The sequence below is a fragment of the Acinetobacter wanghuae genome, assembly GCF_009557235.1.
GTDB lineage: Bacteria > Pseudomonadota > Gammaproteobacteria > Pseudomonadales > Moraxellaceae > Acinetobacter > Acinetobacter wanghuae.
This window is the reverse complement of record NZ_CP045650.1, coordinates 1,038,085-1,095,755: the sequence shown is the minus strand read 5'-3', so window position 1 is coordinate 1,095,755 and position 57,671 is coordinate 1,038,085. Positions and strand designations below refer to the sequence as shown.

The window sequence follows — 57,671 nt, the reverse complement described above, 5'->3', positions numbered from 1 at the left end:
GATGTCATCTTTCAATACCGTCTGTGTTTCAAATATTTCAGCTAATTCAAAGTGTGCATCTGCATTTTCTAACTGAGCAATTGGAGCATATAAGTTTTTCGTTACTGCATTATCCGCCTGATCTTTAGCAATAATTTCAAGCTTCTCACCATTGTTATATACCTTGTCCAAGGTCACGCTGTATGTGCCATCAGTACCTGCAACTGCAGTGCCAATCACTTTACCGTTATAACTTACTGTCACTGTCGCATTTGCTTCAGTCGTACCTGTTACGGTTTTATTGTCTGCTGACAATACTTGCGTCAAGGTCGCTGGGGCTGTGCTATCTGGTGCTGTGACAGTGTTTGGCTTGGTGCTGTTATTGGCTTTGTCTGTTGCAATCACTGCAAGCTGTTCACCGTTGGTGAATGCTGGATTCAGTGTCAATGTGTATTGACCATCTGTACCTGCAACCGCTGTACCAACCACTTGACCATTGAATGTTGCTGTGACTGTTGCGCCAGCTTCAGTTGTACCTGTGATCGTTTGACCATCAGCACTGATCGCTTGCGTTAAGCTTGCTGGCGCTGTTTATCAGGCGCTATGATGCTATTTGGTGTTGTACTGTTATTGGCTGTGTCAGTTGCAATAACCTCTAGCTTCTCACCATTGTTATATACCTTGTCCAAGGTCACGCTGTATGTGCCATCAGTACCTGCAACTGCAGTGCCAATCACTTTACCGTTATAACTTACCGTCACTGTCGCATTTGCTTCAGTCGTACCTGTTACGGTTTTATTGTCTGCTGACAATACTTGCGTCAAGGTCACTGGGGCTGTGCTATCTGGTGCTGTGACAGTGTTTGGCTTGGTGCTGTTATTGGCTTTGTCTGTTGCAATCACTGCAAGCTGTTCACCGTTGGTGAATGCTGGATTCAGTGTCAATGTGTATTGACCATCTGTACCTGCAACCGCTGTACCAACCACTTGACCATTGAATGTTGCTGTGACTGTTGCGCCAGCTTCAGTTGTACCTGTGATCGTTTGACCATCAGCACTGATCGCTTGCGTTAAGCTTGCTGGCGCTGTTTTATCAGGCGCTATGATGCTATTTGGTGTTGTACTGTTATTGGCTGTGTCAGTTGCAATAACCTCTAGCTTCTCACCATTGTTATATACCTTGTCCAAGGTCACGCTGTATGTGCCATCAGTACCTGCAACTGCAGTGCCAATCACTTTACCGTTATAACTTACCGTCACTGTCGCATTTGCTTCAGTCGTACCTGTTACGGTTTTATTGTCTGCTGACAATACTTGCGTCAAGGTCGCTGGGGCTGTGCTATCTGGTGCTGTGACAGTGTTTGGCTTGGTGCTGTTATTGGCTTTGTCTGTTGCAATCACTGCAAGCTGTTCACCGTTGGTGAATGCTGGATTCAGTGTCAATGTGTATTGACCATCTGTACCTGCAACCGCTGTACCAACCACTTGACCATTGAATGTTGCTGTGACTGTTGCGCCAGCTTCAGTTGTACCTGTGATCGTTTGACCATCAGCACTGATCGCTTGCGTTAAGCTTGCTGGCGCTGTTTTATCAGGCGCTATGATGCTATTTGGTGTTGTACTGTTATTGGCTGTGTCAGTTGCAATAACCTCTAGCTTCACCATTGTTATATACCTTGTCCAAGGTCACGCTGTATGTGCCATCAGTACCTGCAACTGCAGTGCCAATCACTTTACCGTTATAACTTACCGTCACTGTCGCATTTGCTTCAGTCGTACCTGTTACGGTTTTATTGTCTGCTGACAATACTTGCGTCAAGGTCGCTGGGGCTGTGCTATCTGGTGCTGTGACAGTGTTTGGCTTGGTGCTGTTATTGGCTTTGTCTGTTGCAATCACTGCAAGCTGTTCACCGTTGGTGAATGCTGGATTCAGTGTCAATGTGTATTGACCATCTGTACCTGCAACCGCTGTACCAACCACTTGACCATTGAATGTTGCTGTGACTGTTGCGCCAGCTTCAGTTGTACCTGTGATCGTTTGACCATCAGCACTGATCGCTTGCGTTAAGCTTGCTGGCGCTGTTTTATCAGGCGCTATGATGCTATTTGGTGTTGTACTGTTATTGGCTGTGTCAGTTGCAATAACCTCTAGCTTCTCACCATTGTTATATACCTTGTCCAAGGTCACGCTGTATGTGCCATCAGTACCTGCAACTGCAGTGCCAATCACTTTACCGTTATAACTTACCGTCACTGTCGCATTTGCTTCAGTCGTACCTGTTACGGTTTATTGTCTGCTGACAATACTTGCGTCAAGGTCGCTGGGGCTGTGCTATCTGGTGCTGTGACAGTGTTTGGCTTGGTGCTGTTATTGGCTTTGTCTGTTGCAATCACTGCAAGCTGTTCACCGTTGGTGAATGCTGGATTCAGTGTCAATGTGTATTGACCATCTGTACCTGCAACCGCTGTACCAACCACTTGACCATTGAATGTTGCTGTGACTGTTGCGCCAGCTTCAGTTGTACCTGTGATCGTTTGACCATCAGCACTGATCGCTTGCGTTAAGCTTGCTGGCGCTGTTTTATCAGGCGCTATGATGCTATTTGGTGTTGTACTGTTATTGGCTGTGTCAGTTGCAATAACCTCTAGCTTCTCACCATTGTTATATACCTTGTCCAAGGTCACGCTGTATGTGCCATCAGTACCTGCAACTGCAGTGCCAATCACTTTACCGTTATAACTTACCGTCACTGTCGCATTTGCTTCAGTCGTACCTGTTACGGTTTTATTGTCTGCTGACAATACTTGCGTCAAGGTCGCTGGGGCTGTGCTATCTGGTGCTGTGACAGTGTTTGGCTTGGTGCTGTTATTGGCTTTGTCTGTTGCAATCACTGCAAGCTGTTCACGTTGGTGAATGCTGGATTCAGTGTCAATGTGTATTGACCATCTGTACCTGCAACCGCTGTACCAACCACTTGACCATTGAATGTTGCTGTGACTGTTGCGCCAGCTTCAGTTGTACCTGTGATCGTTTGACCATCAGCACTGATCGCTTGCGTTAAGCTTGCTGGCGCTGTTTTATCAGGCGCTATGATGCTATTTGGTGTTGTACTGTTATTGGCTGTGTCAGTTGCAATAACCTCTAGCTTCTCACCATTGTTATATACCTTGTCCAAGGTCACGCTGTATGTGCCATCAGTACCTGCAACTGCAGTGCCAATCACTTTACCGTTATAACTTACCGTCACTGTCGCATTTGCTTCAGTCGTACCTGTTACGGTTTTATTGTCTGCTGACAATACTTGCGTCAAGGTCACTGGGGCTGTGCTATCTGGTGCTGTGACAGTGTTTGGCTTGGTGCTGTTATTGGCTTTGTCTGTTGCAATCACTGCAAGCTGTTCACCGTTGGTGAATGCTGGATTCAGTGTCAATGTGTATTGACCATCTGTATGCAACGCTGTACCAACCACTTGACCATTGAATGTTGCTGTGACTGTTGCGCCAGCTTCAGTTGTACCTGTGATCGTTGACCATCAGCACTGATCGCTTGCGTTAAGCTTGCTGGCGCTGTTTTATCAGGCGCTATGATGCTATTTGGTGTTGTACTGTTATTGGCTGTGTCAGTTGCAATAACCTCTAGCTTCTCACCATTGTTATATACCTTGTCCAAGGTCACGCTGTATGTGCCATCAGTACCTGCAACTGCAGTGCCAATCACTTTACCGTTATAACTTACCGTCACTGTCGCATTTGCTTCAGTCGTACCTGTTACGGTTTTATTGTCTGCTGACAATACTTGCGTCAAGGTCACTGGGGCTGTGCTATCTGGTGCTGTGACAGTGTTTGGCTTGGTGCTGTTATTGGCTTTGTCTGTTGCAATCACTGCAAGCTGTTCACCGTTGGTGAATGCTGGATTCAGTGTCAATGTGTATTGACCATCTGTACCTGCAACCGCTGTACCAACCACTTGACCATTGAATGTTGCTGTGACTGTTGCGCCAGCTTCAGTTGTACCTGTGATCGTTTGACCATCAGCACTGATCGCTTGCGTTAAGCTTGCTGGCGCTGTTTTATCAGGCGCTATGATGCTATTTGGTGTTGTACTGTTATTGGCTGTGTCAGTTGCAATAACCTCTAGCTTCTCACCATTGTTATACACCTTGTCCAAGGTCACGCTGTATGTGCCATCAGTACCTGCAACTGCAGTGCCAATCACTTTACCGTTATAACTTACCGTCACCGTTGCATTTGCTTCAGTCGTACCTGTTACGGTTTTATTGTCTGCAGATAATTCCTGCGTCAATGTCACTGGGGGAGTTATATCTCCTGATGTACTACCACCTCCACCACTACTTGCTGCAGCCACAACTCCTGCTGTTAAAAGTCCACCGCCACCATAAGTAATAAATTTATTATCGAACCAAAAATTTGATTCCTGCGCTAAAAATTTTTCTAATTCACTCAGGCTTTCTAGATTAGAAGAATCTAGTCGCAATATGCTTTTATTATTCTCCAAAACATCAATAGAAAAATTTTCAGTTTTAGATAGGATAATTTGCTCACCATTCTTGAGCTTTACAATAATCTGTTCCGACTGCTGAACAATATTTTCTACTTGGCTAGCCTCTAAAGTTGTCTTGATGCCTTCTTTTAAAATTAAAATTTCTTTTGACATGAATCAACCCTCTGTTTTACAGAAATAAACCAGTAAGATTACATTAAATAAACATAAATACAATTTTATTAATTTCTATATAAAATTTTGATTGCTATATGTTTTTATTTTAACCTTTAGTCAATTTGATTATTTAATTTAACCCGAATCGCGGATAAGAAATTAACTTGAAAAATAGAAGGACTAGAGCCATCAGTTGAGTTACCACACAAAACTCACAACTCTAGTCCCGATGTTTAATAGTACCGAATTATTCTGCTTAATTGATGATTTCTTTCTCAAATTTGAAGCAACCTATTGGAATTTTCTTAAGCAAAGTAATCGTTCGTTAAGAATCAGAACTGCTCATTTAACCATTTCAGAAATCTGTTTTATCGCGATCTGGTATAAATGTTCTCATTTCAATAATTTCAAAGCATTTTTCATTTGGTTAAAAGAAGATAAAAACCATTTATTTAAGTATTTGCCTTGCTATCAAAGGATGATTCATCTGATCAATATGCACCAATTGGCTCTACACGCTTTACATGTGGTGCTGATGAAAGACCAAGGTACACAATATTTATGGATTGATTCAACGACTTTGCCAGTTTGTAAAAATCAACGTATTCAACGCCATAAATCTTTAGCTAAAATTGCATCTCGTGGTAAAAGTTCAATGGGCTGGTTTTATGGCTGTAAATTGCACATTGCAATGAACCAATTTGGGGAAATTGCTTGTTCTGCTTTATCGAATGGACATGTTGCTGACATAAAAATGGTTGAGAGACTCGTTAAAGAGATGGAAGCAAAGCTGTATGGAGATCGTGGCTATATTAGTCAAGAACTGAAGATTAGATTAAAAGAGCAAGGCATTGATTTAATTACCTATCATCGAAAAAATATGCAGGCTACACAACTTTCTGAGGCAGATAAATATCACTTAAAACAGCGCAATAAGATAGAGACTTTATTCAGTTTATTGAAAGGTCAGTACAATTTAGTGACAAGCAAAGCACGCAGTGTTCATGGATTTCTAGGAGGGATTTACGCGTCCTTGTGTGCATATCAATTGATCCATAAAAATAAGCCAACAATTCAAATTATGGAGTCATCGGCTTAAACAGGATTCGGGTTAATTTTAGTCTTTTTAATTCATGACCTAGAATTAACTTTATCATTAAACTTCAGTTACATATCTCAATTGAATCAACATCATTTCTATATTAAAAAAGAGATGTAAACAAAAATAAAGGTTCAGCCTTATGTTTAAAGACCAAGAAATACGTAGAATATTAATGCAACTGATTCATGAATATGGAATCCCAAATGAATATCACCTCGCAAAATACTTAGGTGATGACTGCTCATATAGTGATCATCGCGCACTCTATATTTGGATCGAAAGCTTATTCGATGAATCCCCTAGTTTAACTTTTGATGATGTGAAACATACTTTCAGAAAATTAGTACCAGAATTTCATTTTGGATAATAAAAAGCCCCTATTTACAGGGGCTTTTTATTTATAGGCTATATTGAAAGACTAGGTTTTTTATACACTCTAGGCGTTTTATAGATACCATATGCTTTTCGTATTTTAGTTTTACTCTTTCTCTTTATGTTCGGATTATTAATATAATCAGCCCACCACTGCATCATTTCAGCCGACTCATCAAAATGGTCTGCTTTATCATAAACCCCCTTCACACCTCCTTTTTTATGGGACAAAGTTGCTTCAATAACTTGCCACTTACCACTAAAAGCATTATTTAATGTGGTACTTGCAAGATACCTTACACCGTGTACAGTCATCCGATCCTTATACCCCATTTTTTCTAGCGCCGTTGTAAATCGCCCCTCACTCATATGATCATTCACATTTCCTCGCTTTGGAAATAAATATATTGAAGGTTCTTGAATCGCTTTCAATCTTTTAAGTAATGTTACAGCTTGGTGAGATAAGTATACTTTATGTACTTTTCCATTTTTCATAATCTCTTTTGGTTTGATCCAATATTTTTTTTCTAAGTTAAATTGTTCCCATTTCGCTTGGCGCATTTCTCCATGTCTAGGAAATAACAATAAAACTAACTCTAATCCAATACTGACATCCTGAACGGGATAAGCACGAATATCCTTTAAGAACTGATCTAGTTCGCTAATATCAATATGTTCATGTTCCCTTCTCTTATATTTAGGAAGAAACTCGTTGATTGCTGGCAAAGGATTTGCCTGTAAGTTATATTGGATTGTCGCCCATCTATAGGCAGAATTAACATAACCATACAGTTTCTCCCTGACTGACATTAAATGATTTTCAATCAAGCCTAGAAAAAAAGTTGACCACTCCTGAGATGTAATACTTCTGAAATCACGTTCGCCAAATACAGGATACACATGCTTTTTAACTGCATTGACTACTGATTTATTGTATTTTTTACCCCATTTTCCTTTTGATACATTCAACCAGCTGTCCATTAAGGTACGCAGTTTATATTTATTAGATTGAGTATTTTTTCCAAAAGAAAAATTACCCTCCTCGCATTGACGAGTAAACTCGTTCGCCAATTGAATTGCTTGTTTCATATTTATCGTTGGAAATACCCCTAGACCGTACCAACTCCATTTACCGTCTGCTTTTTTATATCTGATTTGCCAATATTTTTTGCCTGTCTTTTGAACATAGAGGTACAGTTTGTCTTGAACAAGCAATCGGTAATCTTTCGGCTCACTCTCAAGCGACATGAGCAAAGTATCATTTCTTTTTGTTACTGCAGTTATTGAATTTCTATTCATGAGATTAATCTCGTTCTTATTCATATACCGCGAGAAATATCACAAGAAAAAAAATCCCATCCCCAAACCTATAAAACGGAGAAAAAAATGCTAATTTTTTTATTAAGCTTTTAATTAGTTCACAAAATCTGCCCACCATTGCATCAAAACTCTACGTTCATCCAAATGTTGAGCTTTGTCATATATCGCTTTTACCCCTTTTTTCTTATGTGCAAGACATGCTTCAATCACTTGTCCTTTATGACTAAACATTTCATTCATCACTGTACTAGCTAGATGTCGAAACCCGTGCGGATGCTGTCGCCCTTCATAACCAAGCTTATTTAAGTTGGTATTAAAGGTCATATTACTGATCGGTTGGTGTAACGTTCCACGACCTGGGAATAAATAGTCGGATTCAGGCTGAATTTCTTTCAACTCTTTTAATAATTGAATGGCTTGATGCGAAAGTGGTACTTGATGCAGTTGACGTGTTTTAGTAGTTTCGGCAGGTTTTGTCCATAATGCTTTTTGTAAATCAAAATGTTCCCAACGTGCAAAGCGTAATTCACTTGGACGGGGAAAAAGTAGAATCATTAATTCCAAACCAATTCCAATCGCACGTGGTTTACAAGTTCGGATTCTTTCCAATAAAACTGGCATTTCCTCAATTTCAATAAACCGCATATTATTATTGTGGCGGCGATCTAGATACTTCATCATTCCGTCAATGGGATTGGAGTTTATTTTGCCTTGAAATTTTGCCCAATCATAACAAGAGCGCACATACGCCACGAGCTTCTCAACTTGTGTATGGATACCTAAATTACGTTGCAGACCTTGAAAGAATTCAAACCACTCTTTTGCAGAAATATCGACATAGTCTCGTCCACCAAAAGCAGGAATAAGATGTTTATAGATCGATTTTTCAGCTTTGTTATAGGTGACTTCCCCCCATTGCTTGACCTTAATATTCAGCCAATCACACATGAGATTTTGAAAATATAAAGTTTCTTTTTTATTTTGCTGTTTGTGCAATCTTTTCAGTGCTTTTAAATCTTCACCTTTAGCCAAGGCCTCTCTATATTCATGTGCTTTATGCCGAGCCATGAGCAAACTGATTTGTGGATATGTACCTATCCCGATCCAAGCCCATTTCCCATCAGCATTTTTATAGCGAAACTGCCAAAACTTTGTATTATTTTGGGCTATCACAATATACAAGCCATTGCCATCGTGTTCACGATAGTCTCGATCTTTGGGGTGTAGAGTCGCTAGAATTTTTTCACTAAGTGGGCGTTTTTGAATGTTTTTCTGAAACATAAGAACCACCTTGAATCATAAATAGGACAGGAATACTGTTATAAAATTTATGATACAAAGATGCTTCAATTTCAGGGAATTTGCGGGAATTTTCAAGTATACAAAAATAGATATAAATTATTGATTTTATTTATTTTTTATCTTAATTTTAGCACTAAAAAGTGGCTAAAATAACGCGATCCTGGTAGGTATATCCAACTTCCAACTAAATCAAAACATATTGATAAATATTTATTTTTTTATACAACCTACATCTGGTGTACAAATGAGTGTACAGATCATTCTTATTCCAACCTTTGAAACATCAAATTCATAGTCTGGTAAGCAGCCGAAAAACCATAGAGTGAAAGCGATTCCTCATATGAATCTGACCATTCATAAAACCTTGTATATGCCATACTTCCATTTTTCATTTGAGAAATAATTTTTATTGCATCATTTCCAGTGAATAGACTATGAGTCTTGAAAGCAGGATTTTTATCAACTCTAAGATATTGATACTGTCTAGTATTGAGTTTTTCCGTATCTCCAGTAACTGAAATTAATACACCTAATTTTGATGATTTCATTATTCTTACACCAAACTTATAAATCATGCATATTTTTTCATCAGTAATTTGATCGACACTACAACTTATATTCCATGATTTTGAAGCAGAATCATCAACATCAAGATCACTAAACGTTACTATATCTGATTCAATATCCCTGACCATCAATACATTATTTTTGAATTTTTTGATTTCAAAATAAGTTCTACCTTCTGTACTGTACTTAACTTGAGAGTCTGGATAAAGGGTTGTGATACCTAATTTCCTATAATGCTCTTGAAAGACTAATGGAAAGGGTTCTTGATTTTGTTGTGAATCTTTATTGCTTATCGGATCTAAATTTTCTCTATAATTTTCACTCCCCTCACTTTCATTACCATATGATCCTGTTGCAAGCTTCATTGTCAATTGATCAATTCTATCTAATGAACGATCACTTTGTTCTAATTCTATTATGTCTGCATGAGCTAAAGGAAATAACAACCAACCAATTAAAATAGTTGCAAGAAATTTGTACATTTAAATTTCAATCAAAAGCTTATGACAATTTCTAGTATATTAAATTTATTTAACTAAAATGTAGATTATTGCTAATCTACTCCTAATAAAAAGTCTAGTTTTAAAAATTTAAGCATTACTTATTAACTTAGTAAAACTGACTAATTTGCTATAAATATCAAAAATAAGGTAAATAAAAATGACTATCAAGCCATGTAACGAATGTGGTACTCCAATAAGTGACAAAGCTGAAAGCTGCCCCAGTTGTGGAGTCAAGCAAAAGAAAAAAACGGGGATTCTTGCTTGGATCGGTTTATTTCTTGTCGTAATGTTTTTTATCAATATGTGTATATCATCTAATGAAAAAAATCAGACTACAAACCAATCCCAATCTAACAGTGATATAAAGCAACTTTCTGACTCCGCCTCTATTACCATTGAAAAAACTCCTTCTAATTGGGAGTATTCAGAAAAAAATGACGAAATGAGAAATGAAAAAACTGTCTTTGCAGTTACAACCAGTCAAAACAAAGTTGATTTTGATTTCCCATATAATGGTGGATCAGAATTATATTTAACATTGAGAAAACATAAGAACGATGTAGACGTGATCCTTATGATCTCAAAGGGGCAATTCTTATGTGGGTTAAGAAGCTGTGAAGCTTCCTTTAAATTTGATAACAATAATATTGAATCAATTACTTTGGTTGAACCCGACACACATTCTGCTGACACGCTTTTTGTAGCCTATGATAAAACAGAAGCTAAAATTATTAACAATGTAAAAAATAGTCAAAAGTTAGTTATTGAATTACCTTTTTATCAAGAAGGAAAAAAACAGTTTACTTTCGATGTTAGCAACCTAAAGTGGAATTAGGTTTTACATTATAGGTTCTCCAATATTTTTAATTGCGGAGAACCTGACAAAACCTGACCTTTTTTTCCAACTTCCACTGTATTAAAGCAATTACCACTTCCTTTTAGGGCATCCGATAATTCTTTTTTATGGACTGAAAAAATTAATTGAACTTATTTTAGGGACTCTAAAAACTCTATCAATCTTCTTTTATGGGGTCGCAAAATTCACTTGCTCTCTTTTAGTTTGGATAACCCCCTTTAGATTCCGACAAAACCTTCATTTCATCAAAATTTCAAGTTTTATCAAGTGACAAAACCGACACAACCTAAGTTATGTCAGTTTTGTCAGTGCTGTTTCCATCAGTTATAGATTTTAGGATTTATATAAAATTGCTTCGTTGGTCGTCCACCACGATCTGTTGTAAAGACTTCTTTTACATTCAACCAATGATAGTCGACTAAAATATCCAAAGCGGCTTCTACTGAATGAAGATCAGTTAAAGACTTCCAGTTTTTGCGCTGTATATCCCTCGCTTTAAATCCATTTACTATCCAATCATCAGTATATGATAACTTCTTTAAACGCAATCCTAATGACGCTGCCTTAGAAGTTGCCGCATTCAAGACTAAGCCATAAATACGGCGAGCATGTGATTCAAGATAATTACACCACTCTACAGCCATCAATGCCGATTGCTCACTAACTCTATCTACTGAACCAAATCGAATACCTTCTAACAAATGGAAAATTAGAGCTATTGAAGCCATAAGCTTAGGATATTTTTGTAAGTGCTGTGCAATGATTGGATATTCTTCATTTTGAATCACCTTCTGATTTAAGTTAGTACTCCAATCTACCCAAATTTTTTGCGCTGTCTCAGAGAATCTAAAATAAGGTCGGCTATTCACATCCTGATCAATCACTGCTCCCATATTAGATAAATCGCCTAGCGTCATACTATCTATTTGCGTAAACAAATTGACCAACTCAGAACGCGCAATAACATTAGGCTTTTGATCTATGTATTGCCATTCTGTTTCATCAGGATAAACCAGTAATTGAAAGCGTTGAAATAGCCCATCATTGCCCCTTCCTTTAATACTTGGCTCTAAGTAAGTAACAAGTTTATCAGGCTGTATACCGCCTAAGATGCTTAAACAATGATTTTCGATATAGCCTGAACCTCGTATGATTCGATCAAACTGATAAGGTTTATTTCCATCAAAACCCTCCAAGAAAAAAGCTCTTGCTGAAGGCTCTTTATCAACTGAATCAAACCATCCTGTAAGTTCATCTCTTAAAACCAAAATACCATTAGGATTACTCTTTTCAATTTCAGCCAATGCTTCAGGGGTTGCATCATTTGTACTGTATCTTCGCAATATTGGCTGTAATGTACTGACCTTCCCTAACTCCATTAACTCCGCTCTTAAAGTACTTTCTAGCTCTTTATCCTCTGATTTAACCGCTTCTGCTAACTTATTCTTGCACTGCTTTATCTTTGTATCTAATACAAAGCTATCTGCACCATTCTCCTGAATATCATTCTCGAATTTCTTTTTCGCTTCTGCGACCAATTGCTTAATCGGATAAGTACCAGCATCAAAGGCTGGAGACTTCTTACTACTCGGTGGCGCAACAATACCACCCCATAAATTAGGAATGATCATCCAATCATCATTAGCTTTTGGCTTAATTCCTACTTTTGCACCGACTACCGAAGCAAAGGCTGTCATAAGGCATACGGCGACCATATCAGGACTCATATTGTCAGCACGTTTCGCTTCGTCAAATACATAATCAGCAAATTCAGAGGGTAACATTTCAGGTGATAACTTTGTCACAGGCAACAATTCAGAACTAATTTTGATTGGCTCTTGCCAACTTTGATCAATTTCAGCCTTTAATAGCTCCATGACTTCTCTGTTTACTTCGTATTGCTCCGAAAATGCTGTTACTGGCTCACTTAGTCCAATGACATGAATATCATTATTAAAATGCCTTAAACGCCTTTTTAAATCGTTTTTTTGATGAATTGCACATATGAAACATAGGCGAATATTCTTCTGTAGAAAATCATTTAATACCACTCTGTCATTAGGACTTGCAAAGAGTACTGGATGTTTTCCATGACTTAATACCATTAGGGTATACATATCATCCGTGACGAAATAAGTGCTTTCATCTGCATCTATATTCAGTATTAAATTTCCCTCGCCAATATGTATATCCTTTTCATTAGATGAATCTGCTTTAAATAATAGCCCTGTGAATGTACTGTCAGTCCATAATGGAAAGCCTAATCTATCTTTTACCTGATCATCATCAGGTAGGTTGTCAAGTGCAAGGTATAACGTGACATTCGGATTTCCATATCCTATGATTAAAGGATGTGCTAAACGCTCAGGATCTGACATTTTGAGTGCTTTGCATGAATGTTGTAAGAAGGCATTAAATTGGGGATCTTGGCTGCCACCTTGATCCTCAGCTTTTATAAAAAATTCTGTATTAGCTTGATTCATCGCTATTGCTCCAAATCTAATGACAGTTGTAACCACTGTTCAATTTCATAAATTTTGTGCTGAATATGAGGCTTCTCTCTTTTCCAATGAGCCATTTCTCTAGCACAGCTACTTATTTCATTTTTTCTCAATGTAAAATAACTAACTACCTTCTCGTATATCTCAGAATAGTTATGAAGCTCTTTTTCCATTAAATTAAAGGCTTCAATGTACTTGAGCTTAATGTCCATCGCTTTTTTACCTGTGAAACTCATGACTAATAGAATGAAGCCATCTCTTGTGATTTCGTAACAAGGACGTGTCTTGCCTTGTATATCAAGATATGAGGTGAGCGTAAAATTACGTTGGCGAAATTCATCAGGACATTCAAGCTTACGAATAGCATGTTTTACATCGCTAGGGCGTTTATTAAATGCTTGTGCAATGAGTAGGTCAGTGGTGATAAGCAAACCATGCTTTAAAGTGACAAGATTTTTCATTTTGTCACCTCATTACGTTCTGCTTTTTTAGTTTCTAGCCACGCGTCTAGTTCTTCTTTAATAAAGAAAGTAGGGCTTTGCCGAGAGTCGCCCATTTTTAAAGGCGTAGGGAATAGAGGATCTTTTTGCATGAGCTTTTGCAGCCCAGTACGAGAGAGACTTAATAAATCACAGACTTCGTTATATCTTTTCAGCATTGTATGCCTCTGCATGTGTTCAAATGAAATACAGAAGCCACTTTAATATCTATTTTTTAAGCTGAAAAAAGTGCAAAATAATCTTGCACCCCCACTATTTAACAATTTTTTTATATTGATCACTGTTTCTTACAAATTTTTTTGAGTCTTCTAAGAATAAAAGTTCCTTCTCATTAAATGGTTGAATTTCGATACTTTTAATCATTTTAGAATAGAAGCTTTGTGGTATCTCTCTACTACCTAGCGACCAATTCAAATCGCTTAAACTTGGTAGCTCCCAAATTTCATAGCTAAAATTGTTATTTTTACTAATTATTTTCTTGTACTTCTCTTGAAGGATATATAAAGAGGATATAAATTTCGGATACTCTTCTTGAGTTACCTCATTTCTTCCATGTAATAAAAAAAACATCGCTATATGGGCGACTGATCTATATTCCATCCAATACTCTTTTAATCTGCGCTCACTTATTTTGGTTTTCCCTAATTTATTTTTCTTGTCCATAGCTAAAGTGAAACCGTAAGCACTATACATAGAAACTGACACATTACTTACATCTAACCTAAATAACGTTATTAATAAATTTGCCACTATAGCTAATTTATTAAATGAGTAACCTTTATTCGGATCTTTATAATTTTGAGCTAAGGGAAATAAAACAGCATATTCTCTAGCAAATTTTGTGATATGAGATGCCCGTTCATCAATCTCAGAGTTATTGTTAATCCAACTAGTAAGAAAACGTGCGAAGGCTTGATCTCTTTTAATTTTATCTTCAGGATAAGTCATATAAATCACAATAATTTCAGTGACAACCTCATACATGCTAAGCGTGCTTATTTCCATTTTCATTTTATGACTTCCATTACATTAACTTTATCTGCCCACCATTGCATCATCTCAATACGTTCATCAAAATGACTCCCCTTGTCATACACGCCTTTTACACCTTTCTTAATATGCCCCAAACAAGCTTCTACGACTTGCGACTTATCACTAAACTGATTATTTAAAGCAGTACTCGCAATATGCCTAAAACCATGCGGATTTTGTCTGTTCTTATATCCCAAACGATTTAAGGCTGTATTGAACGTCATATCACTGACTGGCTTTTCATAACTATCACGACTTGGGAAAAGAAAGTCGGACGCTGTTTTATAGTTTTCCAATTCTTTTAATAATGTAATGGCTTGATGTGGCAATGGTACGCCATGAATTACGCCTGTTTTCGTTCTTTCCGCAGGTTTAACCCATATTGCCTTATCTAGATCAAAGTCACTCCATAACGCCTCTCTTAACTCAGATGGTCGTGGAAAGAGTAAGACCATTAACTCTAAACCAATTCCAATAGGACGTGATGGATTAGATCGGATCGCTTTTAATAATTCAGGTAATTTTTCAAGCTCCACATGTTTCATATTATTCTTTTGGCGTTTTGCTAAAAACTCGGTCATGCCCTCCAATGGATTGAAAGTAATCTTTTGATTGAATTTAGCAAGATTATAAGCACTACGGCAATAAGCCGTTAATTTTTCAACTTGCGTCAAGATACCTAAATCATTCTGTAAAGACTGAAAAAAAGTTAACCATTCATTCGGTTCAATTGTCTGATAGTTCCGATTGCCAAATTTCGGATAGATATGACGCTCAATTGATTTAACAGCTTTACTATAGGTAGCTTCACCCCAATTATTTTTTTTAGTGGCTAACCATGTATCCATTAAATTCTTAAATAAATATTCTTGATCTATCTTTTTCTCCAAACGAATATCATTTTTTGTTTTAATAATTTCGCCATTGAATAGCCTTATTTGAAATTCTTTTGCTTTTTTCCTTGCTAAAGCACCACTCACACTAGGATAAGATCCAAGACCAAATACAGCCCACTTTCCCTCATTATTCTTATATCTGAGTACCCATGATTTCTTACCATTCGCTTGTACACGAAAGTAAAGATGATCGCCGTCATGAATTTTATATTCACTCACTTTAGGATCAGGCTCTAAAGCCTCTAAAGTCGTATCTGATAGACGTTTACCCACCTTTACTTCTGATCTTTTCATAATAATAATTCTTGTACACTGAGTTCTATAATTTATCTGTGTACACAATAGTGTACAAGTTATTTCGTGTTATATGAGATCAAGCAAGCTTATACAAGGCAATAAAAAAGCCCTAAACTATTGTAGTTTAAGGCTTAGTTAATCATATAAGGTTATGTAACAATCTATGATTTTAGTATCTTGGTAGGTATAAGCAGACTCGAACTGCTGACCTCTACGATGTCAACGTAGCGCTCTAACCAACTGAGCTATACACCTAGAATGCTTCGCATATTATAAATATATGAAACTAAAGACAAGTGTTTTCATTTATTTTTTAAAATGAATGCACAATATTTAAGCAAGCCTTTGAATTCCTTTAGATCTGCATCATTTTTCTCTGACCCTGCATACATGACCCGATCATAAATCTGTATGGTTTGCATGAACTTCATACGTTTTTCATCATCTACACCAAGTGATATCCGTTGCAGCCACTGACGAAAGGTTTCATTCGATTGCCTTTTTAATTCAAAACTTAATTGTTTGTTAAAGCGATCAATCTCACGATCCAAAGATGAAACGGAATGACGTTTTTTCAAAGAAATAACAGTGAAATAAAGCAACATTAAAAAGAGCACAGCACTAAATAGCGTCAAAATAGCCATATAGGTGGATTTTAGTCCTAATTTTTCAAACCATTTTTGCTGAGACTCACTGTTATAACCCACCACTTTACTTTGCCATTGGTACGATGCGTAATCTCCCCAAATCCGCATTTTAGTCAATAGTTGAAAACGATGGGGCGACCACCTATTTTCTTGACCAAAAATACTGGCATCCTGCTGCATTAAGGTTTGCATACCATTTTCAATACGTTGTGCAGAAATCACCGCGGTTGGATCAATCCTTTGCCATTGTCCATCGAGCAATACTTCTGTCCATGCGTGTGCATCCAGTTGCCTTACCTCCCAACTCTTGCCATCGGGTGCCAACTGCCCACCTTGATAGCCTGTCACAACACGTGCAGGAATACCGGCAAAACGCATTAACATGACAAAACTTGAAGCATAATGTTCACAAAACCCTTGGCGTGAATTAAATAAAAAATCATCAATTCGGTTGTGCCCTAAGATGCCCGGATTTAAGGTATAGACAAAGTTATTTTGTCTGTACCAATTCAACACATTCTGTATATATCGTTTGGCATCTTGCTGACTTTCTGAATATAAACGCGTAGCAAGTTGTTGAGATTTCAAATCTAAATTGGATTGAATCTTGGTATTAATTCGATAGATATACTCAGGTTGTTGCATCGTATCATGCGTACCCACCCACTGTAATGATATAGGCTCAACGCGCTGTGTGAGACGACGCGGTACAATGCTGCCATCTTGGCGATTGAAATAGTAACGTTCATGCGGAATGGACTGATCTAATCCCATAATCCAAAGTACAGATGTGTCAGCCGCTAAATATTGATAATTCCAAACATCTGTATTTTTGACCGAAATTTGTGTTGGTTGTTGATTTACAAAATGACTCGTCCACTTTTGCCCATCATATTCATCCAAAACCAATGCACGCCAATACAGATCAGTCTGCTTTGGTAAGCGCTGAATATCTCCAATAATCCGAAATGCCAATGCACTCGATTGCGAGAGTGATGCAATATCTCCTGGCGACATACTATCGCTAATGCCTGTCACTGCCTTATTTTCGGGAATTGGTATATGCCAAAGTGGTGGCAAGCGTGGGAAAAACATGAAGAGTAAAATAAAAAATGGAAAAGCCAGTGCCACAAAGCGCCCGACATGTTTTAAATCTTGTAAGAGTGCTTTAGCTGATGATGTTTGTGAAGGCATAGATGCTTCAAATTCTGAAACCTGAATGCGATACAGCCCCACCATACAACTGAGTAAACATAGAAGAACCGCCAATGCCATCCAAAAACTTTGACTATATAAAAATGAACTGGCAGCCACAAACAAAGCAAAGTTAAAAAGAATAATAAAATCACGTTTATTCTTACTTTCTAATGCTTTGGCAAACATAAATGTCGTTAATACCGCCACACCTGCATCGACACCAATAAAACTCTTATATTGGCTATAGATTGCAATAACGGCGATTAATGTCAGTAAAAATGTGATTTTTTTCGGAATGAGCTTTTGCTTTTTCAGATAATAGAATAAACAAGCCAATTCAACTGCTAAAACAACACTTAAAGGTACAGCTAAAAAAGCCACTTGAGTGAGTAAGATTAAACTCAGACTGAGTAAGATCGGTGTACGGATATCGGCATTCATGATTTAAGCCTGCGCCAATAAGATTTTGGCTTTATGTAATTGCTGATCACCCACCCCGAGTTCTAATTCTGCCTGCGGTAATTGCAAACGATAAGCCGCTTGTTGCTGTTCACATTGTTCGACTAAACCCATCATATATTGTAGTTTTTGCTCATGCGATTGACTTGGCATTTGTTCATAGCAAATCTCTAGACTTTGCTCATCCTGATGTGGCTCAAAAACTTTGATATACATGCCCTGTCCACGTGCGACTTGTTTCCAAGAAACCGCATGTAAGGAATCTCCTAACTGATAATTACGCAGCTCTCGATATTCATCCAAATCGGATTCTTGGCTATTTTTGGTTGTCTTATGATCGGTCGATACCAATTCTGCCTTCGGTGCAATCCATGCTTTTTTTTGATGATAAAAATACGTCCATGCCCGAACCAATCCAAAAGGATATACAGAATAAAGTTTGATCTTTGGATATTCAAATAACCCACGGTTTTCACTATAAAAGGTCAGACTCATCTGCTGCCTTATTTCTGAAAGATAAATTTTTTCAACATGCTCGCCACATTCAAGATATAAATATCTGGCTTATTTGATCGGTTGATGAAAATAGCAATGTAATTGTGCAGCTTGACCGACTTGACCAACCTCCTCTGCGACCAATTCTATTTTCAAACCATGTAACTGTTTAAAAGTCAGATAAAAACTAATACATAAGACGGCGCTGACGAGAAAACAAAAACCTAAAATCAGATTATTGGCATAATTCACACCCGCAATAAAACTGATAAAAATAAGAACAAGATATAAATAACCTTGCCGATAGATAAAAACTAATACATCGCGTTGTGATAACGTTTTAGGCTGATGATATTGAAAGCGTTTTTTTAGCCACATTTGCCAAGCTTTGGACACAATAATGCTCCTTTTAGCTCACAGCGACGTGTTGCAAAAGTTGCGCAGTTTCAATTTCACTTAAACCAATACGATGCGATGCGACTGCTACAAATACGGCTTGTATATCATCAGGCGTAACAAAGGCACGTTGTTGAATCAATGCATAAGCTTGTGCAGCGCGTTTCAATGCCAATAGTCCACGGGTGGAGAGTCCATGACGTTTTTTACGTGTTTCTGCCGCCAAATCGAGTAAATAATCTTGCATTACATCACTGACAAAAATTTGCTGTACAAGACTTTGTAATTGCAAAATATCTTGCTCATGAAAGACATGCGTCAGCATCGAAATTAAAGCCGCTCGCGATTCTTGTTGTAATAAAACTTTCTCCGCTTGCCTTGATGGATAACCTAAAGATAGCCGCATCAGGAAACGATCAAGTTGTGACTCGGGCAAAGCATAGGTGCCACTTTGAAATAATGGGTTTTGTGTGGCTATGACCCAAAATGGTTTGGGTAATTCATAACGATGACCATCCACCGTGGTAAACCCTTCTTCCATCGCTTCTAAAAGTGCGCTTTGCGTTTTAGGACTAGAGCGATTAATTTCATCAGCGAGTAAGATTTGAGTAAAAATTGGACCTTGCTTAAACTCAAATTGATGTTCTTTTTGATTAAACATATTAATGCCAATTACATCACTTGCCAGCATGTCATTGGTAAATTGAATTCGTTGAAACTTTAAATCTGCTAAATGAGCCAAGCTACTCGCCAACGTGGTTTTACCAAGGCCAGGTAAGTCCTCGAATAGAACATGCCCACCTGCAATTAAGCAGCATAACGCTAACGTTGTTTGCTGCTCTTTGTCTAATACAATGGCGTTAATTTCACTGAGGAATCGTTGGATTTGAGGGGCAAAAGCCTTTATTTTCTGCTCGAGCATTTCATTTTGTTGTCTTAAGTCAGCATTTTCTTTTTGTTTCATGCCCCAAATCACACTACTCTCCGAATCATTTTTATCATTTTATTAACATACACAAGTTTATGCTTTTTCTAAAGATTGTAATTTTTTTACTACAATACTTATTTTTTTATTTAGGCTGCTTTATCTTCTGAATCACAGATGGTTAAATCAATTTCATTGGCTTCTAACTCACAAAACAATGCTGAAAATTCAGGTTTAAGGCTTTGATACAGTGAAATAAAACCCATGATAAAGAATAGACTAAAAATGATGGATGCATCTAAATAGTATGAAGATGATAGACTCATATTCACTTTAAACAATTTACCCATCATAACCAATATGAATGGGGCTGCTCCAAGCAAGATAAATGAAATATAAAAAAATATACCGCCATAACTAACCCGAATCCTGTTTAAGCCGATGACTCCATAATTTGAATTGTTGGCTTATTTTTATGGATCAGTTGATATGCACACAAGGACGCGTAAATCCCTCCTAGAAATCCATGAACACTACGTGCTTTGCTTGTCACTAAATTGTACTGACCTTTCAATAAACTGAATAAAGTCTCTATCTTATTGCGCTGTTTTAAGTGATATTTATCTGACTCAGAAAGTTGTGTAGCCTGCATATTTTTTCGATGATAGGTAATTAAATCAATGCCTTGCTCTTTTAATCTAATCTTCAGTTCTTGACTAATATAGCCACGATCTCCATACAACTTTGCTTCCACCTCTTTAACGAGTCTCTCAACCATTTTTATGTCAGCAACATGTCCATTCGATAAAGCAGAACAAGCAATTTCACCAAATTGGTTCATTGCAATGTGCAATTTACAGCCATAAAACCAGCCCATTGAACTTTTACCACGAGATGCAATTTTAGCTAAAGATTTATGGCGTTGAATACGTTGATTTTTACAAACTGGCAGAGTTGTTGAATCAATCCATAAATATTGTGTACCTTGGTCTTTCATCAGCACCACATGTAAAGCGTGTAGAGCCAATTGGTGCATATTGATCAGATGAATCATCCTTTGATAGCAAGGCAAATACTTAAATAAATGGTTTTTATCTTCTTTTAACCAAATGAAAAATGCTTTGAAATTATTGAAATGAGAACATTTGTACCAAATAGCGATAAAACAGATTTCTGAAATGGTTAAATGAGCAGTTCTGATTCTTAAGGAACGATTACTTTGCTTAAGAAAATTCCAGTAGGTTGCTTCAAATTTAAGAAAGAAATCATCAATTAAGCAAAATAATTCGGTACTATTAAACATCGGGACTAGAGTTTTAAGTTTTGTGTGGTAACTCAACTGATGGCTCTAGTCCTTCTATTTTTCAAGTTAATTTCTTATCCGCGATTCGGGTTAACTATTAAGTTTAATTCTCCAATTTTTCATTGGAGTTATTGGCATAATTTTGCCATCTTTTACTTCCACATTATCTTTAACACGATGATAAATTCTGATTGCTCTACTAATATTTTTACGCGTTAAAATATATTTAGCCATCTCCTTAGAACAATACCGACAACCGATAATCGCATGTATTTGTGCTTCCTCACAAAAACGGTCATAGTTGCGATTTAAACTTGAATCTAAATAATTTTTTTCACTCAAAGTCTTTGTCTCTTCAAGTCTTTGTATGATTCTTTTCTTATTAATATCTTTTAACTGAAAAAATATATCCAATAAATCTCTTGATTTATAGATGACTAAAACAGAGACAACCATACAAATGAGCAATGGTGATGGATTTTCCAAAATCATTTTAAAAACTTCTACAAAATCAGACATGTTTTTTATCTTGTTATTCGATCTCTAAAGACTAACGCATCACTCAAAATTTAAGCAAATAAAAAACGCCCCGAAAGGCGTTTTTTTCTAAATCATAAACTTAACAAGGGCATTTCTTCATATCCCCACCTGCTGATGGATAACGTGCATCCACGCAGTGACGATAAAAAGTCTTGGCATCCATCGCTTCCAAATCAGGATGATGCTTACGCATATGTTCCAAATAAGTTTGATAATCAGGAACTCCAACCATCAAACGGAAGCTTTGCTGTAAACGTTGCCACAAAGTTGCAATACTCGACCAATTCTTCGGATTGAGAATTAAATCTTTTTGCGACATCACGGTCATTTTGATGATTTTATAAATCATCGTTTTACCACTTTTAGCAAATTTAAGATTCATGCCCATCTCCTTAATGGTGCGCTTGCGCCTTAATATGTTCAGGATCGCGGTAAATCGCTTCACCTTCATTAACTGAGGGTTCAGGATTTGCCAATGCACGACGAACCACTTTAATGGAAGCAATGAGCATCACAATCGCAACAATCATAAAGAATGCACATAAACCTGCATTAATCTGATTAGACACTGCCACTGTATGCATTTCTGCCATATTTTTTGCAGGTGCTAACAATTCATTATTGGCAATTGCATTATTAAAACGTTCAGATTGTGCCAAGAAACCAATTTTTGGATTTTCATGGAAAATCTTTTGCCAACCGGCTGTCATTGAGGTGATGAATAAGAAAATAGTTGGAATGATGGTCACCCAAACATATTTTTCTTTCTTCATTTTGAACAAAATGACCGTACCTAAAATCAGCGCCATTGCGGCTAAAATTTGGTTACCGATACCGAAGAGTGGCCATAAACTGTTAATCCCACCCAGCGGATCAACTACACCTTGATAGACGAAGAAGCCCCAACCTGCTACAGCGACTGCTGTACCAATCAAGTTTCCTACAAATGAAGATGATTTTTTTACCGCAGGAATCACAATACCGACTGTATCTTGCACCATAAAACGACATGCACGTGTACCTGCATCTACCGCTGTTAAGATGAAGAGTGCTTCAAACAGAATGGCAAAGTGATACCAAAATGACATCATGGCACGGCTATTGAAAATCTCTGAAATGATATGCGCCATACCAATGGCGAAGGTCGGTGCACCACCTGTACGCGACAGAATCGAGCTTTCACCCACTTCATGTGCCAACATGGTTAAAGCTTCAGGTGTTACGACAAACCCAAGTGTACGCACCGCTTCAGCAGCAGTTTCAGCCGTTGTACCTAACAATGCAGCAGGTGAGTTAATGGCAAAGTAAATACCCGGATCAAGCACTGCAGCACAAATGAGCGCCATGATGGCAACGAAAGATTCCATCAACATACCACCATAGCCAATCACACGAATATCACGTTCGTTATTGACCAATTTGGGGGTTGTGCCTGAAGAGACTAAAGCGTGGAAACCTGAAATCGCACCGCAAGCAATGGTAATAAATAAGAATGGGAACATTGAGCCTGCAAAGACAGGACCTGTACCATCAATAAATTGCGTCACAGCGGGTAATTTCATCTCTGGCATTGCAAAGACAATACCAATCGCTAAACCTGCAATCACACCAATTTTTAAGAACGTTGATAAATAATCACGCGGTGCAAGTAATAACCACACCGGAAGCACGGATGCGACAAAGCCATAAATAATTAGAGCCCAGGTCAGTTCTGTACCCGATAACGTAAAGAATGCACCCCAATATGGATGTTGCGCGATATTCTCACCGTAGATAATACCAAGCATCATCAATACGAAACCAATAATGGACACTTCTGCAATTTTACCCGGACGGATAAAGCGCATGTAAATACCCATAAAGATCGCAATTGGAATAGTGGCTGCAATACTAAATACGCCCCAAGGACTGTTGGTCAATGCTTTCACAACCACCAGCGCCAATACCGCAAGGATGATAATCATCACACCAAGCGCGCCCAGCATCACGATGACACCGGCAAATGAGCCGAGTTCTTGCTTCGCCATTTCACCGAGCGAACGGCCATCACGACGGGTCGAGATGAACAGTACCAAGAAATCTTGTACCGCACCTGCGAGCACCACACCGACTAAAAGCCAAATTGTGCCTGGCAAATAGCCCATTTGCGCTGCAAGAATTGGACCCACCAACGGACCTGCCCCTGCAATCGCAGCAAAGTGATGACCAAACAAAACACTTTTATTGGTCGGTACATAATCTAGACCATCGGTCAGACGATGCGCTGGCGTGAGACGGCGTCCGTCTAGCTCAAATACTTTGTTGGCAATAAATAAACTGTAAAAACGATATGCAATACTATAAATACAGGCTGCTGCAAGCACCAACCAAATGGCATTTACGCTTTCACCACGACTTAAGGCAAGTACGCCAAATGAAACCGCACCTACAATGGCAACAAGCAGCCAAATCATTTTAGAAGTCATCGTTGACTTCTGTTGAATCTTTTCCATGTCAATCCCTCAGATCTGTTGCAGATTAACCAGCAATTTTTTGTTTGAGGTCCTGCTGTTTGTTGTGCAACTTTACGCTTATTCTTATTTTCTGCCTGTAATACTTTGGCATTAAAAAAGGGATGATTTACATCATCCCTTCTGATCATAGTCTATTTTTAAACGATTAAGCACGTTCTAAATAGTCACCCGTACGTGTATCTACACGAACGCTTTCTTCTTGTTGTACAAATAATGGAACACGTACAACTGCACCAGTTTCAAGTTTAGCAGGTTTACCGCCACCGCCTGAAGTATCACCACGTACACCTGGATCAGTTTCAACGATTTTAAGCACAACGAAGTTTGGTGCGCTTACGTTTAAAGGCACGCCATTGAACAACATAATCGTGCATTTTTCGTTTGAATCGTCTTTTAACCATTTAGCCGCATCGCGCATTGCTGTTTTGTCAGCTGCGATTTGTTCAAATGTAACAGGATCCATGAAGTTCCAAAGTTCGCCATCGTTGTACAAGTATTCCATTTCTACTTCTACGATGTCAGCAGCTTCTAAGTTTTCACCTGATTTAAAGGTTTTTTCGAGTACTTTACCGCTGCGAAGGTTACGTAATTTAACACGGTTGAACGCTTGGCCTTTACCTGGTTTTACGTATTCGTTTTCCATGATTGAACATGGGTTACCATCAAGCATAACCTTAAGGCCAGACTTGAAATCGTTCGTAGAATAATAGGCCATGATTGGCTCACTCCAAACTTACTAACTTTAATCTATTGATGCTATGGGCAGTTCTGGGGTCATTCATTAGCAGGCATGCCCCGAACATAGTGTGCCACATGCACATTCATTTAATGATGCGTATTCTAAATGAGCAATACACCATGCCGCAATGAAAAAATCTAGTTTCCAAGCATGAAGCTGTCTAAGTTACGCCCATACATAAATTTTCTTGTAGAATCGTGACATTCAAATTTAGAAAATGCTGTCTTATCTTGAATCTATCGTCAGTGTTGTAAATCTAGGCTTTCCTCAATTTAGACGAATTTTGTGAGGCGACATTCTGTTAAAATATGGTGATTGAGCATGTATTTGCGCCCTCCCGACATAGTTATAGATCAGGCATGACACAGTTTTTATATCAAGAGCAACATTGGCAATCTCAACTCAGCGACCTTGTGACCAACCCTCAGGAGCTTTTACAACTTTTAAATTTATCCGCTGAGGATTTATTGTCAGGGGCAATTTTAGCCACTGAACAATTTAAATTACGTGTGCCGCGTGCATTCGTCGGAAAAATGCAAGTGGGTAATCCCTTAGATCCGCTTTTATTGCAAGTATTGCCGCATCATCTTGAGCTTGAAGATTACCCGGGTTTTGTGACTGACCCCTTAGGCGAAGAACAAGCCAACCAGCAACCCGGTGTACTGCATAAATATAAATCACGTTTTTTACTGACTTTAACGGGTGCGTGCGCCGTTCATTGTCGTTACTGTTTCCGTCGTCATTTTCCCTATCAAGAAAATCTGCCTAAAAATGACGATTGGCTCAATATTAAAAGCTATATTGAGAGCCAAACCGATATTAATGAAGTGATTTTAAGTGGTGGCGATCCGCTGACTTTATCGAATCGAAAATTGCAATTATGGATTGAACGACTCGAGAGCTTGCCTCAACTTAAATTCTTAAGAATTCATTCACGTGTGCCGATTGTGATCCCAAATCGAATCGATGATGAACTCTTAAGCGTGTTAAAAAACAGTAGGCTACGCATTATTCTAGTGGTACACTCAAATCATGCATCAGAATTAGATGATTTTACTTGTTCTAAACTTAATCAGTTATCTGAACACAAAATCACGGTGCTGAACCAAGCCGTATTATTGCGTGGGGTCAATGATTCTGCAGAAGTTCTCACCGATTTAAGCTATCGTTTATTCGATGCAGGTGTGATGCCGTATTATTTACATGTCCTTGATAAAGTCAAAGGCGCACATCATTTTGATTTAGATCCTGATCTAATCAATACAATTTATACCGAGCTTTTAGCGAGCCTTCCGGGATATTTGGTTCCTAAATTGGTACGGGAAATAGCGGGCGAAAAAAATAAGACACCGCTTTTTGGGGTTTCAACATTTTCGAGTTAAATAATAAAGATGAGCACACATACTTCTGATATTTTTCAAACACCGACGGAAAAGAAACGGGCTCAGCTGAGCTTTTGTCACACCAGTGCCAAAGCGTTGCAAGAATGGGTCTCAGGTATCTCTATTTTACAATTAGGGACATCCTCTAAGTCTTTGTTTAGTGCGCTCTTAGAAATTGCTGAACTTGATTGTGAAGAAAGCTTAAGATTTGATCTGATTCAGGTTTTACACCCCACCCTCGAAAATGTATTGACCAGCCTTGAAAAACATTTTGTCAATCAAGGCTTAATTACCACCGATCGCAATGATCAAATCATTGAATTGGCGATGTTGCTGCGTAGTCACTTTGCCAAAATTTATATTGATATTGCGAAACGCTGTCAGTTACAGCTCAATGAATACAAGTTTTCCATTTTTAAACTGAGTTTTAAAAAACGCCTTGAAACAGCACGCATGGTATCAATTTATTATGCGTTGCAGCAACTGAGTTTACTGTTGTATCAACAGCATATGTTGTATAGCTCACCTGTTATGGGGCAATGGTTAGCGGCACATCAACTGATTGAATGTGCCATGCAGCATGATTTTTATGTCAGCAATATCAATCAAGTGCTGGGTACGCAGCATGATATTCAAAACATCGCGCAAGCCTATGCCCAATTGATCATTTTAGAAATTTTTAATACTCATCAGATTCGTCCAGCTGAAATTCAAGGCTTGTTCTTATGTAGTTTCGAGTGGGCAAAACTGATTCAAATTTTACCAAAAGAATCGACTTTATCGCGTTATATCGTAGACTCAAGTAAAGATCATCCCCCACTATTTAATACGCGCCAAGGCAGTCACTACAAAGCCAATATTTTTATTTCAACGCAAAACTTAATGGAACATATTTCGACAGCCCAATCGAAGAATAATCAAAGTTTAAGTCGGAATGAAAAACTCTTTTTAACACCTGCTCTGCATTTTCATTTACACACCTTATTGTCGACCACGGCTGAACGTCGCCATGAACGTTATGAGTATTCTGCGCAAATTAATATTTGCTTTGGCTTAACAGCAGCACATTTTTATCTATCTAAGGGTAAAAACTTCCAAGAGACCTTAAATACCGTCGCGACCAATTATAAATTCCAAAGCCAAAGCAGTATGGCTAGTTCCGCTGAAGCTGTTTTACCAAGTGCGTTTAGTAGTATTAAGGCATTAGATCGCGAAGCAAAACAGATTCATAACGCTGAAGTTCTGGATATTAGTGTGAATGGTTATCGGATTAAATGGACAGGGATCACCCCTGCCAATCTTAAAACCGGTGAATTTATTTTGGTACAGGAAAACACCCAAAGCCAATGGCGCGGTGGTGTGATTCGCTGGATTAAGCAATCGACTGAAAAAAGCTTAGAACTGGGTTTAGAAATTCTTGCACAGGATTTATTTCCATGCGCGGTGTATGCCCGCACCGATAAAAACACCATTAACTATCAACCCGCACTGATTATCCAAACCACGCAGCTTGATCAAGTCTCGACCAGCATTATTGTCTCAGGCATACATACCTTTAAGGAAAAACAAACCATTCATCTGCGTTTGGATCAAAATGAACTGAAAATTTATTTAACCCAAGCACAGCTCATTACACAAAGCTTTATGCGTTTTGATTATGAATTACTCAATGATCAGGAAGAGCCTTTGGTGAAAAATTTTATCGCCAAGCAATTGAATGAAATTAGAAACAATGATTTATGGGAAGCATTGAAGTGAGAAATCCATTATTGTCAAAAAAGTTAAAACGTAGCGAAACACGTTTACTCATTATCGATGATAATCAGATTCGATTTAATCAAATTCGCGATCTATTAACTTCAAATGAATATCAAGTCGATGCTGTACTCCTTGATGATTTGCAAAATTTTGAAAAACAACTGAATTTTAATTGGGATTTGATTATTTTTGGTCGAGCTTATGACTTAAAATATGAGCAAGCATTGAGTATTGTGCGTTTGTCCAATCAACCCAATTTACCGATTATTTTATTAAAACCGGATGACTATCAACCTGAGCAATACGCGCAGTATGTGCAAAAAGGGATTTTTGATATTCTAAATTTGGATTTCGCTCAACGTTTCTATTTAGGTTTAGTGCGCGCGCTTTCATTTAGTCGTCTTGTTCAAACGCAAGCGCATTTAATGGCAGAACTTGAAACAGCACAAAGCCAAGCACAAACGCTTGTAGAAGAAAGCAATAAAGCCATTGCCGTGATCCAAGAAGGGATTCATATTCAAGCCAATGAAGATTACTTAAAATTATTTGGCTTAACGTCTGAAGATGACATTATCGGTTTGCCACTGCTCGACATGTTGCAACCACAAGATTTAAATGAGTTTAAGACTCGCTTTAAAAAGATCTCGCAAGGTCAATTTGATTTAGGTGGCTTGGAGATCAACAGTAATAACGCCAATCTCACGGCTGCGAATCCGCTTAAGCTCGAATTTTTAGCATCCAATGTTGAAGAAGATGCCTTGCAGATCACCATTGATACGCAAACATCAGCAGCCACAGCGCCAAGCCCTGCAAATCAAATCGGGAAACCAAGTACGCTTCAACAGTTAAAACGAGAAATTGCGAAAGATCCCGCGCCAATCAATGCCTTGGTCATCTTCTCACTGGCTGCAGTGGAATCTGAAGTTTTACATGCAGATTGGGCAACTTTCTCTGCATACTTTGACGGCATTAAAAACTTCCTCAAAGATCAAACGCATGTACCGTTATTTAAGCTGGATCACCAAGCCTATATTGGCTTGTTCCAAGCGGACTCGCCTGCGGTACTCGACTCAAAATTAATTAGTTTATCTGCGTTGGCTAAACCTCAGTTGCTAAACGCCAATAACAGTGCGTATCCACTCAAATTGCGTATGGGTTATCACATTCTAGACAGCGATATCCGTGATGATGCGCATTTAGAACAAGTGATTGCCAAAGCCTTTGATACTGCTTTACCGCAAAATCAACAATCTGCAGAATTTAGCCTTGATATTCAAGCACCAACGCCAACCCCTAAAATTGAATTTAGTCTTGAAGAACGACCTACTGATACGATTAAGCCACAGGAAAGTCAATCATCAGGTATTTTAGCGACAGGTTCCGTTTCCATTTTATTTGCGTTACGTGAATGCCTAGAGCGCGGTGATATTTTGCTGAAATATCAACAGCTTTATGACAAACAAGATTCCGATCTTTATGTCTATGAAGTGACCAGCGGCTTTATTTATGAAAATAAGTGGCACGATATTTCAAGTTTACGTGAACTCGCAGAAGACCCTGAACTGTCGATTAAACTTGATCGCTGGATTTTGGTTGAGTCATGTAAGCAACTGCATAACTTTATTACTCAATATCCTGAAGCACGTTTAATTGTCAATTTAAACAAAGCTGTCTTATTTAATGATCGTAGCTTCCCTGAATTTATCTCTAAACTGATTACCATTATTCGTAGTAAATTGGATCAGCCATTGACGCTTCAGTTCTCTGAAGAAGATATTATGATGAATAAAGAGGATGCACAGAAATATATCCGTGTATTGCATGAACATGGCGCGCGTATCGCGGTTCGTGACTTTGGCGCATCAATGTACAGTGCGAATCTTTTAAAAGAGATTCAGGTGTCGGCATTAACACTCGATCGTAAGCTGACCAATATGCTCAAATCAGATACTGAGATTGAAACGTTGCAAGAAAAAATCACTGCTTTCAATGAAATTAAACCATTGAATATTATTATGCGCGAGTTGAATGATATGACGCTATTTGCGAATGCATGGAATGTCGAGGCACGCTTTATTCAAGGTGATTATTTCCAGAAAAAGCTGGATCATCTGATTGATATTCAAGAACACTAAGTTTTCGCTTTGCTATTTACTGCGCGATTCAATGCAGTAAATAGCAGGCACAAAAAAACGGGCATAAAGCCCGTTTTCTTCATTTTGGGTATTAACGTTTAACAGAACGTGACATACCAGCAAAACGTTGTTTGAATTTATCGATACGACCGCCAGTGTCAACATTCTTCTGTTTACCAGTGTAGAATGGGTGGCAAGCTGAACATACGTCTAGGTAAATTGTTTCTTTACCAAGTGCAGAACGAGTTTCGATAACGTTACCACATGAACAAGTAGCAACTAAAGTTTCGTATTTTGGGTGAATATCGGCACGCATGGTCGATTCTCCATTAGATTCAAGAAGGTTTAGCTGTCATCGCTATTGATCACTCTCAATAAATGAGGAAAGCTTAAATTAAGCAGATCAACACCATAACAGACCATTCTTTTGGCCCACCGAGACGGATACCGTCAGAGCTAAGCACAACAAGTGGACAGTATTATACGTCAAGCGATGCGAATATGCGAATTATTCTTCAATCCGCACGTCACTGTGTTTTGACCACATATTGGCAATGATACCGCACACCATCAATTGAATTTGGTGGAAAATCATAATCGGCAAGACAATCATACCGAGCGGCTGCCCAATAAATAAAATCTGCGCCATTGGTACGCCACTCGCCAAGGTCTTTTTTGAACCACAAAAGAATATTGCTTTTTGATCCGCACGATTAAAGCCCAAAGCGCGTGGGATATATAGCGTAAGCAGCATAATAATGGTCAACAATAATGAACATGCAACCATTAATGCAAACAACGTACTTAAACTGACTTGCTGCCATAACCCTGCCACGACCGCACTGCTAAATGCACCATAAACCACCATTAAAATGGAGCCTTGATCAAACACCTTAACGATCTTCGGCATTTTTTTCATTTGTGGGAAAACCCAAGGACGTAGCAGTTGCCCTAGAATAAAGGGCACTAGCAGCAATAAGGTAATTTGTAGAATGGATGAGGTCGGATCAAAATTATGTGTCGACTGCCCCAAGATAAAATAAGCCACCAATAACGGCGTGATCAGCATCCCGATAATATTCGAAAACGAGGCACTGCATACCGCTGCAGCAACATTACCCTGCGCCACAGAAGTAAAAGCAATCGAGGATTGTACAGTCGATGGCAAGAAACACATGAACAAAAAGCCCCAATAGAGTTCTTGTCCCAACATCGGCAATAAAATTGGTTTTGCCAGCAAGCCCAAAATTGGAAAGAGCGCAAAGGTAAAGGCGAAGACCAAGCCATGCAATTTCCAGTGCATTAAGCCCTCTAACACGGCTTCACGTGACAATTTTGCACCATGTAAAAAAAATAAAATGGCAATCGCAACTGTGGTAATTGAGCCAAAAACGTCAGCAGCTTGTCCCGAGACCGGCATTACACTGGCCAGAATCACCATCACAAATAGCAGTATGGTGAAGCGATCTAATGCCAATAATTTAAGCATCCTTTCCTATCCCTCATCTTATTTTGTGCCGTAAAAATGCCCGGTCATCTTAGCAGATTCCGGGCACCTTTGAGGATGAGACTATTTAATGCAATAGATGAAATTCCCTCAAGCTTGTTTTCATCTCATTCGCTTACAACTAAACTTAGTTGTTACGTGCATTATGGTCTTGTTGAATGAGTTCAACTTTATAACCATCTGGATCTTCAACAAATGCGATTACGGTTGTACCGCCTTTCATTGGACCCGCTTCACGAACCACGTTACCGCCACGCGCTTTAATCTCTTCACACGCTTGGTAAGCATCATCTACCGAAAGTGCAATATGACCATAGCCATTGCCTAAATCATAACTTGTGGTATCCCAGTTATGCGTCAGCTCAAGCACAGTATGATTTTCTTCATCGCCATAACCGACAAATGCCAAAGTGAAACGACCTTCTTCATAATCACGTTTACGAAGTAAAGTCATACCAAGCACTTCAGTATAGAACGCTAATGACTGTTCTAAATTGCCTACGCGTAACATGGTATGCAGCATGCGCATATTATTCATCCTTATGAATCGATTGACGTTGATGTTCACCCAATAATTTTGCCACCCAAACCACCAAAATTAAAATGGGAATACCAATCAAGGTGGTCATGAGGAAGAATTTTGGATAACCAATATTGGTGACAATAGTACCCGAATAGCCACCTAAAATCTTAGGGGTTAAGGTCATGAGTGAGCTAAAAATAGCATATTGTACTGCGGTAAATGAAACACTGGTTAAACTTGATAAAAAGGCAATAAAGGCAGCACCCGCCAAACCTGCAGCAAGGTTATCGACAATAATCGCAAAATAAAGCCATGCTTTACTGTAGGGTTCAACTACTTTACCGGTCACTTCAATCATGCTGTTACTATTGGGATCAATCGCAGCAATCGGCTCAATGTTGATATCCAAATCTTGCGCTGTGGTCAAATGATCATTGGCTTGATAGACATGTGTCACTTGTTGTAAGGCTTGATCATTCTGCAACAACACCGCACTCAACAGATGTGTCGGTGCATCTTTGAGTTTTTGTGCAACAATCGCTGCGGTAAAGACGCCTTGTTCATCCACTTTGGCATCAATACGTTCATCATTCAGCTCAAGGACAATCTTTTGCTCCGCTGTTAACGCTTGCCCCAAATACTGACCACGTATCACAATCGTGGCATCCTGCTCATGCAGCGTAATCGTGTTATCACTGGTAATCGGTAAAATTTGCAGCTGTGCATTGCCATTCTGTTGGATTAAATACGGCATTGATACCGTGACAGGTGCTTGCGTTGCAGTGGCTTCATTGGCAAAGGCAGTCGTCACTTGAATCGCTTTGTCTTGTGCCAACACTTCGCTTGGAATCTTAATGTTCCAATAACCCACTTCATCTGTTTCAGTCTGATAGGTCTGATTCGCAACTGAAATCTGAACGGGTTTTAAAGGCTGACCTGATTTGACTAAACCAATAAAAATTAAGTTGGTCGCACAGGCGAGAATTGCACCGACAAACATCAATTTCATAATGTTCATCTTTTGTGCGAGCAAGCCGCCTAAGAAACCGCCTAGCAGCGAGAAAATCACACCATAGACTTTGACTGCTTCCGCAATTTGCTCTTTACTAAAGTTTAGATCTTGGTAGAACACATTGGAAATCACACCGGCAATAATATCGGAAATGCGATAAAAACCAATGAGCAACAACAACACCAATGCCAGTTTTAAACCATAACGTTTAAAGAAGTCAGCGATCGGATTGACCCAAGTTTCATACGCCATCTGTTTATTAACAGCGCCCATTTTCACCAAGCTTGCGCCAATTGCAAAAGCCATTACGCCTGAACCAATAAAACGTAAAGCTTCAAAGCAAAAGAGTGCGAATGTATCGGTAATGGCAAACTGTTCAACAGTGTGATTGACGATATTGCCTGAGTAAATATAGCTGAGAACAAAAGCAAGTACGGATAAGAAAAACACCGCTACAAGACGGAAATAATCCGTGCGTACATAATGCTTACGGACACGATCAACCTGAGGCTCACGAATACATAAGGTAGTCATAATACCCACCAACATGACCGCAGCCATCGCTAAATACGTCCATTTCCAAGCATCGTATATATAGTTGCCTTTGGCTGTACCTAAATACGCAGCAAGGAACAGCGCACCCGCACCCGCCACGATCATCCCAATACGGTAACCCGCGTTATAGGTCGATGCCAATACGGTTTGCAGCTGTGTTTCAGCCAGCTCAATACGATAGGCATCAATGACAATATCTTGTGTTGCAGCAGAAAAACCAAGTAGTACAGCGCCCAACGCCATTTGATGAATATGACTTTGCCCTAATGCAGGATCTGAAAATGCCATAATGGCAATGGCGCAAATAATTAGAATTTGTGCAATGAGCAACCATGCACGGCGTCGACCTAATAGTTTGGTCAAAAATGGTACTGGCAATTCATCAATGAGTGGTGCCCAGACAAATTTGAAGGAGTAGCCCAAGGCTGCCCAACTAAAAAACGTCACCGCGCTTTTACTAATGCCCGCTTCGCCTAACCAAAGTGATAAACTGGAGAAGATGAGCAGAATGGGAATGCCTGCTGAAAAACCCAAGAACAGCATGATCAATGCACGTCGATCTAAAAATGCTGTAAATGCGGATTTCCAACCCGTCGTTTGTGTTGTCATTGCTTTATTATTTTCCGCAAAAAACCAATAGCTGCTATTCAATCCTTTAATAGCCGATCTTTCAACAAAATTTATGATTTTATCGCGGGCTAATTTTTTATTTTCGGTCAAAACAGATATGTTGGCTTGAATTTTTCAAGTAATTCTGTATACCTTAAACTTAATTCACGCAATATTTCGTTTTGGATCTTAAACAGTGACGCAAAAACTCGATCAAATTAATTCTTCTCTCAGCAACGATACAATAACAACAGTAGAAACCCTCAGTTCGGATACCCAAACTATGCCAGCTGAACCAAGCGAAATAGAAAAGACCCTTGAACATACGCGTTTAAAATCGACACAACTGACGCATATTCCGAAGCTTGATAAAATTCCAGCATCGACCAAGCGCATTAAACCTTTAAATAACTTTTTAGGTCAGGATCGCGCGCGCGCTTCAGTCGAAGCCGGCATTGCCCTCCCTTATTCAGGCTATAACATCTTTGCCGTGGGGACTGCAGGTTTAGGCAAGCGCACCATGATTAAACGCTTGCTCAGACAACACGCAAAAAGCATGCAAACCCCAAATGATTGGGTTTATGTCAATAATTTTAAAAATCCACGCCAACCGATTGCACTCGAACTCCCTGCCGGTCAAGGGCCAAAATTTCAAGCCCTGTTACATCAGAGTTGGCAAACCACCTTAAAACAGCTTGAACGTCGTTTTACCGCGGAAAGCTATCACAATCGCATTGAACTTATTCGCCAACAAACTGGTGAAGAACAACATCAAGCGTTAATTGAGCTGACCCGCGAAGGCGAAGAATTTGATCTTAAGCTGATTACTCGCAATGAAGAACATACTTTTGTTCCGATTCATTTTGTCGACGATCAAGCCTTGGAAATGACCCAAGAAGACCTCAATGCGCTAAGCAATAAAGATCGTGCTGAAATCGCCACCCATATGCGTTACATGGACAAAAAATTAGAACGTCTTGGCTTACATTTGGGTGATTTGGAAGATGATGCCCGTGATCAAGTGCAAATTCTAAATCGTGATATTGCCAAACAAGTGGTCATGCCACGTATGGAGCAAATTCTTGCCAAGTTTAAAGATGTGGCAGGTTTAGAAGAATATCTGAAGCATTATGCTGAAGACATTATTAGTAATGTTGAAATTGTACTTGAACAAGAAGAGGATGATTTCACGCCGGCTTTGTTCAGTCGTGTGCCTTCACGCTATCAAGCCAATGTAATTGTAAGCAATAAACCGAATAGCGGTGCGCCAGTTCTGTTTGAAGATTTTCCAACCCATTACAATTTATTGGGTCATGTTGAACAACTGACACAAAATGGCACCATTACCACTGACTTCACCCTTATTCGTCCGGGTACCTTGCATAAAGCCAATGGCGGTTATTTGATGCTTGAGGCTGAACAACTGCTTGAACAGCCGTATGCATGGCAAGGTTTAAAACGTGCCTTAAAATCAGGGCATCTTAAGCTGTCTTCGCTTGAGCATATGCTGACTTTAACAGGAAGTATATCAATAGAGCCTGCATCTATTCCTTTGAATATCAAAGTAATATTACTTGCGGAACCTGAAATTTATTATGATATTTTAGAGCTTGAACCTGAGCTTGGCAGTATTTTTAAAATTCGTGCCGACTTTACAGATACATTACAACGTAATGACAATAATGAGCAGGCTTATATGCAACTGATTGCCGATTATGTGCAAGCAGACAAGTTATTGCCGTTTGATCGTTCAGCATTAGCAGCACTGCTTACCGATTCAAGCCGTCAAGCTGAAGACCAAAGTTCATTGTCATTACATGCCCTAACCTTGGGTGATTTGATTCGTGAAGCACATCATCATGCCTTTAAAGCAGATGATAAAATCGTATCTGAGAAACATATCAATACAGCACTCGATCACCGTAAATATCGTTTGGGTTATTTACGCGAACTCTATTGGCAAGATCTCAGTCGTGGTACACAACTGATTGAAACACGGGGTCATCGTCTAGGACAAATCAATGCATTGTCGGTGATTCAATATGCCGATGTTGAGTTTGGTTTACCCTCTCGTTTAACTGCATCGGTATATCAAGGCGGTGGCGATATTCTAGATATTGAACGCAGCGTAGAGCTTGGTGGCTCATTACATGCCAAAGGCGTGTTATTGATGTCATCGTTCTTAAAAGCGCATTTTGGTCGCGAACAAACTTTACATTTCTCAGCTGCCCTTGCCTTTGAACAAAGTTATGGTCAAGTCGATGGCGATAGTGCCACCGTTGCTGAATTGTCTGCCTTGATTTCTGCGATTAGCCAATTACCCATCGATCAATCATGGGCAATTACCGGTTCTATGAACCAATTGGGTCAAGTTCAACCGATTGGCGGTGTCAATGCAAAAATTGAAGGTTTCTTTGATGCTTGTAAATTACAAGGTTTAACCAGAAAACAAGGGGTTATTATTCCGCGTCAAAATATGCAGCATCTGATGCTACGTAAAGATGTCATCACTGCGGTTGAGGAAGGTCAATTCCATATTCATGCCATTGATAACATCGCTCAAGCCTTGGAAATCTTGATGTCACGCCCTGTCGGCACCATGGACAAAAAAGGTCGTTATACCAAGAAGTCGATTTTTGCGGCTGTGATGGATCAACTTGATTATTGGCAAGCGATTGAAGATGGTGCTGAATTGGTAGAAGAGCCATCGAAAAAAGAGAAAAAGAAAGCCAAACAAAAGAAAAAGGAAAAAGCGGCAAAGAAGGCTGAGAAAAAAGCAGCTAAACAGTTAAAGCAGCAAGATAACACCACTGCTACAGAAACAGACGCTATTGACATGCAAGATGAATCAAGCAGCGATGTTCAAACTAAACCTTCAAGTCATATGCATGAACAATCTTAATCGATTGTTTGTGTGATATACCCTGATAAAAAAAGCGCCTTAACGGCGCTTTTTTTATAGCAGGCTGAATTAAGCTTCAGGCGCTGGGCTGTATTGTTCAACTAAAGATTTTAATTCACCTTTTTGGAACATATCGAGCATGATGTCGCTACCACCAATCAACTCGCCGTTAATCCACAATTGTGGGAAAGTCGGCCAGTTTGCAATTTGCGGCAAAGTTGCACGAATATCTTGATTTTCAAGAATATTCACATAAGCAAAAGGACGACCAATTTGACTGAGTGCTTCTACCGCACGTGCAGAGAAACCACATTGTGGGAATTGTGGTGTGCCTTTCATGTAGAGAAGAACTGCATGTTTTGCAATTTGGTCACGAATTAACGCTTCGGTATCGCGTGCTTGTTCAGTCATTGATAAATCCTCAACTATTCTGATTCGCATTATACCCAAATCCAAAGAAAACAGTACGTCAAAAGCAATAAATCCAATTTTATTTACAATTAGACTTTAATTCTCAGTACAATTTTGCTTATATAAGTTTTTCTTTCCACCTAACAATATAGAGTTAGTCATGAATAATATTACCCTCGCTCCGGTGCAAACTGATCAACCATCACACTTGATGCCTGTATTTGGCCGTCAAAAGATCAGCTTTGTCCGAGGACGAGGCGCATTTCTTTATACAGAAGATGGGACTGAGTACTTAGATGCATTAACTGGTATTGCGGTATGTGGTTTGGGTCATGCACACCCAGAGATTGCAGCAGCCATTGCAGAACAAGCATCGACGTTAATTCATACCAGTAACTTATTTGAAGTGCCATGGCAAACTGCAGCTGCACAAAAACTTGCAGATGTTGCAGGTATGGAAGAAGTCTTCTTCTCCAACAGTGGTGCAGAATCGAATGAAGGTGCAATCAAAATTGCACGTAAATTTGGTCATATGCAAGGCATCAGCACACCAAAGATCATTGTTGCTGATCATTCTTTCCATGGCCGTACCATGGCGACATTATCTGCAACAGGCAACAAGAAAGTACAAGATGGCTTTGGACCATTGGTTGAAGGCTTTATTCGTGTACCTTTTGGCGACATTGAAGCGATTGAAGAAGCTGCCATCAATCACCCTGACATTGTGGCCATTTTGGTTGAACCGATTCAAGGTGAAGGTGGTGTCAATACTGCACCTCAAGGCTTTAGCTATCTTGAAGACATCCGTCAAATCTGTAACCAACACAATTGGTTAATGATGCTCGATGAAGTACAAACCGGTAATGGTCGTACAGGTAAATACTTTGCCTATCAGCACACCAACATTATTCCAGACGTTTTAACCACCGCAAAAGGTTTAGGTAATGGCTTCCCGATTGGCGCGGTCATGACACAAGGTCGTGGTGTCGGTGTGTTAACTGCGGGTAACCATGGTTCGACGTATAGTGGTACAGCACTCGGTTCACGTGTGGTTTATACCATTTTGGACATCATGCAAAAAGAAAACATCGTAGCGAATGCAGCGACAAAAGGCGCTTATATTGTTGAGCAATTGCGTAGCCAACTTGCAGATCAAAACGTGACTGTACGTGGTTTCGGTTTAATGATCGGAATTGAATTGCCTAAAGCATGTGGTGATGTGGTCGATATTGCCCGTGATGAATACAAACTGATTGTCAATGTGACTGCTGGTAACGTAGTGCGTCTATTGCCACCATTGAACATTACACAAGAACAAGCAGACCTACTGGTTGAACGCTTAGTGACTTTGCTTAAAGCCTATTTAGCTTAAATCATTAAAATCTGAAAGATAAAAAAGCCGCTTCGAGCGGCTTTTTTATGGTATGTCTTTAAGTGAAAATAATGAAAAAATTAAGAGGCAAGCTGTAAAATACGTGCGCCTGAAAGCTGATTAAAATACTGCTTTAAAGTTTCGATACAACGTAAAATTTTCGTTGCATGCTGATCACCCTTTTGAATCACAGCATATAATGTTAAAGGTGGAAGTTTCCATTCAGGTAAGACTTCAACCAATGCGCCTTTTTGTAAATCTTTTTGAACGTCTAAGTATGAAATTTTAGTAATACCATTGCCTTGTAAACACATTGCACGTGTCACCCAATGACTATTGGTATTAAAACGTGAGTTGAATTCAAGCGTGACTGAGTCAGCTTTATTCACATGTTGGAATTGTAATTTTTCGAATGGCTTGAGTGGCGTTGACGGTAATAAATCGTGATTTTTCAAATCATCTGGTTTAGCAATCAGCGCGGCTTGATTGATATAACTTGGTGCTGCTACCAAAATCTGTTCAATCTGAATCAATGGAATCGCATTGAATTGTTGTTCATCCAGCAATTGATCCAAACGCAGAGCAATATCAATACGCCCATCTAATACATCATGATTTTGATTATTGGTTTCAAAATGAATATTTAAGCCACGATGTGCCGACATCCAATGCGACAATGCTGGTACCAAATGTGTCGCACAAAGTTCAGGTGTAGAAGCAATTCGTAGCTCACCCACGAGATCATCACGCAATTCATTAATACGAACTTTGCCACGCTCAGCTGCTGCCAACATTTCTTGACAGCTGTAGAAAAATGCTTGCCCCGCTTCGGTCAAACTTAATTTACGCGTTGAACGATTTAGAAGAATGACTTCCATATCTTGTTCTAAAGAGCGAATTTGTTGACTCACCGCACTGGTGGTAATTCCTAAATCACGCGCAGCACCGCTAAACGAGTTTTTTTCTACAACGCAAGCAAAGACGCCCATTGCTCGAAGTTGATCTAACATAAATTCCCCTCTAAACTTATGAGATGCCTTTATCAGTTGATAAAAACAACTCATTGTATTATACGGTGAAATTTTCTATTTGCATTATTTATTTAATTATTTGCTAAAACGTTCGCGGGATTGATCGGCTTTCCATCAAGTCGAACTTGAAATTCAAGCATCGTACGTGTGGTACCGGTTGAACCCATCTCTGCAATCTTTTGACCTGCAGTCACATTTTCACCACTTTTCACATTCATTTTACTGTTATGTGCATAAGCCGTAATGTAGCCATTGATGTGCTTAATGAGCACTAAATTACCGTACTCTTTTAAGCCATCTGCAGCATAAACCACTTGTCCGTCAGCAGCAGCATAAACAGGATCACCGTCTTTACCGGTATAACGCGTGCCCTTTACGCCTGCGCTTAAGTTATAACTTTGCAAGATACTGCCTTGGCTTGGTTTGACCCAACGTAAACCTGTTGCAGCGACAACTGGCGCTGGTGTCACAGCTTTCGCAACTGTTGGCGTGGTTACTTTTGCAGGTGTTACCGGTGCTGATGCAGTGGTATTACTTGGTAACGCAATGGTTTGACGTTGAATCGGTGCTGCTTGTGCAATGGCTTGTGTGGTTGTATTGCGGCTATTGCTATTATTTTTAAGACGAATCGATTGACCGACAAAAATACGATAAGGTTCAGCAATATCATTCATTTGCGCCACAGTAACGTAGTTCAGACCGTAACGCGTTGCAATACCACTTAGGGTATCGCCTGAACGCACCGTATAGAAGTCCGGTGCTGCGGCATAACGTGTCGAACCATTGATTAAGGGTTTAGATGCACAACCTGTAACCAACACGGTCGAAGCCACTACACTTGAAATTGCAATTGCTTTCATCAACGTTGCAGGTGATGTGAATTTACGTTTTGCTGACACCAATACCATTATCTTCCTCTCGAACATCTATACGGCTTAAAAACCCGTCAAGATTAGCAAAAAATCACTACCTGATTACCGTAATGATTATATTTTCACAAAGTTATAACACTACTTCCGCCTTTTCGGAAAGCTGTCGTTGTAAATCATGCATCACAGCGTAGTTTGTCGTATCCATTTGTATAGGCGTTATACTGACATAGCCTTGGGCTACCGCTTCAGCATCTGATAAAAACTCTTCAAAACCTGATTTCGGCACAGCCACAGCGTCACTCGATAAGCCAATCCAATACACCTTTCGCCCACGTGGGTCGACCTGTGGAATAATGGCTTTTGCGCTTAAACATTGACTTGAATACGTGACTTGAGTGCCTTGAATTTCGGCAACATCGGGAATATTAATATTGAAAATATGTCTCGGTGGCAACTCTGCTAAACCTGTCTGAATAAAATCACGTACCCATTCCGCTGCCATTTTAAACTGTTCAGGATGCTGATAAGCGCGCACTTTCGCACCACACAATGAAATTGCCAAAGATGGCAAACGATTTAAACGTCCACCCATCGCTGCACCGACGGTTCCCGAATATAAAATATGATCGGCTAAATTGGGACCGTTATTAATACCACTGACGACTAAATCAAAGTCAAAATCAAACAAACCGTTCACTGCCAAATACACGCAGTCTGCCGGAGTTCCATTTACCGCCCACACATCGGGAGAGATTTCAACAGGTCTTAATGGTCGATCAATGGTCAAAGCACTGGAAAATCCACTTCGTTCAGTTTCAGGTGCCACAATCACGACACGCCCTAAAGCTTTTAACGCTTGGGCAATGGCTTGAATGCCCGGTGCCAACACACCATCATCATTTGATATTAATATATTCACAGCATTATCTCATGGGTCAACAAAATGACTTGCGGGAACATTTTATTGTATTTGTCTTGGAATTATATATATTTATTCTCCAACTTCCATCCTGAATAGATGTTACCCATGATGATTAAAAAATTAACCATTCAGACTGTTTGCATCCTTACACTTTCAGCCGTTTTCTCTCATGCCATGGCTGAAAATGATTTAAGCAATGCCGAAGCCAATACCATGATTAAAGAAGATATTGCATCGACTCAAGTGATGAGTGAGCTTTGCCCGACACTGATGGGAAAAAATGCACAATTTGATGGCAATGTTCAGCATTTAATTACGGCAAACTTAGGCGATTATGCTGGCGCAAAAATGACATTTGCACAGTTGCAAGCAGATAGCGAATATCAAACGCTACTTGCTGAAACACGTAATAACGCTAAAAACATGGATGCAGCAGAACAACAGTCAGCATGCGATGACATTTTAAATTACACACCATAACAACAAAGTTGAATGTACGAAGATAATCCATGCATTGTCTTCGTTTGCTTTTGGAATATTTGGGGATTTCTTCATATTTCTTTCATGATTCGACCGTGTAATAACATTTTTGTTATTTCCATTTTAGAAAATGGCGTTAAGCTAGGCTCAAATTTATTGTATTTTATTTAGAGTTTTCTATGAAAAATCCGTTATTTAAATCACTCTCAGCCCTAACTTTAGCTGCAACCTTGTTCAGCCCTGCTGTATTTGCAGCAAATGAAAATATTGATGTTACCCCAACGAATCAGCAAGTGACGCATGAAGAACTTGCAGCGATTTATGTATTGTCTGAAGTCTGCCCAAGCTTGGTCAAAGACACCGCGAAATTTGAACAGGGTTATGGCAAACTTGCGAAAGAATATTTACCAAGCCAAAAAGATCCTGTGCAAGCATTAAATCAATTATCGAAGCAAAGTAGTTTTAGCAAAGTCTTGAACGAGGCACGCCAAGATGCCAAAACTGCGGGCAAAACTAAAAACCAAGCCATCTGTAATGAACTCGTGAGCTATTAATCTTTTTTAACTCAAAAGAATCCGACTTTAAATCATAGCGATTAAAATCAAATTGATCGTTTTATATTCAATTTTGCTGTGATTTAAAGTTTTTTTTCGTGAATCGTTAAAACGACTTACAATACTTCTAAAATAAGCCTTTCTCCCCCGTAGAAGTCCGTTGATGTTTGTCCTAAAATGCTAGCTCTTTTGTGCTCACATCAAGATATTGGACTAACTAGAATGATCCCAAAAACCGCCCTTGCTGCACTCCTGATTGCACCTAGTTTTTCATTTGCAGCAACCGTCCTTAGTGCACCGCCAGAATTTAATAATAAATCATACGTGCTGATGGATTTCGAGACTGGGCAAATCCTCGCTGCTAAAAATGAAAATGAAAAATTAGCTCCTGCTTCAATGACAAAAATGATGACCAGCTACATCATTGAACAAAAATTATTGAACGGTGAACTGACTGAAGATGAAAAAGTTCGTATGAACGAATCTGCATGGTGTCGTGGCAGTAGCACAGAATCATGTATGTACGTTCCATTGAACGGTACAGCGACGTCTTTAGAAATGTTACGCGGTATTATTATTCAATCGGGTAATGATGCATCGAAAGCGATGGCTGAACATATTGCGGGTAACGAAGGTACATTCGCGCATATGATGAACCAAGAAGCAAAACGTATCGGCATGGTGAATACTCATTTCATCAATTCAACTGGTATGCCTGCTGAAGGTCATTATTCAACTGCAAAAGATATGGCAGTGCTTGCACAACATATTATTCATGATAGTTCAAAATACTACCCAATTTATTCTGAAAAAGAATTTGCATTTAACGGCATTAAACAAGGCAACCGTAATGCCCTGCTTTATACAGACCCAAGCGTGGATGGTTTAAAAACAGGTCATACCGATGAAGCTGGTTATTGCTTAACAACTTCTGCAAAACGTGGTCCGACGCGTTTAATTTCCGTGATTTTTGGTGCACCAAGCATGAACGAACGTGCATCACAAACACGTGATTTGTTGGCTTGGGGTTATGCAAACTTTGAAACTAAAAGTGTTCAACCGGGCAAACAAGTCTTAGCGAAAGCAAAAGTTTGGTTTGGTAAAGATGCTGACGTTCAAATTGGTTTAGCAGAAAACTTCAATGTGACCATGCCAAAAGGTCAAGCCAATGCCATTAAAACGCAATTGGTCGTTCAACCGAAATTGACTGCACCTTTAAAAGCCGGTCAAGTCGTTGGTAAATACGTTGCAACTTTAGATGGTAAAGTCATTGCTGAAAAACCACTTGTAGCTTTAAAAGCAGTTGAAGAAGCGAATTTCTTCGCACGTATGATTGACCATGTAAAACAATTCTTCTCTAACTTATTTTAATTAAAACGTTTTTTAAAATCGTTTTAGACTTAAGTTTAAGCATCTAGATTTCGGTCTAGGTGCTTTTTTATTTTATACTGCTTTAAAACCGATCATTCACTCAGATGACTTTACTATGAGCCAAAACATTCGTCCTTATTTAGACACTGCACCAACTATTGATGATTCTTGTTATGTTGACCCAATGTCAGTCGTCATTGGTGATGTTGTCTTAGGCGAAAATGTCTCGGTTTGGCCGTTTGCCGTGATTCGTGGTGATGTCAATCATATCCACATTGGTAAAAACTCGAATGTGCAAGACCACTCGATGTTGCATGTGAGTCATAAAAAAGCCGATAAACCTGAAGGTTCGCCTTTAATTATTGGTGAAGATGTCACGATTGGTCATCATGTTAAATTACATGGTTGTACCATTGGTAATCGGGTTTTGGTCGGTATTGGCACGATTATTTTGGATGATGTGATTGTTGAAGATGATGTGATGATTGGCGCAGGTTCGCTTGTTCCGCCAAACAAAGTTTTGGAAAGTGGTTATTTATATATGGGCAGCCCTGTTAAAAAAGTACGCCCTATTACTGAGAAAGAAAAGGCGTTTTTACCGTATTCGGCACAGAATTATGTGAAGGTGTCGGGGAATTATAAATAAAAAACTTCTTAATCTCAGAGATTTTATGCTAAATAAATATAATTTGAATCCCCACTCCTAGTGAGGATTCTTTAATATTGTCTATGAATTATGCAATTTATCTAAATTACATAGAGTCTTTAAATCAAATGTGGCAAAAGCTTCTGGCCATTTAGGGAGGTATAAGTTTTGATTATATGGATTCTCTCGATTTATATTTAGTATATCTATAATGAACTGTAAATCTTTAACATTTAATACTTTCTTTATTTCATCAAAATAAGTGGGCCTTTCTGACTTAACAAAAACTTTTAAAGCATGGTAACGGTCTCTTACGATATAAAAAGACACATGAGGCCACCATCTTTTTCTATAATAGTCATCAATTTGCAAGGCATATGTTAAAGATTTTATAAACAAGAACGCATCTGCTTCACAAATTTCTTCAAAAGTAATAACTTGATCATCAGAATAATCTTTTATTAGGTCACCTAATGGTGAATAGTATTTTGGTTTTAGAATATTTTCGATAAAACCATATTCTCTTGGGAGAAACACAGTAAAGGTCATATATTTTTTTTCTAATAAATGCCGCTGATAGAAATTTTCAGGCAACATATAGAGTTCATCCAGAATCTCTTTAAGTTCATTAAATTCTTCATTTTTAATTAAAATAGTCACTAACGAAAGAAAAAATTCATAGTTAAAAAAACTGAATAATTCTAAATCTATTGTTAAGCGCCCTTTTTCATTTGGAACTGTACATAATAAGCTTAAAAGTCTTTCTAAAAAGCTACGGAAATGTTTGAAAATCTTAGGATCATTTGAGTGAGTACAAACAGCATCAACAACCTTTTGAAACTCATACAAGTGAGGCTGAAAATGTTCAAGTTTTTGCTTAAATAATTCATTAAGATCATTATCTTTTTCTAATATAGAAAATTTTGGCAGCTCTAAAAGAAGCTTATCCAAATATTGTTTCACTAAACTGCTAGCATTGCTTTTACCCTTTTCTAAAGCATCTATTGCCATTCGATATTGAGTGTTTGTGAATAGTGCAATTTGTTCTTCTTCAGCAACAATAAAACTCGGAGCACTACCAAGAAGCTTTGGTTTCTCATATTTATACTTATCATAAGCCCAACGAACTAACTTCTCATATTCCTCTGCATATCGTTCGGTATTTGATAAATCAACATGCAATCTACCTGCATAAAATGTAGGTTTTGGAGCATTAGGTTCAGCTATAACAGCAACAATCTTGTTCTTATCTCTTTTACTATAAAGCTCTTGCGATAAAATTGTAGATTCTGTTCCGACACCACCATGGCGTTGATTCGCACGATCCGTATATTTTCTGTCAATAATCATTATGATCTTAGTTATAGTGGGATCGTTCACCATACTTTCCATGAAAATTATCGGGTCATCCCCTTCTCTTAATTCCCATTTATCTAGTGCGATATCAATACCATCTTTTATTAAATTTTCAGCTAATTCCAATACCCACTCTTCATGTTCAGGGCTTGACCAACTATATGAAATAAATATTTTAGGTACATTAATTTGCTGCATTTTCAGTCTCTATGTAATAAATATATTATAAAATATTATTGATTATAAATAGTTAGCGTAGAATATCTATCATCATATTATGTCAGTATGGAACGCCCAGACTTATCAATTGAGCCTTTTTTAAATAATTCGTCCTATTTCACGATGACTATTCATCCATTGTCTCACAAAATTTAGTCCCCCAAGTTCAAAAATCATCTTCTCCAAAGAAATCCCCTCCCATCATAGCCACACACCCCAAAATTTTATACAATAGTGCATCCTTATCCTTGGTGCTGTTCTATGACCGCTTGGACTGCTCACGTCACTGTCGCAACCGTCGTTGAAAAAGATGGAAAATTCCTGTTTGTCGAAGAACATACAGAAGGTGTGACCCATACTGTGTTTAATCAACCAGCAGGTCATGTTGAGGCAGGTGAAACCATCATTGAAGCAGCCATTCGCGAAACCATGGAAGAAACAGGTCATACGGTTGAAGTGACGAACTTATTGGGGATGTATACGTATACCCCACCCATGTTCCCCGACCGTACTTATTACCGTTTCTGCTTTTTAGCAACATCCATTGCACATGATCCACATGCCGAGCTTGATACAGGCATTGTCGGTGCAGTATGGATGACGTTAGATGAACTGATTGAATCTGCACGTGCACGTAGCCCATTGGTGATTAAAGCGGTGCAAGATGCGCTTTCAGGTCAAAAATATCCTTTATCGCTCATTTACGAGCACCAAAATTCTCCCTTAATTTCAAATTTGGATGCCTAATCCTATGCAACAACGTGTCATCGTCGGTATGTCTGGTGGTGTAGATTCATCTGTATCTGCTGCACTTTTACTTCAACAAGGTTACCAAGTTGAAGGTCTTTTCATGAAAAACTGGGAAGAAGATGACGGCACAGAATACTGTACGGCAATGGATGACCTTGCCGATGCACAAGCCGTTTGCGACAAAATCGGGATTAAACTCCATACTGCCAACTTCGCGATGGAATATTGGGATCGTGTATTCGAGCATTTCTTAGCAGAATATGCTGCAGGTCGTACCCCAAACCCTGATATTTTATGTAATAAAGAAATCAAATTCCGTGCCTTCTTAGATCACGCGATTAATTTAGGCGCAGACTTTATTGCGACAGGTCATTATTGCCGTCGCGGTGAAACTGCAACCAATTCGCGTGGTGAAGAATATGCACCACTACTACGTGGTGTCGATCAAAATAAAGATCAAACTTATTTCTTACATGCCGTGCATGGTCGTGAAATTAACAAAACATTGTTCCCTGTCGGTGAAATTGAAAAGCCAGAAGTGCGTAAAATTGCTGAAGAATTGGGTCTTGCGACTGCCAAGAAAAAAGACTCAACAGGTATCTGTTTTATTGGTGAACGTCGCTTTAATGACTTTTTAAAACAATATCTTCCAGCGCAACCCGGAAAAATCGTACTCGATACAGGTAAAGAGGTTGGTGATCATCACGGCTTAATGTACTATACGCTCGGTCAACGTGGCGGCATTGGCATTGGCGGCATGAAAGGCGTCGCTGAAGGTGCATGGTTTGTCCTACATAAAGACATCGAAGGTAATCGTTTAGTGGTCGGTCAAGGTCATGAACATCCACTCATGCAAAGTACCACGTTGTGGAGTGAAGCGATTGATTGGGTTGCAGGTGAACAAGAGATTCCTGAAGCTGGTTTCCGTTGCACCGCTAAAACACGCTACCGTCAAACCGATCAAGCATGTACGATTTTTAAAGATCCTGAAGCACCAAACGGTGTACGCGTAGAGTTCGATGAACCACAGCGCGCAGTGACTCCAGGTCAAAGTGTGGTGTTCTATTCAGGTGAATATTGTTTAGGGGGTGGTGTGATTTCATCATACCAATGCGCCTATTCCAGATTTTATTAAAGGATGATTTCGGCATGACGGAGTTACCGTTTCAACAGTCTACAGCGTTGAATACTCGTCAAAACCGCGCTTTGGCGTTAGCAGGTGTTTTTCAAGCAACACAACTGACCCATATGACCGCGCTCACAGGTCAGCAAAGCATTGGCGAAAGTGGTAACTTCTATTTCGAGCAGTTGATTAAAGCCAGTCTGAACATTCGTCCAAAGGACAATTTAAATGTTCAGACGCTCGATTTCTTTCATCAACTCTCGGATGTTTCACTGGGTTTAAAAACCTTAGAAAGTAGTATCACCCAACCTTTTGATCCTTCTCCAAAATCTCGCTTGCCAAAATTATCATCGACCAAACTTCCTATGACTTATGCCATGGCACTTCTTCAATTAGAAAAGAAGGTCTATAGCAACCCGAAGTTTGTCGAAATTATTGAACAATCTCAGCAAAAGATTTTAAGACAACTGTCATTTTTCGATAACAACTACCTTCATCCAAGCATTATTGCCAACCTTGCCCAAACCTATGTCGACACTGCGGGTTCGATTAATCCGCGGATTATGGTACGTGGCAATGCACAAGCCTTTAAAGATGCCGGACATACCAATCGTATACGTGCTTCTCTATTTACAGGGTTGCAGATGGCACACCTTTGGCGTCAGCTCGGTGGGAGCTCTTGGGGCATGGTGTTTGGTAAACGAAAGTTACTTCAAGATATTCAAAACCTCGCGCGTTTACAGTTTCAGGTGATTTAACCGATGCTGAACTCGCATTTCGTTTTTCGTTTAATTCCAAAATTTAAGGAATCGATATGAACGCTTTAACCGCACTTTCTCCATTAGATGGACGCTACGCAAGCAAATGTGATGCGCTACGCCCTTTTCTTTCTGAGTTTGGTTTAATCCATGCTCGTGTGACTGTTGAAGTGCGTTGGTTACAAGCGCTTGCAAATCACCCAGAAATTACTGAAGTACCAGCATTCTCAAATGAAACAAATGCTGCGCTTGACGCAATTGTTGCAAACTTCTCTGAAGAAAATGCAAACCGTATTAAAGAAATCGAACGTACGACTAACCACGACGTTAAAGCAGTTGAATACTTCCTGAAAGAACAAATTGCACACATCGATGAACTTAAAAATGCCGGTGAATTCATTCACTTTGCATGTACATCTGAAGACATCAACAACTTGTCTCATGCATTAATGTTGAAAAACGGTCGTGAAGTACTCGTTGCTGCAATGCAACAAATTATCGACTCAATTGTTACACTTGCTGAACAACATGCAGACCAACCAATGTTGTCTCGTACGCATGGTCAAACTGCAAGCCCAACAACTTTGGGTAAAGAAATGGCGAACGTGGCTTACCGTTTAGCGCGCCAAATCAAACAATTCCAAAATGTTGAGCTTCTCGGCAAAATCAATGGTGCAGTAGGTAACTACAACGCGCATTACTCTGCTTACCCTGAAATCAATTGGCCTGCTCACTCTCAAGCATTTGTTGAATCTTTAGGTTTAACTTTCAACCCATACACTACTCAAATTGAACCACATGACTACATGGCGGAACTTTTTGATGCGTTACGTCGTTTCAATACGATTTTGATCGACTTTAACCGTGACGTTTGGGGTTATATCTCACTTGGTTTCTTCAAACAACGTTTGAAAGAAGGCGAAGTCGGTTCTTCAACTATGCCGCACAAAGTCAACCCAATCGACTTCGAAAACTCTGAAGGTAACTTGGGTATTGCCAATGCCGTACTTGCACATCTTGGTGAAAAACTTCCTGTATCTCGTTGGCAACGTGACTTAACTGACTCAACTGTCCTTCGTAACATGGGTGTTGGTTTTGCACAAAGCTTAATCGCGTTTGAAGCTTGCTCTAAAGGTATTGGTAAACTTGAGTTAAATGCTGCACGTATCCTTGAAGATCTTGATCATGCACAAGAAGTGCTTGCTGAACCAATTCAAACCGTAATGCGTCGTTATGCGGTTGAAAAACCTTACGAAAAACTTAAAGCATTGACGCGTGGTCAAGCGATGACACGTGACATGATGGTGAGCTTCGTTAATGGTAACGAACTTGAAGCTGTTCCTGCTGAAGATCGTGCACGTTTAGCGGAAATGACACCTGCAACCTATACAGGTAATGCAGCTGAACAAGCGAAGAATGTTGCTGATCTTATCTCTAAGATCTAAGTCTAAAATCTAATATTAGAGCATGAAAAAAGCGAAGCTCAGGCTTCGCTTTTTTATCAATTATTACTCCTTCTCCCTTTGGGAGAAGGTTGGGATGAAGGTATTTACCTCTCCCTAACCCTCTCCTATAAGGAGAGGGAAACTCCAGCAGGATTATTCCGCAGGACAATATTCCGCAAAATCCGCTTTCATTTTTTCCAGTTCATCACCTGTCAAAATATTACTGAAATATACAAAATAAGTCGCTTCAGGATATTTCACTTCATGGCGGAACATCATGCCACGCAGTGAAACCAAGAGTTCCTCAGGAAAATCATCCGCTAAATTCAGTTCTTCAAAATCATAATCAAAATAAATATTTTGTTTTGCAATAAATGCTTCAGCGATAGCCATGTTTCTGCTCTTACAATGAAATATGCTTTATTTTATCTGATTAATGCGCTTAATATTTTGCATTTCAGTAGGCTCAATCCATTTTAAAACGACGGATTCTTTCAAAGAGGAATTTTTAAACTTATCGTAAAATTCGAAACAAACATAATCGCCTGATTCTTCACGTAACAGATGGTCTTCAAACCTTAAGTGTCGATAATAAGAAGAATCTTCAAATTTAATGATAACCCTTTCAAATTTGTTTTTAGAATTTATATTTAACTTGTAGTTCTGAACAATACCACAGCCATATGAAACTTTAACTGTCTGTTGTGATTGTATATAAAAAGCCACAATCATTATGATTAGTCCAGGTCCAAAACTGTACCAAATAAATGCCTCATCTTGAATGTCACGTCCGTTCAAACTCATAATTCTTGGTATAACTATTGGACCAAGAACTAAAAAGACAAAGCCTATTACAACTAAACATATAAAAGAGTTCTTTCATAAGTCATTTTTTACTCAGTTCCATGTTATAGACTCCAGCAATTAAATTGAATCTTAAGCCTAGTCTTTTGCCTCGATTACGATATCGCTCGGCAAGTATTTTGAAGGTCTTCAAACTGCCAAATACATGCTCAATCCCAATTCTTCTTTTATTGATTTCTTGATTGTAAACTTTTAGCTCGAGATCTAGTTTGCAGCGCTTTTTTGCTTTTAATGGCAAGAGACTATTTGGATACACTGCGTAAATCCCTTGATAGCCTTTATCTGCAAGGATAAAAGACCCTTTAGGAACCTGATTTAAATTGCGTTTGAATAGCTCGAAATCATGTACAGCACCATGACTCGTGCATAAACTCAGAACTTGCCGAGTTCTATAATGGATAATGGCTTGAACTTTAAAAGTATGTGCCTTCTTCTTGCCACTATAGCTTTTCTTCTGTTTTTTTAGGTCTTTGTATTGGAATTTCTGTGGCATCTACGATCACCACATTCCAGTCAATACCTTCGCCTTCAGGCAAATTCTTCGGTAAATTAAACAGATTGGATTTGATTAGGCAATCCTCTACATGGCGGACGATTCTTGAAGCAGTAGGCTCTGACACGCCATAACTTGTTGCGACATGGAATAAAGTTCGGTATTCACGCCAATAGCTCAGACAGAGTAAAACCTGATCTTCTACACTTAACTTAGGTGGTCTACCTTTAGTCGGGACATGTATTTTCAGTTGTTCAACCATTAAATCAAAGGTTGAAAAACTGATGCCTGTATATCGCTTAAACTGTGTTTCAGAAAGCTTCTTCAAATCGATGTATTTCATCCGCAAATTATGCATGAATATTTAAAATTCTTCGGTACAGATAATCAGCAAAAGATAGATCGTTTTTTGATTTATGAAAGAGATCTAAATAACATTATGAAATATCAATCGCGTTTTTATAATTTTATCATTTTTCTAATTATGTACCCGTTACTACATTACTAAAATATACATAATTCATCCCACTCAAATCCTTCAAAATCATATTTAAAATAACTATTTGGGATTGCTAAAATGCTTTAGCAATGGCCCTTATTCCAACCTAATAAAATAGTAAATATAAAAAATTCAATTTATGAACAAAGTTAAATATTGAATATTTAACCTATAGTCCAAACATCATTATGCAAGTGATCTTCTACTTGCGGATTGATAGAAGCAAAGTTTGCAGCCAACATGGATGGTGCAGCACTATTCGAATTTGTAGTTGCTGAATTTGTATCAAATTGGATCAGCAGATCATCAATTTCAGTATTGCCATTATCTTCAGACAACAGACTTTCTACATCTATATTCTCTTCGCTTGCAGATGCATTTACCTGAGTGACAACAGTAAATTTAAAACTATCACTCATATCACTGGTATTTTTAGCCGCATCCACCTGCGTAAAACTGATACTTTGCTCACCCAAACTCAGGGCTTTGTCAGGAGTAAATGACCACGTTAAATTTGCCAAAACAACGGTCGTTCCAATCGGAATACCATGATTATAAATCGTCACCGTGGCACCGGCTTCACCTGTGCCTTCAAACTTAGGCTGTGTATCATCCGTGTTCGAATTGGCAGCAATGGTGCCTTTACTTGTACCTACATCATCAGTCACTGTTTTAAGGACGACTTTATTGGGTGCAATCGTATCTTTTGTTCCAATAATATCTAAAGACGGCGAGGCATTTTTTGCAGCATCATAAGCAATGACTGTTGCTTTGTTATTATTCAACAACGCTGTCGTTAGTGTGATTTCAAAATGACCTATTGCATCTGCTTTGCCAGTTCCAATGACAGTGTTTCCACTGCGAACTTCAATTGAACTATTGGCTTCGGCAGTCCCTGTCAGTTTATTACCATCGATATTTAGCGTTGCTTGCACTTTGTCAGGGGCTAAGGTATCTAATCCCACTTTCAGATCAATAGGTTTGGATTCATTTCCTGCATCATCTTTTAAACTTAATGTATATTTTGCTGCATCTGTGATTGCTGGGCTGAATGAAATCGTAAAGGTTCCATCCGGACCAATGACTTTCTCAGCGATGACATCCTTGCTCGCATTTAAAATTTGAACAGTGGTTCCAACTTCACCCGTACCTTTAATTGAAGTTCCATCGCTTTTCACTTCTAAAGCAGGTTGAGCAGGTGGAATGGTATCATGCCCAACAATCACCTCATAAGCCGGTGATTTATTGCCTGCTTCATCCACAGCCACGACTTTGGCTTTACTGTTTTCGGCTAATACGGGCGTTAAGTTAAGGGTAAATGTTCCATCATTTGCAGCCGAGATTGGACCTGCAAGTACGGTTACCCCATCTTCTGCATACACATAAACTTTGGCTTTCGCTTCCGTTTTTCCAGTCACAAATGCACCATCTGTAGAAAATTGTGCCCATTCTAATTCCGGTGCCAAGGTATCTTTCGTACCTGTTAATGTCAGGAAGGATGATGAATTTCCAGCTGCATCTTGTGCATAAACATACACTTTTTCATTATTAACCACGTCACGGCTTAAGCTCAAGGTATAGTTACCTGAAGCATCAGCTTTGGTTTCCGCGAGCACTTTATTATTTGCATCTACCACAAAAATTTTTACATTGGCTTCAGCCTGCCCAGTGATTACTTTTCCCGCTGCATCTAAAGTGCCTTTAGGTGTTGCAGGTGGCATCGTATCCGTGGCTTTATTTTCGTGATCGTCATCTTTCTTGAAAGCCGCTAAGTAAATAGCTTCAGCTCCAAGAATCGCCAATCCCGTTTTAACAAGTTTTGAGGCATACCACGGTGCTGTACTTTCAGCACTCTCCTGTATCGCATTGACTTGTGTCGCACTGATCCAATTTGGAGTTCCCGATAACTGATGAATATTATTGATCGGATTATATTGAATGAGCTGTCCTTGCTCATCTAGAAGCATAACGTCGTAATAACCCTGCGGATTGGTTAGAACAATAACGTTCGCAGGCGTGCCATCAAGATTGAAAAAGTTTTCTAATACAACTGTTTCACCATTTTTGAGATGGACAATTGCGGTTGTGCCTGAGCGTTCAATCGACGCAATATTTTCTTTAGGAAAATGCATCAGAACGACAGTATTTTGATTTAAAAGGATCTGATTATTCTCTGTATTTTGTAATGGTATTAGATGATCTTTACTATAAACGACGATCTTCGTCATGATGTCCCCAAAATAAAATATATATGCATTTAATGCGTTCAAATTAACAAATCTAAACTCGATGAACAATTCATACTGCGTTGCTTATACGTAAAAAAGCCAGCATTCAGCTGGCTTTTAACTTGTGGTTAACGATTAAAGTTTCGGATCACGCATTTGCACTAAGTTTGCATTGGCTTTAGTTAAAGTTTCCATGACCTTATTCATCACGGATGGAACCAATGAATCTGCAATTTGCGCGGCTTGTAATCCAAGCTTTTCACCCAATGTTGGTTTTTTACGTGTTTCAATCACGTAGACATCATGCTGTGGTAACAACGACAGTAAGTATTCATCCGATGTTTTCAGGCTATCGACTAAGTTTAAATCAAGCGCGTCTCGACCATACCAATGCTCACCTGTAGCTACTTTTTCAACATTGAGTTGTGGACGGTATTTTTCAACAAAGTGCTTAAACAAGGCATGGGTTTGTTGCAACTCTTCTTCAAACTTTGCCTTACCCTCTTCGGTATTTTCACCAAACATGGTCACGGTACGTTTATATTGCCCTGCGGTATACAGTTCAAAATCAATTTTATTGTCTTTCAATAAACGATTAAAGTTCGGTACTTGCGCAACCACACCAATTGAACCCACCACTGCAAAAGGCGCAGATACGATTTCATTGGCAATACACGCCATCATATAACCGCCACTTGCCGCGACTTTATCGACACAAATCGTTAAGTTAAAACCTGCATCGCGTAAACGTACCAATTGTGCTGCGGCTAAACCATAGCCATGTACCATCCCACCCGGACTTTCAAGGCGTACCACCACACGGTCGCGACCTGATTTTGCTGTGGCTAAAATTAAGGTAATTTCTTCACGCAGACTTTCAACTGCGGAAGCTGCTGTATCGCCTTTAAAGTCGAGTACATAAATTTTTTGATTATTCTTTTTGCGTACACGCGCTTCTTTAGAAATTTGTTGTGATAACTGTAACAGTTCAAACTTTGAAGCCGTCGTTTGTGCGATTTTTTTACGTTGTTCATTAATGCGGGCATTGAGATGTGCAATGCGGATTTCAGCGGGTAATTTTGAATTATGGAATAACATAAAAAATCGATTCTCAATTTAATTAGGTTTATATCTTTTAGATTAGGTCAAACTTATTTTTTTCAACCGTCTTTGTCGCGTTATCTCGAGATGCGCTTTGATGCAAAATAACATATTGCTGATTTACTGCTTTAATAGATACCAAACGTAGAAAAAGTGGAAACTGCATAGAATAAAGTACACCAATAATCAACGCATTGATTGGCCACCACGTGAGTATCCAAAAACTAGACCCTCTCGTGCTGAAAAATGGTGTTACCCAAATATACATGGCAATACAGCCATACATAAATGTACCAATCAATATGTATTGAAACCATTGATGCTTCAAAAGACACTTCGTCACTGAATCATTCAGTTTTTGCTGAGCAGAGCTTTCATTCCCTGCACTTTCCACGACTTCTTTGAGTTTAAATTGATGCTGTGCATAAGCTCGAATATAGGCATTCCATTTTTGTCGAAACGTAATATTTGTTATTTGTTGTTTAAACCGCAAATAGATAACAGGCACGATGAAAAGTGATATCACCACATAGACATCATACAACCATCGGTGGTAATTGGTCATACCACGACTTTGCGAGGTAGGAAACCAACCCTCATGTACAAAAAATGTCGCCATTAAAATACTGAAGCAGACTAAGAAAATACTCAAGTTTCTCGGAAAATTCGCCGAACCAAATAATGCCCTGTATAGCTCTTGCTTTGCTTGCTGAACAAGCACTCCCTCTTTCTTGGTCAAATGATAATTGCGCATAATGATTTGATTTATAATTTTTAAAAAGCGCTTAGAGAATAACAAAAAATAGGTCACTAGCGACTTATTTGAATACTTTTTCTATCTTAAAGAGTGTTCTTTTTGAATGAACCCTAAATATCGCTTAGATATCTGCCGAACAGCCATTAAACGCACAGCAAACCAAATTTGTCCATAATAGCAAATACCAATAATGAGTGCGTTAATTGGCCACCAACCAAGCAGCAGGAAATTCCCTTTACGTGCCTGATCCGTAGGCGTTAGCATCGAATAGAAACATACAAAACCTAGGCAAAAACACAGTACACAAATATATTCACCGAATGCGCTGTGCAAGAGCGGCAACTTATCTTTTTCCTGTGCTTTTAAGTAACGATATAACTTGAATTTAGCATTGGCATCAATATAGTCTCTCCAAGCCCGTCGAAAATACGGATCAACTTCTTGCTGTCGCACTCTAAAATAAACAATCAGCGGTATGACACCCGACAAAAGTACAAATTGATCATACAACCAACGATGATAATTACTCATCTTGAGGCTTTGTGAGGTTGGAAAAAGTCCATCATGCGTAAAAAGTGTCGCCAATAAAATGCTCATCAAAACTAAAAGTACTGCTATCACCTCTGCACTATGCCGAAATCCAAACAAGGCATCGATCATTTTTTTCGTGGCTTGATGTGCAGGTTTTGCCTGTTGTTGTTCTTGTGAAGGAAACTGCATTTTTTATTCTCACTGCCTACAAAACAATCAATATCATAACAAAAAAAACAGAACCATAAGGCTCTGTTTTTTAAAAGTTTAAATTAAATACTTTTAGCCAAATCGACCAGTAATATAGGCTTCGGTCAACTGATGATCCGGCTGTGTAAATACTTTTTCCGTCGCATTAACCTCAATCAAATCACCTAAATGGAAGTA

At 38.9% G+C, this 57,671-nt stretch carries 54 protein-coding genes, 1 tRNA gene and 2 pseudogenes (2 of these 57 only partly in view); 15 read left to right on the top strand and 42 right to left on the bottom strand.

Translation table 11 applies throughout. The features are described 5' to 3' along the window. The 6 genes in view from GFH30_RS05010 to GFH30_RS04985 are tightly spaced (at most 26 nt apart) and all read right to left on the bottom strand, a layout consistent with a single transcriptional unit that may run on beyond the window. Positions 1-543: the 5' end (the start) of an Ig-like domain-containing protein gene (locus GFH30_RS05010; protein ID WP_227551614.1), read on the bottom strand. 2,436 nt of this gene lie to the left of the window's left edge; 543 of the gene's 2,979 nt are visible here — the first part of the coding sequence; its start codon is at positions 541-543; the stop codon falls past the left edge of the window. Between the two features lie 8 nt (positions 544-551). Further along, on the bottom strand, positions 552-1,643 hold the full coding sequence (locus tag GFH30_RS05005; RefSeq protein ID WP_153371188.1) for an Ig-like domain-containing protein: 1,092 nt from the start codon (positions 1,641-1,643) through the stop codon (positions 552-554). Beyond that, complete coding sequence (locus GFH30_RS05000) at positions 1,615-2,232, bottom strand: Ig-like domain-containing protein (protein ID WP_153371187.1); 618 nt, start codon at positions 2,230-2,232, stop codon at positions 1,615-1,617. Before GFH30_RS05000 ends, GFH30_RS05005 begins: the two co-directional genes overlap by 29 nt. Positions 2,233-2,258: 26 nt before the next feature. Beyond that, positions 2,259-2,870 (bottom strand): Ig-like domain-containing protein, encoded by a 612-nt coding sequence (locus tag GFH30_RS04995; protein ID WP_153371186.1) that lies wholly within the window; start codon positions 2,868-2,870, stop codon positions 2,259-2,261. Continuing rightward, positions 2,867-3,448, bottom strand: coding sequence for an Ig-like domain-containing protein (locus GFH30_RS04990; protein ID WP_153371185.1), 582 nt, complete (start codon positions 3,446-3,448; stop codon positions 2,867-2,869). Before GFH30_RS04990 ends, GFH30_RS04995 begins: the two co-directional genes overlap by 4 nt. Continuing rightward, complete coding sequence (locus tag GFH30_RS04985; protein WP_153371184.1) at positions 3,406-4,653, bottom strand: Ig-like domain-containing protein; 1,248 nt, start codon at positions 4,651-4,653, stop codon at positions 3,406-3,408. The genes GFH30_RS04990 and GFH30_RS04985 overlap by 43 nt, the downstream gene beginning before the upstream one ends. A gap of 232 nt (positions 4,654-4,885) precedes the next feature. On the opposite strand from GFH30_RS04985, the gene GFH30_RS04980 reads away from it, so the two are divergent. Beyond that, positions 4,886-5,755 carry an IS982 family transposase gene (locus GFH30_RS04980; protein WP_153371183.1) on the top strand — a complete coding sequence of 290 codons (870 nt, stop codon included), beginning with the start codon at positions 4,886-4,888 and terminating at the stop codon, positions 5,753-5,755. A gap of 408 nt (positions 5,756-6,163) precedes the next feature. Here GFH30_RS04980 and GFH30_RS04975 read toward each other — a convergent pair whose 3' ends face one another. From GFH30_RS04975 to GFH30_RS04965, 3 genes are all read right to left on the bottom strand, one after another. Continuing rightward, positions 6,164-7,429, bottom strand: coding sequence for a tyrosine-type recombinase/integrase (locus GFH30_RS04975; RefSeq protein ID WP_171501079.1), 1,266 nt, complete (start codon positions 7,427-7,429; stop codon positions 6,164-6,166). A 114-nt stretch (positions 7,430-7,543) separates the two neighbouring features. Then, entirely contained in the window at positions 7,544-8,731 is a 1,188-nt protein-coding gene (locus GFH30_RS04970) for a tyrosine-type recombinase/integrase (RefSeq protein WP_153371181.1), read from the bottom strand. 284 nt (positions 8,732-9,015) lie between these two features. Beyond that, entirely contained in the window at positions 9,016-9,801 is a 786-nt protein-coding gene (locus GFH30_RS04965) for a hypothetical protein (protein WP_153371180.1), read from the bottom strand. A gap of 178 nt (positions 9,802-9,979) precedes the next feature. On the opposite strand from GFH30_RS04965, the gene GFH30_RS04960 reads away from it, so the two are divergent. Continuing rightward, positions 9,980-10,657, top strand: coding sequence for a hypothetical protein (locus GFH30_RS04960; RefSeq protein ID WP_153371179.1), 678 nt, complete (start codon positions 9,980-9,982; stop codon positions 10,655-10,657). A 341-nt stretch (positions 10,658-10,998) separates the two neighbouring features. On the opposite strand, the gene GFH30_RS04955 is transcribed toward GFH30_RS04960, so the two are convergent. The 15 genes and pseudogenes from GFH30_RS04955 to efp all read right to left on the bottom strand — a co-directional run bounded on the left by GFH30_RS04955 (position 10,999) and on the right by efp (position 25,094). Then, positions 10,999-13,161, bottom strand: coding sequence for a YfjI family protein (locus GFH30_RS04955; RefSeq protein WP_153371178.1), 2,163 nt, complete (start codon positions 13,159-13,161; stop codon positions 10,999-11,001). A 2-nt stretch (positions 13,162-13,163) separates the two neighbouring features. Next, positions 13,164-13,640, bottom strand: a complete 477-nt coding sequence (locus tag GFH30_RS04950) for a Rha family transcriptional regulator (protein WP_153371177.1) — start codon at positions 13,638-13,640, stop codon at positions 13,164-13,166. Further along, on the bottom strand, positions 13,637-13,837 hold the full coding sequence (locus GFH30_RS04945; protein ID WP_153371176.1) for a helix-turn-helix transcriptional regulator: 201 nt from the start codon (positions 13,835-13,837) through the stop codon (positions 13,637-13,639). Before GFH30_RS04945 ends, GFH30_RS04950 begins: the two co-directional genes overlap by 4 nt. A 94-nt stretch (positions 13,838-13,931) precedes the next feature. Further along, entirely contained in the window at positions 13,932-14,690 is a 759-nt protein-coding gene (locus GFH30_RS04940) for a hypothetical protein (protein WP_153371175.1), read from the bottom strand. Then, positions 14,687-15,901 (bottom strand): tyrosine-type recombinase/integrase, encoded by a 1,215-nt coding sequence (locus tag GFH30_RS04935; RefSeq protein WP_153371174.1) that lies wholly within the window; start codon positions 15,899-15,901, stop codon positions 14,687-14,689. The genes GFH30_RS04940 and GFH30_RS04935 overlap by 4 nt, the downstream gene beginning before the upstream one ends. 181 nt (positions 15,902-16,082) lie before the next feature. Further along, positions 16,083-16,159 (bottom strand) — tRNA-Val (locus tag GFH30_RS04930). 47 nt (positions 16,160-16,206) lie between these two features. Further along, entirely contained in the window at positions 16,207-18,192 is a 1,986-nt protein-coding gene (locus GFH30_RS04925) for a transglutaminase family protein (protein ID WP_153371173.1), read from the bottom strand. Then, a pseudogene (locus GFH30_RS04920) lies at positions 18,193-19,098 on the bottom strand (DUF58 domain-containing protein). Between the two features lie 13 nt (positions 19,099-19,111). Further along, positions 19,112-20,074: an AAA family ATPase gene (locus GFH30_RS04915; protein WP_406565739.1), complete on the bottom strand. Its 963-nt coding sequence runs from the start codon at positions 20,072-20,074 to the stop codon at positions 19,112-19,114. A gap of 98 nt (positions 20,075-20,172) precedes the next feature. After that, entirely contained in the window at positions 20,173-20,349 is a 177-nt protein-coding gene (locus GFH30_RS04910; RefSeq protein WP_153371171.1) for a hypothetical protein, read from the bottom strand. A gap of 107 nt (positions 20,350-20,456) precedes the next feature. Next, complete coding sequence (locus tag GFH30_RS04905) at positions 20,457-21,326, bottom strand: IS982 family transposase (RefSeq protein WP_153370362.1); 870 nt, start codon at positions 21,324-21,326, stop codon at positions 20,457-20,459. A 90-nt stretch (positions 21,327-21,416) separates the two neighbouring features. Next, positions 21,417-21,845 (bottom strand): hypothetical protein, encoded by a 429-nt coding sequence (locus GFH30_RS04900; RefSeq protein WP_153371170.1) that lies wholly within the window; start codon positions 21,843-21,845, stop codon positions 21,417-21,419. A gap of 100 nt (positions 21,846-21,945) precedes the next feature. Further along, positions 21,946-22,248 (bottom strand): YbdD/YjiX family protein, encoded by a 303-nt coding sequence (locus GFH30_RS04895; RefSeq protein ID WP_153371169.1) that lies wholly within the window; start codon positions 22,246-22,248, stop codon positions 21,946-21,948. Positions 22,249-22,258: 10 nt separating this feature from the next. Beyond that, on the bottom strand, positions 22,259-24,358 hold the full coding sequence (locus GFH30_RS04890) for a carbon starvation CstA family protein (RefSeq protein WP_153371168.1): 2,100 nt from the start codon (positions 24,356-24,358) through the stop codon (positions 22,259-22,261). A gap of 166 nt (positions 24,359-24,524) precedes the next feature. Further along, entirely contained in the window at positions 24,525-25,094 is a 570-nt protein-coding gene (efp, locus tag GFH30_RS04885) for an elongation factor P (RefSeq protein WP_153371167.1), read from the bottom strand. 383 nt (positions 25,095-25,477) lie between these two features. On the opposite strand from efp, the gene epmB reads away from it, so the two are divergent. Genes epmB through GFH30_RS04870 form a run of 3 tightly spaced genes read left to right on the top strand, consistent with a single transcriptional unit; the run spans position 25,478 to position 30,393 of the window. Beyond that, positions 25,478-26,500, top strand: coding sequence for an EF-P beta-lysylation protein EpmB (gene epmB / locus GFH30_RS04880; RefSeq protein ID WP_153371166.1), 1,023 nt, complete (start codon positions 25,478-25,480; stop codon positions 26,498-26,500). A 9-nt stretch (positions 26,501-26,509) separates the two neighbouring features. After that, positions 26,510-28,258 (top strand): GTPase, encoded by a 1,749-nt coding sequence (locus GFH30_RS04875; RefSeq protein WP_153371165.1) that lies wholly within the window; start codon positions 26,510-26,512, stop codon positions 28,256-28,258. Next, positions 28,240-30,393, top strand: a complete 2,154-nt coding sequence (locus GFH30_RS04870) for an EAL domain-containing protein (RefSeq protein ID WP_153371164.1) — start codon at positions 28,240-28,242, stop codon at positions 30,391-30,393. The genes GFH30_RS04875 and GFH30_RS04870 overlap by 19 nt, the downstream gene beginning before the upstream one ends. A gap of 91 nt (positions 30,394-30,484) precedes the next feature. On the opposite strand, the gene rpmE is transcribed toward GFH30_RS04870, so the two are convergent. The 4 genes from rpmE to GFH30_RS04850 form a co-directional block, all read right to left on the bottom strand. Further along, positions 30,485-30,709 carry a 50S ribosomal protein L31 gene (gene rpmE, locus GFH30_RS04865; protein ID WP_054581467.1) on the bottom strand — a complete coding sequence of 75 codons (225 nt, stop codon included), beginning with the start codon at positions 30,707-30,709 and terminating at the stop codon, positions 30,485-30,487. 192 nt (positions 30,710-30,901) lie between these two features. Continuing rightward, positions 30,902-31,882: a bile acid:sodium symporter family protein gene (locus tag GFH30_RS04860; protein WP_153371163.1), complete on the bottom strand. Its 981-nt coding sequence runs from the start codon at positions 31,880-31,882 to the stop codon at positions 30,902-30,904. 145 nt (positions 31,883-32,027) lie between these two features. Further along, complete coding sequence (gene gloA / locus GFH30_RS04855; RefSeq protein ID WP_153371162.1) at positions 32,028-32,429, bottom strand: lactoylglutathione lyase; 402 nt, start codon at positions 32,427-32,429, stop codon at positions 32,028-32,030. Between the two features lies 1 nt (position 32,430). Next, complete coding sequence (locus tag GFH30_RS04850) at positions 32,431-34,599, bottom strand: AmpG family muropeptide MFS transporter (protein WP_153371161.1); 2,169 nt, start codon at positions 34,597-34,599, stop codon at positions 32,431-32,433. Positions 34,600-34,843: 244 nt separating this feature from the next. On the opposite strand from GFH30_RS04850, the gene GFH30_RS04845 reads away from it, so the two are divergent. After that, a complete protein-coding gene (locus GFH30_RS04845) occupies positions 34,844-37,501 on the top strand; it encodes a Lon protease family protein (protein WP_227551610.1) in 2,658 nt (885 codons plus the stop codon). A gap of 69 nt (positions 37,502-37,570) precedes the next feature. Here GFH30_RS04845 and grxD read toward each other — a convergent pair whose 3' ends face one another. Further along, positions 37,571-37,912 (bottom strand): Grx4 family monothiol glutaredoxin, encoded by a 342-nt coding sequence (gene grxD / locus GFH30_RS04840; protein ID WP_153371159.1) that lies wholly within the window; start codon positions 37,910-37,912, stop codon positions 37,571-37,573. 160 nt (positions 37,913-38,072) lie between these two features. On the opposite strand from grxD, the gene GFH30_RS04835 reads away from it, so the two are divergent. Beyond that, complete coding sequence (locus GFH30_RS04835) at positions 38,073-39,284, top strand: aspartate aminotransferase family protein (RefSeq protein WP_153371158.1); 1,212 nt, start codon at positions 38,073-38,075, stop codon at positions 39,282-39,284. Positions 39,285-39,364: 80 nt separating this feature from the next. On the opposite strand, the gene GFH30_RS04830 is transcribed toward GFH30_RS04835, so the two are convergent. The 3 genes from GFH30_RS04830 to surE all read right to left on the bottom strand — a co-directional run bounded on the left by GFH30_RS04830 (position 39,365) and on the right by surE (position 42,106). Next, entirely contained in the window at positions 39,365-40,294 is a 930-nt protein-coding gene (locus GFH30_RS04830) for a LysR family transcriptional regulator (RefSeq protein WP_153371157.1), read from the bottom strand. A 92-nt stretch (positions 40,295-40,386) separates the two neighbouring features. Continuing rightward, complete coding sequence (locus GFH30_RS04825) at positions 40,387-41,223, bottom strand: peptidoglycan DD-metalloendopeptidase family protein (RefSeq protein ID WP_153371156.1); 837 nt, start codon at positions 41,221-41,223, stop codon at positions 40,387-40,389. Positions 41,224-41,317: 94 nt separating this feature from the next. Further along, the gene (gene surE / locus GFH30_RS04820; protein WP_153371155.1) at positions 41,318-42,106 is read right to left on the bottom strand and encodes a 5'/3'-nucleotidase SurE; all 789 of its coding nucleotides are present in this window, start codon (positions 42,104-42,106) and stop codon (positions 41,318-41,320) included. 108 nt (positions 42,107-42,214) lie between these two features. On the opposite strand from surE, the gene GFH30_RS04815 reads away from it, so the two are divergent. The 4 genes from GFH30_RS04815 (at position 42,215) to GFH30_RS04800 (ending at position 45,160) form a co-directional block, all read left to right on the top strand. After that, entirely contained in the window at positions 42,215-42,589 is a 375-nt protein-coding gene (locus GFH30_RS04815) for an MCR_0457 family protein (RefSeq protein ID WP_227551571.1), read from the top strand. A 179-nt stretch (positions 42,590-42,768) separates the two neighbouring features. Next, positions 42,769-43,143, top strand: coding sequence for an MCR_0457 family protein (locus GFH30_RS04810; RefSeq protein ID WP_153371154.1), 375 nt, complete (start codon positions 42,769-42,771; stop codon positions 43,141-43,143). A gap of 222 nt (positions 43,144-43,365) precedes the next feature. Then, the gene (dacC, locus tag GFH30_RS04805; protein WP_153371153.1) at positions 43,366-44,514 is read left to right on the top strand and encodes a D-alanyl-D-alanine carboxypeptidase PBP5/6; all 1,149 of its coding nucleotides are present in this window, start codon (positions 43,366-43,368) and stop codon (positions 44,512-44,514) included. A gap of 115 nt (positions 44,515-44,629) precedes the next feature. Further along, complete coding sequence (locus tag GFH30_RS04800; RefSeq protein WP_153371152.1) at positions 44,630-45,160, top strand: gamma carbonic anhydrase family protein; 531 nt, start codon at positions 44,630-44,632, stop codon at positions 45,158-45,160. A gap of 81 nt (positions 45,161-45,241) precedes the next feature. Here the strand turns inward: GFH30_RS04800 and GFH30_RS04795 are convergent, their stop codons facing one another. Further along, on the bottom strand, positions 45,242-46,714 hold the full coding sequence (locus tag GFH30_RS04795; protein ID WP_153371151.1) for a toll/interleukin-1 receptor domain-containing protein: 1,473 nt from the start codon (positions 46,712-46,714) through the stop codon (positions 45,242-45,244). Positions 46,715-46,996: 282 nt separating this feature from the next. On the opposite strand from GFH30_RS04795, the gene GFH30_RS04790 reads away from it, so the two are divergent. From GFH30_RS04790 to purB, 4 genes and pseudogenes are all read left to right on the top strand, one after another. After that, positions 46,997-47,482, top strand: coding sequence for an NUDIX hydrolase (locus tag GFH30_RS04790; RefSeq protein WP_153371150.1), 486 nt, complete (start codon positions 46,997-46,999; stop codon positions 47,480-47,482). Between the two features lie 4 nt (positions 47,483-47,486). Then, a pseudogene (mnmA, locus tag GFH30_RS04785) lies at positions 47,487-48,627 on the top strand (tRNA 2-thiouridine(34) synthase MnmA). Between the two features lie 7 nt (positions 48,628-48,634). Continuing rightward, the gene (gene hflD / locus GFH30_RS04780) at positions 48,635-49,366 is read left to right on the top strand and encodes a high frequency lysogenization protein HflD (protein ID WP_153371148.1); all 732 of its coding nucleotides are present in this window, start codon (positions 48,635-48,637) and stop codon (positions 49,364-49,366) included. Positions 49,367-49,422: 56 nt separating this feature from the next. After that, positions 49,423-50,811 (top strand): adenylosuccinate lyase, encoded by a 1,389-nt coding sequence (gene purB, locus GFH30_RS04775; protein WP_153371147.1) that lies wholly within the window; start codon positions 49,423-49,425, stop codon positions 50,809-50,811. 153 nt (positions 50,812-50,964) lie between these two features. Here purB and GFH30_RS04770 read toward each other — a convergent pair whose 3' ends face one another. The 9 genes from GFH30_RS04770 to pstB all read right to left on the bottom strand — a co-directional run. Then, positions 50,965-51,204, bottom strand: a complete 240-nt coding sequence (locus GFH30_RS04770; RefSeq protein WP_153371146.1) for a hypothetical protein — start codon at positions 51,202-51,204, stop codon at positions 50,965-50,967. 27 nt (positions 51,205-51,231) lie between these two features. Further along, positions 51,232-51,609, bottom strand: coding sequence for a hypothetical protein (locus GFH30_RS04765; protein WP_153371145.1), 378 nt, complete (start codon positions 51,607-51,609; stop codon positions 51,232-51,234). An 88-nt stretch (positions 51,610-51,697) separates the two neighbouring features. Next, positions 51,698-52,168: a transposase family protein gene (locus tag GFH30_RS13355; RefSeq protein WP_196779989.1), complete on the bottom strand. Its 471-nt coding sequence runs from the start codon at positions 52,166-52,168 to the stop codon at positions 51,698-51,700. After that, positions 52,116-52,511, bottom strand: a complete 396-nt coding sequence (locus GFH30_RS13350; RefSeq protein WP_171501020.1) for a transposase family protein — start codon at positions 52,509-52,511, stop codon at positions 52,116-52,118. The genes GFH30_RS13355 and GFH30_RS13350 overlap by 53 nt, the downstream gene beginning before the upstream one ends. A gap of 320 nt (positions 52,512-52,831) precedes the next feature. After that, positions 52,832-54,895 carry an Ig-like domain-containing protein gene (locus GFH30_RS04755; protein ID WP_153371144.1) on the bottom strand — a complete coding sequence of 688 codons (2,064 nt, stop codon included), beginning with the start codon at positions 54,893-54,895 and terminating at the stop codon, positions 52,832-52,834. Positions 54,896-55,030: 135 nt separating this feature from the next. Beyond that, positions 55,031-55,993, bottom strand: a complete 963-nt coding sequence (gene sohB / locus GFH30_RS04750; protein ID WP_153371143.1) for a protease SohB — start codon at positions 55,991-55,993, stop codon at positions 55,031-55,033. 37 nt (positions 55,994-56,030) lie between these two features. Beyond that, the gene (locus GFH30_RS04745; protein ID WP_227551568.1) at positions 56,031-56,615 is read right to left on the bottom strand and encodes a hypothetical protein; all 585 of its coding nucleotides are present in this window, start codon (positions 56,613-56,615) and stop codon (positions 56,031-56,033) included. 216 nt (positions 56,616-56,831) lie between these two features. After that, complete coding sequence (locus GFH30_RS04740) at positions 56,832-57,473, bottom strand: hypothetical protein (protein ID WP_153371141.1); 642 nt, start codon at positions 57,471-57,473, stop codon at positions 56,832-56,834. Positions 57,474-57,566: 93 nt separating this feature from the next. Then, positions 57,567-57,671, bottom strand: partial view of a phosphate ABC transporter ATP-binding protein PstB gene (gene pstB / locus GFH30_RS04735; protein ID WP_153373360.1) — the final stretch only. 810 nt of this gene lie beyond the right edge of the window; only the last 105 of its 915 coding nucleotides appear in the window; its start codon lies off the right edge, out of view — the gene reads right to left on this strand; the stop codon is at positions 57,567-57,569.

Coding starts and splice junctions, on each gene's coding strand:
- GFH30_RS05005 (WP_153371188.1), bottom strand. CDS start 1,643: ATGGTGAAGCTAGAGGTTATTGCAACTGACACAGCCAATAACAGTACA.
- GFH30_RS04985 (WP_153371184.1), bottom strand. CDS start 4,653: ATGTCAAAAGAAATTTTAATTTTAAAAGAAGGCATCAAGACAACTTTA.
- GFH30_RS04980 (WP_153371183.1), top strand. CDS start 4,886: ATGTTTAATAGTACCGAATTATTCTGCTTAATTGATGATTTCTTTCTC.
- GFH30_RS04975 (WP_171501079.1), bottom strand. CDS start 7,429: ATGAATAGAAATTCAATAACTGCAGTAACAAAAAGAAATGATACTTTG.
- GFH30_RS04970 (WP_153371181.1), bottom strand. CDS start 8,731: ATGTTTCAGAAAAACATTCAAAAACGCCCACTTAGTGAAAAAATTCTA.
- GFH30_RS04965 (WP_153371180.1), bottom strand. CDS start 9,801: ATGTACAAATTTCTTGCAACTATTTTAATTGGTTGGTTGTTATTTCCT.
- GFH30_RS04960 (WP_153371179.1), top strand. CDS start 9,980: ATGACTATCAAGCCATGTAACGAATGTGGTACTCCAATAAGTGACAAA.
- GFH30_RS04955 (WP_153371178.1), bottom strand. CDS start 13,161: ATGAATCAAGCTAATACAGAATTTTTTATAAAAGCTGAGGATCAAGGT.
- GFH30_RS04950 (WP_153371177.1), bottom strand. CDS start 13,640: ATGAAAAATCTTGTCACTTTAAAGCATGGTTTGCTTATCACCACTGAC.
- GFH30_RS04945 (WP_153371176.1), bottom strand. CDS start 13,837: ATGCTGAAAAGATATAACGAAGTCTGTGATTTATTAAGTCTCTCTCGT.
- GFH30_RS04940 (WP_153371175.1), bottom strand. CDS start 14,690: ATGAAAATGGAAATAAGCACGCTTAGCATGTATGAGGTTGTCACTGAA.
- GFH30_RS04935 (WP_153371174.1), bottom strand. CDS start 15,901: ATGAAAAGATCAGAAGTAAAGGTGGGTAAACGTCTATCAGATACGACT.
- GFH30_RS04910 (WP_153371171.1), bottom strand. CDS start 20,349: ATGAGTCTATCATCTTCATACTATTTAGATGCATCCATCATTTTTAGT.
- GFH30_RS04905 (WP_153370362.1), bottom strand. CDS start 21,326: ATGTTTAATAGTACCGAATTATTTTGCTTAATTGATGATTTCTTTCTT.
- GFH30_RS04900 (WP_153371170.1), bottom strand. CDS start 21,845: ATGTCTGATTTTGTAGAAGTTTTTAAAATGATTTTGGAAAATCCATCA.
- GFH30_RS04895 (WP_153371169.1), bottom strand. CDS start 22,248: ATGAATCTTAAATTTGCTAAAAGTGGTAAAACGATGATTTATAAAATC.
- GFH30_RS04890 (WP_153371168.1), bottom strand. CDS start 24,358: ATGGAAAAGATTCAACAGAAGTCAACGATGACTTCTAAAATGATTTGG.
- efp (WP_153371167.1), bottom strand. CDS start 25,094: ATGGCCTATTATTCTACGAACGATTTCAAGTCTGGCCTTAAGGTTATG.
- epmB (WP_153371166.1), top strand. CDS start 25,478: ATGACACAGTTTTTATATCAAGAGCAACATTGGCAATCTCAACTCAGC.
- GFH30_RS04875 (WP_153371165.1), top strand. CDS start 26,510: ATGAGCACACATACTTCTGATATTTTTCAAACACCGACGGAAAAGAAA.
- GFH30_RS04870 (WP_153371164.1), top strand. CDS start 28,240: ATGGGAAGCATTGAAGTGAGAAATCCATTATTGTCAAAAAAGTTAAAA.
- rpmE (WP_054581467.1), bottom strand. CDS start 30,709: ATGCGTGCCGATATTCACCCAAAATACGAAACTTTAGTTGCTACTTGT.
- GFH30_RS04860 (WP_153371163.1), bottom strand. CDS start 31,882: ATGCTTAAATTATTGGCATTAGATCGCTTCACCATACTGCTATTTGTG.
- gloA (WP_153371162.1), bottom strand. CDS start 32,429: ATGCGCATGCTGCATACCATGTTACGCGTAGGCAATTTAGAACAGTCA.
- GFH30_RS04850 (WP_153371161.1), bottom strand. CDS start 34,599: ATGACAACACAAACGACGGGTTGGAAATCCGCATTTACAGCATTTTTA.
- grxD (WP_153371159.1), bottom strand. CDS start 37,912: ATGACTGAACAAGCACGCGATACCGAAGCGTTAATTCGTGACCAAATT.
- GFH30_RS04835 (WP_153371158.1), top strand. CDS start 38,073: ATGAATAATATTACCCTCGCTCCGGTGCAAACTGATCAACCATCACAC.
- GFH30_RS04830 (WP_153371157.1), bottom strand. CDS start 40,294: ATGTTAGATCAACTTCGAGCAATGGGCGTCTTTGCTTGCGTTGTAGAA.
- GFH30_RS04825 (WP_153371156.1), bottom strand. CDS start 41,223: ATGGTATTGGTGTCAGCAAAACGTAAATTCACATCACCTGCAACGTTG.
- GFH30_RS04815 (WP_227551571.1), top strand. CDS start 42,215: ATGATGATTAAAAAATTAACCATTCAGACTGTTTGCATCCTTACACTT.
- GFH30_RS04810 (WP_153371154.1), top strand. CDS start 42,769: ATGAAAAATCCGTTATTTAAATCACTCTCAGCCCTAACTTTAGCTGCA.
- dacC (WP_153371153.1), top strand. CDS start 43,366: ATGATCCCAAAAACCGCCCTTGCTGCACTCCTGATTGCACCTAGTTTT.
- GFH30_RS04800 (WP_153371152.1), top strand. CDS start 44,630: ATGAGCCAAAACATTCGTCCTTATTTAGACACTGCACCAACTATTGAT.
- GFH30_RS04795 (WP_153371151.1), bottom strand. CDS start 46,714: ATGCAGCAAATTAATGTACCTAAAATATTTATTTCATATAGTTGGTCA.
- GFH30_RS04790 (WP_153371150.1), top strand. CDS start 46,997: ATGACCGCTTGGACTGCTCACGTCACTGTCGCAACCGTCGTTGAAAAA.
- hflD (WP_153371148.1), top strand. CDS start 48,635: ATGACGGAGTTACCGTTTCAACAGTCTACAGCGTTGAATACTCGTCAA.
- purB (WP_153371147.1), top strand. CDS start 49,423: ATGAACGCTTTAACCGCACTTTCTCCATTAGATGGACGCTACGCAAGC.
- GFH30_RS04770 (WP_153371146.1), bottom strand. CDS start 51,204: ATGGCTATCGCTGAAGCATTTATTGCAAAACAAAATATTTATTTTGAT.
- GFH30_RS13355 (WP_196779989.1), bottom strand. CDS start 52,168: ATGCCACAGAAATTCCAATACAAAGACCTAAAAAAACAGAAGAAAAGC.
- GFH30_RS13350 (WP_171501020.1), bottom strand. CDS start 52,511: ATGAAATACATCGATTTGAAGAAGCTTTCTGAAACACAGTTTAAGCGA.
- GFH30_RS04755 (WP_153371144.1), bottom strand. CDS start 54,895: ATGACGAAGATCGTCGTTTATAGTAAAGATCATCTAATACCATTACAA.
- sohB (WP_153371143.1), bottom strand. CDS start 55,993: ATGTTATTCCATAATTCAAAATTACCCGCTGAAATCCGCATTGCACAT.
- GFH30_RS04745 (WP_227551568.1), bottom strand. CDS start 56,615: ATGGCGACATTTTTTGTACATGAGGGTTGGTTTCCTACCTCGCAAAGT.
- GFH30_RS04740 (WP_153371141.1), bottom strand. CDS start 57,473: ATGCAGTTTCCTTCACAAGAACAACAACAGGCAAAACCTGCACATCAA.